Here is a 56,739-nt window from a genome sequence, read left to right on the forward strand (position 1 = left end):
CCCCCCGTTGGGGGGCCGGGCCGTCGCTGGGCTCGTTCGCTTCGGGGCCTGGGGGGGGGGGGGGGGGGGGGGGCCCCTGGGGGCCCCCCCCGCGGGGGATGCAGGAGGTGTCCTATGCGGGACGAACGGGGCATGGTGAGCGTCGAGGTCGCCTTCGGCGTGCTGTTCTCAGCGGTGGTGGCGATCGGCCTGTGCTACCTGATCGCGATCGTGGTGCAGCTGGGCCAGTTGCAGGCCGTGGCCGGCGAGGTGGCCCGGCAGCGGGCCCGGGGCGATGTGGCGGCCGCCGAACGGGTGGTCGCCGACGCGCCGGCCGGCACCCGGGTGCGGGTCAGCGACAGCGGCGACGACCTGGTGGTCGACGTCGAGCTGGCGGCGCGGCCGTGGGCCGGGGTGATCCCGGCGCTGCCACTGACGGCACGCGCGGTGGTCGCCAGGGAGGGTCGTTGAGATGGGCCGCGACCATTCCGAGGCGGGTGTCGGGTCGGTGCTGGCCATCGCGACGGTGCTGGTCCTGGTGACGCTCGCCGCGGTGGGCGGGCTGGGCCTGAGTTACGCGGCGGCGTCGCGTTCGGTCCGGCAGGCCGCCGACCTGGTCGCCGTGTCGGGGGCGCAGGCCCACGCTCAGGGCGGGGACGCCTGCTCGCAGGCGCGTCGCCTGGCCGGCCGCAACGACGTCGACGTGGCGGCCTGCGAGGTGACCGGCGACCAGTTCGACTACGTGGTCGAGGTACGGGTCGTCCGGGCGGTGGGGTGGCTGATGCCCGGCCTGCCGGCGACGGTGACGGCCACCGCCTACGCGGGCAATGTGGCGGGCGTGCCGTGAACGGGGCGGGCGTTCGTCACCGCGAGGGCGTCGAACACGCGCAGGGCGGCGAGCCTGTCGAGCGGGGTGTTGCCCGAACCGCACCGGGGCGACACCACGCACCGCGGGCAGCCCTTCTCACACCCGCAGCGGGCGAGCAGCTGGGCGGTGGCCGCCAGCCAGGGCTGGGCCAACTCGAAGGCTTGGTCGGCGAAACCCGAGCCACCGGGCAGGCCGTCGTGGACGAACACGGTCGGCGCGCCGGTGTCGGCATGGTGGGTGATGGACAGCCCGCCCACGTCGCCGTGGTCGCAGGGCGTGAAGCCGGGCAGCAGCCCGATCGCGGCGTGTTCAGCGGCGTGCAGGCCACCTGCCAGCGTGCGCTCGTCGAGGTCGCAGGCGTCCGGCAGGGTCCACCACAGCGCCCGGGTCCGAAAGGTGCGTGCCGGCAGCTCCAGGGGAGTGGAATCCCAGACGGTGCCGGTGGCGGCGTCCCGCCGCAGATAGCCGGTCACCTGGCTGGTCAGTTCGATCGTGCCGGCGAACAGCGACCCCTGGCCGAGTGGGCGTCGCCGGTCGGTCGAGACCACCCGCGCGGACGCCTGCGACAGCGCCTGGGTGAACCATTCGGCCCGCAGGGCGCGGCACAGCGCCACCCCGGCGTCCAGGTCATAGTCCTCGACCAGCCACTGCTCGCCCTGGTGCAGGTAGACCGCGCCGGTGTGCACGGTCCGATCCGCTGCGGCGGCGTCCACCTGGCCGATCACCCGTCCTGTGTCGGCCTGGATGATCTCGACGCCGGTTCCCGCGATCGAGCGCAGGTCGATCCGGTCGACGGCTCGGGTGGGCGCCGTCCAGTACCAGGCGGCGCCGCGCCGGCGCAGCACGCCGCCGGCCGTCAGTCGCTCCAGCAGGGCGGTCATGCCGTCGCCGAAGAACTCCTCATCGGCGGCCCGGACGGGCAACTCCTGCGCGGCGGCCGCCAGGTGCGCACCGAGCACGGCGGGCTGGTCGTGGTGCAGCACGGTGGCCTCGATCGGGGCGTCGAACAGGGCCTCGGGATGGTCGCACAGCCAGCTGTCCAGCGGCTCGGGCCGGGCGATCAGCACCGCGAGGGCGTCCCGGCCGTCGCGGCCGGCACGTCCCGCCTGCTGCCACAGCGCTGCGAGCGAGCCCGGGTAGCCGATGGTGAGCACCGCGTCCATGCCGGTCAGGTCGACACCCAACTCCAGGGCGTTGGTGCAGGCAACACCGCGCAGCCGGCCCGACGACAGGCCGTCCTCGAGCTCGCGCCGGTCGGCGGCCAGGTAGCCGGCACGGTACGACGCGATGTCGTCGGGCACCAGGCAGAGCCGGCGGGCCCGCTCGGCCACCAGTTCGGCCTGCACCCTCGAACTGGTGAAGGCCAGCGCCTGCTCGCCGGAATCGACCAGCCGGGCCAGCATGCCCGCCCCCTCACGATGGGCGTCCTCCTCGCCCTGCCAGAGCACGAAATCGAGGGCCGACCGACTGCAGGTGTCGGTGTCGACGGCGAGCACCTCGGTGACGCCGGCCAGCCGGTGCAGGTGCTGCGCCGGGTCGGCGATGGTGCCCGACGCCGAGATGAAGACGGGGTCGGCGCCGTAGTGCCGGCAGATCCGCCGCAGCCGGCGCAGCACGTTCGCTACGTGTGCGCCGAACACGCCGCGGTAGCGGTGCGCCTCGTCGACCACGACGTAGCGCAGCGAACGCAACAGCCCCTGCCACCGTTCGTGGCCGGGCAGTACCGAGCGGTGCAGCATGTCGGGGTTGGTCAGCACGAAGGTGGCGAAGTCGCGGGCGAAGCGGCGCTCCTCGGCGTCGGAGTCGCCGTCGAGGGTCGATACCCGCCACGACGCGCCGCCCAGGCCGGTGACCCGCCGGGCCTGGTCGTGGGCCAGGGCCTTGGTCGGCGCGAGGTACAGCGCGGTGTGGGCGCGGGCCGCGCTCGACCAGCGGTGCGCGCCGCAGTCGCGGCCGATGGCGCCCTCCGCGGTGGCCGCCACGATCGGCAGCAGATAGGCCAGCGACTTGCCCGAGCCGGTCGAGGTGCTGAGCGCGACATGGCGGCCGGCGAAGGCGGCGTCGGCCGCGAGTTGCTGGTGCTGCCACAGGGTCGCGACCCCCTGGCCGGCCAGCACCTGCCGTACCGGCTCCGAGACCCAGTCGGGAAAGGCGGCGGTGAGTCCCGGGCGGGCCGGACGCCGGTGGACGTGCCGCACCTGCTCGCGGCCCTCGATCCACCCCGGTATCGCCATGCCCACAGGGTGCCACGATCCGCCGACGGAGTCGCCCATGACGTGTCCCGCGGGGTCACAGCGCCCGGTGGGTCACCGTTCCTGCGCACACGGTCAGCGCGACCGGCATCGCTCGCAGCGCCGCCGCCGCGGCGGCCGGGTCCGGGGCGGGCGCGAGCGGGTCGGCGTCCAGCAGCACCAGGTCGCCCGGCTCGCCCGGTCGCAGCCGGCGTCCGTCCACCGACGCAGCGAGGGCCTCCCGCGCGGTCAGTGACTGCTCCGCGTGCCAGCCAGGGCGCTCGTCGCCGCTGCGATGGACGGCACAGGCCATCGCCAGCCACGGGTCGAGCGGTGCCACCGGCGCGTCGGAGCCCAGCGCCAGCCGAACGCCGGAGTCCAGCATCGATCGCAACGGGAAGCACCGGGCCGCCCGTTCAGACCCCCAGACACCCTCGGTCAGGTCACGGTCGTCGAGCAGGTGTGCGGGCTGCACGCTGGCGGTCAGCCCCAGGGCGGCCAGCCGGCGCACGGTCGGCTGGTCGATCAGCTGGGCGTGCTCCACCGACCCACGGCCACCGGCCGCGGCGAAGGCGTCCACCGCGGCGGTGTTGGCCCGGTCGCCGATGGCGTGCAGGGCGACCTCGAGCCCCGCCCCGGTGGCCCGCCGGACGAGGTCCGCGAGTTCGTCCGGGCTGTAGTTGGCCTGTCCGCACGGATGGTCGGGGGTGGCCGGCCCGTCGCTGTAGGGCGCGAACGTCGACGCGGTCCGGCTGCCCAGCGAGCCGTCGGAGATGATCTTCAGCGCGCCCATCACCGCCAGCGCGTCGCCGCCCGGCAGCGCGTCGCCGGTGCGCAGCCCCGCCGCCAGCACCCGCCCCAACTGGTGGGGGTAGACGGCGCAGCGGACCCGTACCGGCCCGACCCCGGCCGCGAGCCGGCGGGGCCAGTCGACGAAGCTGTCGGCGAACTCGAAATCGACCAGCCCGGTGATACCTCGGGCCGCCAGCCGGGAAACCGGCTCGGCGAAGTCGGCCGGCTCGGGTGCGCTGCCCGGCAACTCGTCGATCCGGCGCAGCAGGGCGAACCATTCCTGCTCGGTCACCACCTCGTCACGTGCCGGGGCGCCCAGCAGCGCCAGTGCCGCCGAGTTCAGCCAGCCGTTGTGGGCGTCACCCGAGATCAGCACCACCGGGCGGCCCCCGCTGACGGCGTCCAGTTCGGCCACCGTCGGTTGCCTGGCCCAACCCGCCGAGCGGAACCCGAACCCGAACACCGTGCCGCCCGGACGCCGCAACGCCCCCGCCAGCAGCTCCAGCACCGCACCGGGCCCGTCGGTGCCGTCCAGCTGCACCATGCGCGCCGTCCGCACCCACTGGGTGGCGTGCACGTGGGCGTCCCACAGCCCGGGAATTGCCCAGCGCCCGGCGCCGTCGATCTCCGACACGCCGGGCCGCGGCGGCAGCGGGTCCGTGTCGCCGGCGCCGACCGCGGCGACCACCCCGTCCGCGATCAGCAGGTCCGCGGGCGCGGCCGGGCCGTCGCCGTCCAGGTCGACCACCCGCACGCCGCGCACCAGCACCGACCCGCTCACGCGCAGCAGGGTAGTGCGACGCACGGCGGCGTCGGGGCTGCGTCCCGCGGGGTGTGGCAGGCTGCAACGGTGCTCCCCGCCTCCACCGCCCGTCACCTGGCCGATCGGCTGCGCGCCGCCGGCTACGCATTCGATCCGGTCTCCGAGCGCCTCGGCACGGCCGGGCTGGAGGGGTTGGCGCGCAACGCGACGATCCCCGCCGCCCGGGCGCTGGCCGGCGCCGGCGACCCACAGGCCACCCTGATCCGCGCCTTCGCTCTGCAGCAGGACGTCCCGGCCGCGGCGCTGGCCGCCGCCCTCGGCGACCTGGAGCCGCTCGAGCCCATCCTGCGGCCCGGTGACGGTCCGGACACCCTGCGGGCGGCCATCGAGATCCGGCCGTACGCGTTCAGCGACACCGCCGGCGAGCACGACGGCTGGCTCGCCTCCGACCTCACCCCCACCCTGGACGGGCGGATCGGCCCCGTCCGCGACGACTTCGTGCTCGGCCTCTCCCCGGCCTCGGTCACGCTGGCCCAGTTGACCATGCCGGCGCCGGTCGGCACGGCACTCGACCTGGGATGCGGCGGCGGCGTCCAGGCCATGCACCTGGCCACCCACGCCGCCGAGGTGGTCGCGACCGACCTCAACCCGCGGGCCTGCGCGATGACCGCGCTGACCGCCGCTCTCAACGCCCTCGACGTGGACATCCGGCAGGGCTCGCTGTACGAACCGGTCGAGGCCGACAGCTTCGACCTGATCGTCAGCAACCCGCCCTACGTCATGTCGCCGCCGGACGCCTCGCGGCTGGTCTACCGCGAAGGCTCGTTCACCGCCGACGGGTTGGTCCGGGCCGTCGTCACCGGCGCGCCGGCCCGGCTCAGGCCCGGCGGGGCGCTGCAGGTGCTCGGCAACTGGGCGATCACCGCCGACCAACCGTGGCAGGAGCGGCTGGCCGGCTGGATCGATCCGACCGGCTGCGACGCGCTGGTGCTGCAGCGCGAACTCCTCGACCCCTACGAGTACATCGAGCTGTGGCTGACCGACGCCGGCCTGGTCGGCACCGACGAGTACCGCAGCCGCTACGCCGAATGGGTCGACTACTTCGACTCCCTCGGCATCGTCGGAGTCGGCCTGGGCTGGCTCACGCTGTACCGCAACGACGCCGACCAGCCGGTGCTGCGTTTCGACGACTGGCCGCACCGCACCCATCCCGGAATCGGGGACGCCTTCGCCGCGTTCCCGGACGCCGCCCGCGCGGCCCGGCTGCCGGACGCCGACCTGCTGGCCGCCACCCTCACCCTCGACGGGGCGGTCGCCTCCGAGTCGCTGGGACGCCCCGGCGCCGAGGACCCCGAACACATCGTGTACCGGCGGCCGGCCGGCTTCGGCCGTGCCGTGGAGGTCGACACCGCGCTGGCGGCGGTGACCGGCGCCTGTGACGGGGAGCTGCCACTGGGCCTGCTGATCGACGCCGTCGCCGACCTGCTCGACTCCGACGAGGCCGCTCTGCGCGGCGACCTGCTGCCCCGGCTGCGGCCGCTGATCGAGGACGGTTTCCTGCACCTGGTCGCCCGCTGAGCGGCCACCGAGGGGCCACGCGGCGGGCCGGCCGATGGTTGAGCCGTCGATCTTTGTGGCTACCATTCGCTCCTGAGGCCTCATCGGCCGACAACCCCAGCAGGAAAGAACCCCGTGGCAACAGCAGGCAAGAAGGCGCTGGTGATCGTCGAGTCACCGGCCAAGGCGACCAAGATCGCAAGTTTCCTCGGCACCGGCTACGTCGTCGAGTCGAGCCGCGGTCACGTCGCCGACCTGCCGACCGGCGCGTCGGAGGTGCCCGCCAAGTACAAGGGTGAGAAGTGGGCGCGCACCGGCGTCAACGTCGACAACGACTTCGAACCGCTGTACGTGGTGCAGGCCGACAAGAAGAGCACCATCCGCGACCTGAAGGCAAAGCTCGCCACCGCCGACGAACTCCTGCTCGCCACCGACGAGGACCGCGAGGGTGAGGCCATCGCGTGGCATCTGCTGCAGCAGCTGAAGCCGAAGGTGCCGGTACGCCGGATGGTCTTCCACGAGATCACCCCGCAGGCGATCGCGGACGCCGTCGCCAACCCGCGCGAGCTCAACACCGACCTGGTCGACGCGCAGGAGACCCGACGCATCCTCGACCGGCTGTACGGCTACGAGGTGTCGCCGGTGCTGTGGAAGAAGGTGATGCCGCGGCTGTCGGCGGGCCGCGTCCAGTCCGTCGCCACCCGGCTCGTCGTCGACCGTGAGCGCGAGCGGATGGCCTTCCGGGCGGCCAGCTACGCCGGCATCGAGGCGGTGCTGAACGCGGGCGAGAACGCCGACCCGCGCACCTTCGGCGCCACCCTTACCAACGTCAGCGACCTGCGGGTCGCCACCGGCCGCGACTTCGACCCCCAGGGCCGGCTGACCGGCAAGGGGCTGCTGCACCTGTCGCTGCCGCAGGCCGAGTCGCTGGCCGAGGCGTTGCGGGCCGCCAGCTACGCCGTCGTCTCGGTCGAGGCCAAGCCGTACACCCGGCGTCCGTACGCACCGTTCCGGACCACCACCCTGCAGCAGGACGCCGGGCGCAAGCTGGGCTTCACCGCCGAGCGGACGATGCGCGTCGCCCAGGACCTGTACGAGCGCGGCTTCATCACCTATATGCGGACCGACTCGATCCAGCTCTCCCAGACCGCCATCGACGCGGCCCGTTCCCAGGTGAAGAAGCTGTTCGGCGGCCAGTACCTGCCGGACAAGCCGCGGGTCTACACCTCGAAGGTGAAGAACGCGCAGGAGGCGCACGAGGCGATCCGCCCCGCCGGCGAGACGTTCGCCGCGCCGAAGGAGACCGGCCTGGTCGGGGACGCGCTGCGACTGTACGAACTGGTCTGGAAGCGAACCCTGGCCTCGCAGATGAAGGACGCCGTGGGCGAGTCGGTCAGCATCCGGATCGGCGCCACGCTGCCCGAGCGTATCGGCGTCACCGACGCCACCACCGGCGAGGTCACCGAGACCGGCCGGTGCACGTTCAGCGCCTCCGGTCGCACCATCACCTTCCCGGGCTTCCTGAAGGCGTACGTGGTCGGCGTCGACGACGACGAGACCTCCGACGACGCCCAGGCACGGCTGCCGCAGCTCGTCGCCGGGGCGGCGCTGACCGCCGACGAACTGACTGCCGCCGGCCACGACACCCGGCCGCCGGCGCGCTACACCGAGCCGTCGCTGGTGGCGAAGCTGGAGGAACTGGAGATCGGCCGGCCCTCCACCTACGCCTCGATCATCCGCACCATCACCAGTCGCGACTACGTGTTCAAGAAGGGCTCGGCGCTGGTGCCGACCTGGCTCGCGTTCGCCGTCACCCGGCTTCTCGAGGAGCACTTCCCCAAGCTGGTCGACTACGCCTTCACCGCCGAACTCGAGGACACCCTGGACGAGATCGCCAAGGGTGAGGCGGCGCGGCTGCAGGTGCTCAACGATTTCTATTTCGGCCCGGACGGGGCCACCCACGAGGGCCTGAACACGCTGGTCAACGAACTCGGTGAGATCGACGCTCGCGAGCTGTCCACTTATCCATTGGGCGATTCCGGCATCGCGGTGCGGGTGGGACGCTACGGCACCTACGTCGAGGACGCCGACGGACGGCGCGCCAACGTCCCCGAGGAGTTGCCGCCCGACGAACTGACGATCGAACTGGCCACCCAGCTGCTGGAGCAGCCCGCCGGCGAGGAGCGCGAGCTGGGCGTCGACCCCGACACCGGCAACCGCGTGGTGGCCAAGTCGGGACGCTACGGCCCCTACGTCACCGAGGTGCTGCCCGAGGACGCCCCCAAGTCGGCCAAGCCGCGCACCGGGTCGCTGTTCGCCTCGATGAGCCTGGACACGGTCACCCTGGACGACGCGCTGCGGCTGATGAGCCTGCCCCGGGTCGTCGGGACGGCGTCCGACGGGGTCGAGATCACCGCCCAGAACGGACGCTACGGGCCTTACCTGAAGAAGGGCACCGATTCGCGTTCGCTCACCGCCGAGGAACAGATCTTCGGTATCACCCTGGCCGAGGCCGAGGAGATCTACGCCCAGCCGAAGACCCGGGGCCGGGCCCGGGCCGCCGCCGCCCCGCTCAAGGAACTCGGCGACGATCCGGTGTCGGGCAAGCCGATGGTGATCAAGGACGGCCGGTTCGGCGCCTACGTCACCGACGGTGAGATCAACGCCACCCTGCGCAAGGACGACTCGGTGGAGGCCATCACCGCCGAACGCGCCGCGGAACTGCTCGCCGAGAAGCGGGCCAAGGGGCCGGCGCCGAAGAAGCGCACGACGAGGCGGACGACCAAGGCCGGCGCCAAGCGCGCCCCCGCCAAGCGCGGCTGATCCACGATGTCCGGCGGCGACGTGTTGCGCTTCGACCTGGCGGTCGACGGCGCAGTCGCCAACCTGACCGGCCAGGCCACCGGCATCCACCGGCTGGTCGGGCGCCCGCCGACGGAGTCGACGGCAACCGTGGTCGACACCGCCGACCACCGGCTGCTGGACTGGGGGATCGAACTGTCCCGCACGGTCGAGACCGGCCAGTGGGTGCTGCTGGCGCCCGGCTGGGAGCCGGTGCTGCCGGCGGAGTTGCGCACCGACGCCGAGGACGAGCTGCCCACCCGGCTGGCCGACCTGCTGGTGCCGTTCCGCCGTGGCGGCATCCTCGGCCCCAAGCTGAAGGTGGTGACCAGCCATCGCCGGTACACGTTGACCGACGCCGCCGGCGGCACGTTCGGTGAGCTGACCGACCAACGAGTCCGGGTCTCGCACCACGGCGGCGGGTTGTGCGCCTTCCGCAACGTGACCATGCGCACCTCGGCACCGCTCACCGCGCCGCAGCGGCAGGCCGTGCAGGCGGCCTTCGCCGCCGCGGGCGCGCGGCAGGTGGAGGCCTTCGACAGCATCGCCGGCCGGCTCGGGCTCGCCCACCACAGCCGGCGACGGAGCCGGCTGTCGGCCCGCGCCCCGATCGAGGATTTCGTCAGCGCGCAGCTGGAATCCCGCTGGCGGGGGCTGCTGGCCGACGATCTGGCGGCCCGGACCAGCGCCGACGACCCGGTCGCCCGGCGCGACCACCAGGCCGCCTTGCGGCGCCACCTGGAGACGCTGCGCCAGGAGCTGGACGGTCTGGAGACGCTGCTGGAGCCCTCGTGGGTGCGGTACGGCGAGCGGCTGATCGACGCGGCGTTGGCCGACACCGAGCGTCCGCTGCAGCACACCGAGCGCTGGCTGCGCATCCTCGACGTGCTGGCGCAGGGCAGCACCACCCCGCCGCTGCCGTATGTGAAGGGCCGGATCACCGGCCCGGTGCTGGCCCAGGAACTGGAGGCAGTGGTGCAGACCCTGCGCGACCAGTGCCGCACCCTCGAGGCGTACACCGACGACGAGCGCTGGGCGCGCGCCCACGTCGTCGCGGGGCGGGCGTCCGCCCTGAGCGCGCTGGCCAGGGACGTGTTCGGCAAGCCGGCCAAACAACTGCGCAAGCAGTTGGACGGCGTGACCGCGGCACTTGCTCCGACCGTCCGGGCGAACGCCGGGGAGATGACCGACCTGCACGAGTTGACCCCCGCGGAGGTGTTCGAGGCGGGCCGGGCCTACGAGCGGGCGATGCTGCGGGTCGACTACGCCCGCGAGGCCTTCGTCCGGGACTGGCCGCAGCTGTGGGAGGGACTACGGACGCGGGTGATCCGGCCCCGGGTGCCGCACCAGGCCGGTGACGCGACCGGGCCGTCCCAGCTGGGGGAGCAGTCGTGACGGGCGCCTTCGTGGCTTTCGAGGGCGGCGACGGGGTGGGCAAGTCCACCCAGGTCCGGCTGCTGGCGCAGTGGGCACGCGAGAACGGGATCGCCGCCACCGTGACCTTCGAGCCCGGCGACACCGCCGCCGGCCAGGCGATCCGCCGGATCGTCCTCGACCCGGCCACCGGTGACCTGGCGCCGCGGGCCGAGGCCCTGCTGTACGCCGCCGACAAGGCCCATCACCTGCACGCTGTGGTGCGCCCGGCACTGCGCCGCGGCGAGCTGGTGATCTGTGACCGCTACGTGGACTCAATGCTCGCCTACCAGGGCGCGGGCCGGGTGCTCGACCTCGACGAGGTGACCTCGGTGGCCCGCTGGGCCACCGACGGGCTGCTGCCCGACCTGACCGTGCTGCTCGACCTGGACACCGAGCGGGCGGTCGGCACCATCGCCGAGCCCGACCGTCTCGAAGGGGCGGGGGCCGACTTCCACCAGCGCGCGCGTCTGCTGTTCCTTGAGCTGGCGGCGGCCGAACCGGACCGCTACCTGGTGCTGCCGGCGCGCGAACCGCGCCGCGAACTCGCGGCCCGGGTGCGCGAGCGGGTGGAGCAGGTGCTGTCGGAGGTGGCTGGCAGGATCGAGCCATGACGGTGTGGGCCGATTTGGTCGGGCAGGACGCCGCGGTCGAGGTGCTGCGCCGGGCCGTCGAGGGGGGCCAGCACGCGATGACGCACGCCTGGTTGATCACCGGGCCGCCCGGTTCCGGCCGGTCGAACGCGGCCCGGTCGTTCGCGGCCGCGCTGCAGTGCGAGCGCGGCGGCTGCGGCGAATGCACCGCCTGCCGCACCGCGCTGTCCGGGGCACACCCCGACGTCACGCTGGTGCGCACCGAGCAGTTGTCGATCGGTGTCGACGAGGTCCGCGAGCTCGTCCGGCGCGCCGCCATGTCCCCGACCCTGGGCCGCTACCAGGTGCTGGTCGTCGAGGACGCCGACCGGGTCACCGAGCGCGGTGCGGACGCCCTGCTCAAGAGCATCGAGGAGCCCGCCCCCCGGACGGTGTGGCTGCTGTGTGCGCCCACGCCGGACGACGTGGTGGTGACTATCCGCTCCCGCTGCCGCCGGCTCGAGCTGGCCACGCCGTCCACCCGGGCGGTCGCCGACCTGCTGGTGCGTCGCGACGGCGTCCCCGCCGAACTGGCCTCGTACGCGGCCCGGGTGGCGCAGGGCCACATCGGCCGGGCACGCATGCTGGCCCGCAACGAGGCGGCCCGGATCCGCCGGGCCGAGCTGCTGAAGCTGCCCAGCCGGCTGGCGTCGCTGCCCGACTGCCTGACCGCCGCCGCCAACCTGGTCGAGGCCTCGGGCGAGGAGGCGGCGGCCAGTACCGCCGACGTCGACGCACGCGAGAAGGCCGAGCTCTCCGACGCGCTCGGCTTCGGGGCCAAGGGGGCACGCCCGCGCAACGCCCAGGCTGCCCTGCGCGAACTGGAGGAGCAGCAGAAGGCGCGCGCCAAGCGGTTGCAGCGCGACGCCCTCGACCGGGTGCTGACCGAGCTCACCACCTACTACCGCGACGTGCTGCTGCTGCAGACCACGACGTCCACCGACCTGATCAACGCCGAGCTGCGTCCCGAGCTCGAGGCGATGGCCAAGCGCGACCAGCCCGAGGCCACGCTGCGCCGGATCGACGCCATCCTGGCCTGCCGCGAGGCCCTCGAGGGCAATGTGGCCCCGCTGCTGGCGATGGAGTCCCTCATGGTGGCGGTCGCCGGACGCCCCTGACGGTCGGGTGGCGATCCCGGACGCCCCTGACGGTCGGGTGGCGGTCGCCGGACGCCCCTGACGGTCGGGTGGTGATCCCGGACCTGCGGCCTCCCGCCGGCTGTCCCGGGCTCGGCCGATCTCGACATCGGCGCCTGCTTTCGCCAACGCCCGACACTTTCGTGTTGTAACGCGAGATCATCGGCCCAACCCGAAAGTCATCGGTGATGTCGAGATCGGCCGGGCACGCCGGCCCACACGCGACGCGGTGAGTATCGCGACCTCCTGTCAATCCGCCCGCCCTGGAGTGTCGGTCGTCCGTGCCGGCAGCGGCGGCAGGCACGATAGAAGCCACCCTGTGGATGGAGGAACATGACCACGGTTCACGAGCAGACTTCCCCGTTCGCGCCACAGCACGGCAGCGAACAGCTCGATGACGGTCGCGACCGCGCCCAGTCGGCCACCGACTTCGACCCGGCGTCCAACGACTACCGCCCCGCCGACGACTCGATCTTCCGGGTCAGCGACGATACGGGCAACCTGCATTTGATCGACGACGAGGCCGAGGCAGAGACGACCGCCGAACAGCGCAAGCTCGCCGCCGAGCGGGCCGCCCGGCGCGAGGCGCGTGAGGCTGCCCTGGCCGCACCGGACGCGGGCGTGGCGCCCGTGCCCGAACCGGTGGTGCTCACCAAGCGCACCACCGACGGCTTCCTGGGGTCGGTTTCGCTGTTCCTGCTGCGCCTGGTGGTGGCGGCGATCATGGCCGTGCGCGGCCTGGAGATCGTGACCAACCTGCCCGCGGCCGAGGCGAAGTTCGCGACCACCATCATTCCCGAGCCGAAGATCATGGCCCTGGTCACCGGCGTCGCCGCCCTGGCGATCGCGGTGGCGCTGGTGTTCGGTCTGCTCACCCGGCTGGCGGGGCTGGGCGTGACGCTGATCACCGCCGGAGCCCTGGTGTTCGTGTTGTGGGGCAACTGGAGCCCGTTCGTGACCGGCCAGTCCGGCTTCATCGGCGAGCTCGAGTTGCTGCTGGCCGGCGTCGGCCTGGTGTTCCTGTGCATCGGCGCGGGCGGCTTCAGCCTCGATCGCAGCTTCCGCAAGAGCCGCGAGAAGGATCGGCTGGCCGACCAGGCCGAATGAGACCCGACGGCAGCGCCGGCGGCATTGGCGAGGTTGGCTAGATTGTGCGCGTGCACTCTCTTCCTCGCTGGGCCGCCGGCGCTGTTGCGCTGCTCACCCTGAGCGCGTGCACCCCGGGCGAGGTGCCCTCACCGTCCGCTTCCAGCCCGGCAACGACATCCACGGCGTCCGCGACGCCCGCCGGTGAGGTGATCGGCATCTCGCAGACCCCGGCGCTGCAGGTGGACCGGCCCCGCTTCGAGAAGTCCTCGGCCACGCCCGACGGCTTCGAGGACGCCCCGTCCGGCGAGGGCCTTTCCGGCTATCTCGGGCAGGACGTCGACTGGCGCACCTGCGGCGGCGAGTACACGTGCGCCTCGGTGCTGGCGCCGCTCGACTACGCCAACCCGTCCGATCAGGCGATCACGCTGGCGCTGGCCAAGAAGGAGGCAACGAAGTCGCCCAAGCTCGGCACGCTGTTCGTCAACCCGGGCGGGCCCGGGGCGTCCGGCCGCAACCTGGTCACCTATTTCGCCTCCAAGGGCCTCGAGCAGTACGACATCGTCGGCTGGGATCCGCGCGGCACCAACGCCTCCACCCCGGTGAAGTGCTTCGACGATGAGGCGACCGACGCGTTCAACCAGCTGGACGCCTCACCCGATGAAGAGGCCGAGACCAACGCGCTGATCGCCGGCACCTACGAGTTCGGCAAGTCGTGCTGGGAGAACAGCGGCGAGCTGCTCAACCACATCTCGACCATCGACACCGTCCGCGACCTCGACCTGCTGCGCGACCTGGTGGGCGACGAGAAGCTGTCCTACCTGGGCTACTCCTACGGCACCCAGATCGGCTCGTTCTACGCCGACCTGTTCCCGCAGCGGGTGGGCCGGCTGGTGCTGGACGCCGCGGTCGACATCACCGACGACGAGTCGGTCATTCAGGCGATGGGCTTCGACCTCGCGCTGGGCAACTTCGCCAGTTGGTGCGCCGAGCACAGCTGCGACCTGGGCGACAGCAAGGAAGCCGTGCTGACGACCCTCACCGACTTCCTCGACAAGCTGGACGCCCGCCCGCTCGAGGTGGGCGACCGCACCCTCACCCAGACGCTGGCCGCGACCGGCATCGCCGCCTACATGTACGGCGGCATCCCCGCCTGGCAGGTGCTGGCCAAGGACCTGCGCGCCGCGCTCGACGGCGACGGCCAGGCACTGCTGAAGTCCTCCGACGGGCTCAACGACCGCAGCGACGACGGCAGCTACGGCTCCCTGTTCTACTCGTTCCCGGCGATCGGCTGCGCCGACTCGACCGATGACGGCGTCGTGGACGCCGAGAAGAAGTGGGTCGAGGACCAGGCCAAGGCGCCCATCTACGGCAAGTACTTCGGCCCGGGGTACACCTGCGCACTGTGGCCGGTGCACAGCTCCCCGCAGTTCAAGCCGACCGGGTCGGGCGCCGCGCCCATCGTGGTGGTCGGCGCGACCGGCGACCCGGCCACGCCCTATCAGAACGCGGTCACGATGGCGCAGCAGCTCGAGTCCGGCGTCCTGCTCACCTACGAGGGCGAGGGCCACGGCACGTTCGGCGGCAAGTCCACCTGCATCGACAACGCGGTCATCGCCTACCTGACCAAGGGGACGGTGCCCGCCGACGGCACCACCTGCCAGTAGCGGCCACCCGCGGGGGGTCGATCCACTTAGGGCACCGACATCGGTGCCCGATCTGGATCAACCTCGGCAGCGTGTGCGGGTCGCCCCTCGCACCCGGCGACGAATCGCCTGCGGTGCGGTCACTGCCCTATAGTTGGTCCTCGGCCGGTTCGTCCGGCAGGCCGCCTTAGCTCAGTTGGCAGAGCGATTCACTCGTAATGAATAGGTCTGGGGTTCGACTCCCCAAGGCGGCTCCACCCTCGGTCAGGGCCGGATGACGATCTTTCCGTCCAGCGTGCCCTGCGCCATCGCCGCGAAGCCCTCGGCGGCGTCCGCCAGGGGCAGCACCCGGTCGATCACGGGCCGCACCCCGGTGCGCTCCAGCAGCGCCAGCAAACCACCGAACTCCTCGATGGTGCCCATCGTCGAGCCGATCACCCGCAGCTGTTGGAAGAACACCCGGTTGAGCTCGGCGGGCGGGTTGAAGCCGCTGGTCGCGCCGGCGCAGACGATCGTGCCGCCCGGCCGCAGCGAGCGCAGCGAGTGCGCCCAGGTGGCCTCGCCGACGGTTTCGATCACCGCGTCCACCCGTTCGGGCAACCGGGTGCCCGGCTCGAAGGCGGCGTCCGCGCCCCGCTCGAGCGCCGCAGCCCGCTTCGCCTCGGACGACCCGGTCACCCAGGCGCGCAAGCCGAGCGCGCCGGCCAGCACCGTCGCGGCCGACGCCACCCCGCCGGAGGCGCCCTGGATCAGCACCGTGTCGCCGGCCGAGAGCCCCGAGTCGTGGGTGAGCATCCGGTAGGCGGTCAGCCACGCCGTGGGCAGGCAGGACGCCTGCTCGGCGCTCAGCCAGTCGGGCCGGTCGACCAGATTGCGTTCGGGCACCGTGACGAAGCCCGCCATCGTGCCCTGGTGCAGCTCCGACAGCAGGGTGCGCTTCGGGTCGAGGGTCTCGTCGCCGCTCCAGCCGTCGGACGCGATCACCGCGTGCACGATCACCGGCCGGTCACCGACGCGACCGGCGGCGTCCGTGCCCAGGATCATCGGCATCCGCTCGGCGGGCAGTCCCACACCGGCCAGCGACCACAGGTCGTGCCGGTTCAGCGAAGCGGCCTCGACCTCGACCACCGCCCAGCCCTCGGCCGGCTGCGGTTCTGGTCGCTCACCGACTCTCAGGGCGGCGAGCGGTTCGGTGCGGTCAGCGGATTCGACGTAGGCGGCAAGCATGCCTTCAGGCTATGCCCGCGGCGGCCGGCCGCTCAATCACGATCGCCGAGGGTGAGGTCGGGGTCGACCAGCTCCTCGGGAAAGACGTGCGCGGGGTAGTTGACCGGCCGGGCCGGGACACCCGCCACCGTGGTGAAGGCCGGCACGTCCTCGAGAACCACCGAACCGGCGCCGATCTTGGCGCCCTCGCCGATCTCGATGTTGCCCAGCACCTTCGCGCCGGCGCCGATCATCACGCCTCGGCGGATCTTCGGGTGCCGGTCGCCGCCCACCTTGCCGGTGCCGCCCAGGGTGACCTCGTGCAGCATCGAGAAGTCGTCCTCGATCACCGCCGTCTCGCCGATCACGATCGAGGTGGCGTGGTCGAACAGGATGCCCTTGCCGATCCGTGCCCCGGGATGGATGTCGACGGCGAAGATCTCGGAGATCTGGCTCTGCAGGTACAGCGCCAGCGGGGCGCGTCCCTTCACCCAGTAGTAGTGCGCGACCCGATAGGCCTGCAGGGCGTGGAAGCCCTTGAAGTACAACAGCGGCACCGAGTAGCCGCGGGTGGCGGGGTCGCGGCTGAGCACGGCGCGCAGGTCCTCGCGGAACGCCAGTCCGATGCTGCGGTCGTTGTCGAAGGCCTCGTCGATCAGCGCCCGCAGGGTCAGCGAGGTGATCGTCGGGCTGCCCAGCTTGGACGCCAGGATGTAGGACAGGGCGTCCTCGAGCCGATCGTGGGCGAGGACGACGGTGTGCAGGTAGCTGGCCAGCGCCGGCTCCGCCTCGGCGGACTCGGAGGCCTCGATACGGATGCGGCGCCAGATTTCGTCGTGCGGCATGGCGTGCCTTTCGGATGCGTGAGAGATGGTTGCTGGTCGGGTGCGCGCGGGCGCGGTGAGTGGTCTCAGCCGAGGCGACAACAGCAACACATGCACATCAGCGCGCGGACGGTGCGCGCGGTGAGCGATGTCACTCTCATGTGCATGGCGCCAACCTAACAGCGGAGCCCGGCCCCGGCCGAGCCCCGGATCACCCTCTGGTCGCCTCAACGCCTCGAGTGCGGAACCTATTTCCACCCCGAAGGGACGATGCCGGGTGCTGGTGCGGCTGGTAGAACGGGCGGTGGACAACGACGGGAGAAACCGATGGTCACCGTGGCGAAGAACATCGTCGACACCCTCGCGGCGAGCGGCGTGCAGCGGGTGTACGGCATCCCGGGCGACTCGCTGAACGGGTTCACCGACGCGCTGCGCGGGTCGGGCATCGAGTGGGTGCACGTCCGCCACGAGGAGGCCGCGGCCTTCGCCGCGAGCGGCGAAGCCGCCCTGACCGGCGAACTCGCGGTCTGCGTCGGCAGTTGCGGGCCGGGCAACCTGCACCTGATCAACGGACTGTTCGACGCCCAGCGCTCGCGGGTGCCGGTGCTGGCCATCGCCGCCCACATCCCCACCAGCGAGATCGGCAGCGGCTACTTCCAGGAGACCCATCCGCAGGAACTGTTCCGGGAATGCTCGGTCTACGTCGAGTACGCGGCCTCACCGGTGCAACTGCCGCGCATCCTGCGCACCGCCATGCAGGCCGCGGTGTCGCAACGCGGCGTCGGCGTGGTAGTCATTCCCGGCGATGTGGCCCTCGCCGAGGCCGACGACGAGACGGTCACCGGCGTCCGCGCGTCGAGGCCACGGGTGCTGCCCGGCGAGGACGAACTCAAGGCCGCCGCCGAGCTGCTGGGCCGGTCGCGCAAGGTGACGATCCTGGCCGGCGCCGGCGTCGAGGGTGCCCACGACCAGGTGGTCCAGCTCGCCGACACCCTCGCGGCGCCGATCGTGCACACCCTGCGCAGCAAGCAGTTCATCGAGCACGACAACCCTTTCGACGTCGGCATGACCGGCCTGCTCGGGTTCGCGTCCGGCTACAAGGCGATGGAGACCTGCGACACGCTGCTGATGCTGGGCACCGACTTCCCGTACCGGCCGTTCCTGCCCGAGAAGGCGACGATCATCCAGGTCGACCTGCGCGGTGAGCACCTGGGCCGGCGGGTGCCGCTCGACCTGGGCCTGGTCGGCGACGTCGGCGACACCGTCGAGGCGCTGCTGCCGCTGCTGAAGCGGCAGCACAAGCGCAAGCATCTCGACGAGGCCCTCGAGCACTACGCGAAGACCCGGGTCAAGCTCGACGACCTGGCCACCCGGCGGGGCGCGGGCGAGCCGCTGCATCCGCAGTACGTCGGCAAGCTGGTCGACGAGGCGGCCGCCGACGACGCGATCTTCATCCCCGACGTCGGCTCGCCGGTGGTGTGGGCGGCCCGCTACCTGCGGATGAACGGACGCCGGCGGCTGATCGGCTCCTTCATCCACGGCTCGATGGCCAATGCGCTGCCACAGGCGGTGGGTGCCGCCGCGTCGCAGCCCGGACGCCAGGTGGTCGCACTGTCCGGCGACGGCGGCGTCGAGATGCTGCTGGGTGAACTGCTCACCCTCACCCAGAACCGGCTGCCGGTGAAGCTGGTGGTGTTCAACAACTCCTCGCTGAACTTCGTGGAGCTCGAGATGAAGGCGGCCGGCTTCGTCAACGACACCACCGAACTGCACAACCCAGACCTCGCGGCGCTCGCCCGGGCGGCGGGACTGTACGGCGTCCGGGTGGAGAACTCCGACGACCTGCCCAAGGCGCTGGCCGACGCGTTCGCGCACGACGGTCCGGCGCTGATCGACATCGTCACCGAACGGCAGGAACTCACCCTGCCGCCGTCGATCAAGGCCGACCAGGCCAAGGGATTCGCGCTGTACGCGATGCGGACCCTGCTGTCCGGGCGCGGCGACGAGTTGCTCGACCTGACCAAGGCGAACCTGCGGCAGGTGTTCTGAGCCCGGCTCAGTCGGTGATCCGGTCGGTGCCCTCCAGGTAGAGCCGGCCGCGGCGGGCGGACGCCTGGGTCAGCCAGGCGTCCTCGATCACCTCGGCGAGTTCGCCACGGCTGAGTTCCCCGACCCGGCTGTGGCGCAGCAGCACCGACGGATGTCCGTCGAAGTGCGGCGTGGTGAAGAACGGCGTCGACCGGTCCTGCACCAACGCTTCCTTGACGGCGAAATCCGGCACCCAGAACACCACCACGTCGGGAAAGCGCCGGCCGGTGTCGGGGTCGAAGGCGTCCGGCCGGGGGGTGCGGAAGAACACGAAGGACTTGCCGCCGACCTGGTAGACCGGGGTCGGCGAGCCCGGGTCGTGCACGGTGACGTGCGGCAGCGCCGCCGCGAGGGCGTGGATGTCGGCCTCGGTGGCCTCGCGATCGGCGTCCACGGCTCAGGACGCCGCCTCGTCGGCGGCGTCCAGCCGGGGCCGCTGCACGCCCCCCAGCGCCGCCTCCACCCGTTCGCGCGAGCCGGCGACGAAGACGAACTCGGTGTTGCGGGTGTGGGAGACGGTGCCGACCTTCACCCCTGCCGGGTTGTGGATGCCGATCTGTGCGCCGATGTAGCGGCGCGAATCGAAGGCGAGCAGTTCGACGCTGTCGTGCCCGGCGTCCCGCAGCCAGCCGATGATCTGTTCGGGGGCGATCCAGGACTCATCGTTGTACGACACCACGAGCAGTTCGGCGCGGGCCGCCGCGATCACCTCGGCCAGCGCGGTGCCGATCCGCAGCCGCGAGTTGAACGGGCTGGCGTGGGCTGCGTTGCGGGCGTCCGCCCGCTTGCAGGCGATGCCGTAGTGCTCGGGGGCGTCCCAGCGGACCAGTGTCTCCCAGATGTGGTAGTTCGTGAAGTAGCGGTGCTGGTTGTAGGGCGGGTCGAGGTAGACCAGATCGGCCGCCGGTAACTCCCGCACCACGTCGCGGGCGTCGCCGCGCACAGCCGTGCCCGTGCCGGCGATCAGCGTCGGACGCCGGAGCCGCAGCGGGTTGGCCGACCGGGGCGCCCAGCTCTTCAGGTAGGCCATGTGCTGCCCCGTGGTGGAATCGACCCGGTCCGCCGCCTCCATCAACGAGGTGAGCAGTACCGGGTAGAGGGGGTCGTCGGCGAGGGTGACGAGCCGGTCGCGGATCGCGTCGATCCGTCTTCCGTTGGGCGGCTGGAAGAACCGCGCCCGCTCGCAGAAGGTCTCGGTGACGTAGCCGCGGACGCCGGGCAGGGCGTCCAGTTCGGCGAGTAGGGCGTCCAGCCGGTCGGAGTCGACGGCGTCGGCGTCGGTGGCGATGTAGCACTGCGCCAGCACCTCGCTGTAGCTGGCCAGGTCGGCCGCGGTGACGTCCAGCCCGCGCTGCTTGAACTCCTGGGCGACGCGGGTGGTGCCCGTGAACAGGTCGACGGCCGTCTCGGCGCCGGAGCCCTCGGCCAGGTCGCCGAGCACCCCGACCAGGGCGCGCTTCGAGCCGAGGTACTTGATCACCTCCGCACCCTAACCCGGGGGTGACTGGGACGGGGACGGCAACAGGCGCAGCCCGCCCAGTTGCGAGTGCCGCCCGCGTCGGGTCCGGACCTCTTGCACAGCATCGAACTGAACCGTACGGTTTGATCCGTGGGAACACTCAGTCCGCGAGCGGAGGCGAAGCGCCGGCAGATCACCGACGCCGCGCGCGGCCTGTTCCTGAGCCACGGCTTCGCCCGCACCTCGATGGACGCCGTCACGGCCGCTGCCGGGGTGAGCAAGCAGACCCTGTATACGTACTTCCCCAGCAAGACCGATCTGCTGCGGGCGATCCTGGCCGAGTTGGAGGCGAACCTGCCCCAGCCGCCCGCACTCGTACGGCCGGCGACCCGGGAGGAGTTGCGGGCCAGCCTGCTCGGCTTCGCCGAGCGGGTCACCGACAGCCTGATGCGGCCCGAGATGATCGCCGTGCTGCGGCTGGTGGTGGGTGAAGCGGTGCACCTGCCCGACGTCCGTTCGATGCTGGTCGAAGCGCTGCCGGGCGCGCTGCTGGCCCGTTCGGTGGCGCTGCTGCGGGGCGCCGAGGCCAATGGCCTGCTCACCCTCGACCGGCCCGAGATCGGCGCCCGGCTCTTCGTCGGTGGGGTGATGAGTTACGTGATGTTCGGCGGGTTGCTCTCCAACGAGCCCCCGGTGGCCCCCGATCGGGACAGCCTGCAGTGGCTGGTCGACCACTACCTGCGCACCCTCGACTTCAGCGATCAGCCATGACCTCCCGGACCCGGCGCGCACTCCTCGCCACCACTCTCGCCGTCGGCGTGGTGGGCGCGGGGTGCACCGCGCCCGCCAGCACGATCACCGCCACCGGCCGCGTCCAGTCCGACACCGTGACCGCCCAGGCCCCGACCCTGACCGTGCCCGCGGTGAACCTGGACGCCGGTTTCGTGGTCACCGCGAGCAGCGCCAACCGCTCCAGCGTGCCGAGCCTGCTCGGCTTCGCGACGGCGGGGCGGGTGAGCGCCGTCGAGGTGCGGCTCGGCGATCAGGTGGCCGCCGGCGACGTCCTGGTTCGGTTCGACGACGCCGCCCTGGCCGTGGCGGTCACCGAAGCCAAGGCGGACCAGGCGGTGGCCCGGGCGCAGCTGGGGGTGCTCGACCGCGCCATCGCAACCACCCGCGACAAGGAGTCGGACCTCAAGGACAAGCGCCAGGAGATCACCGACGGCATGGCCGAAGGCGCCAAGGCCCGCAAGAAGCTCACCAGGAAACTCGCCGAGGCGACCACGGCCCGCGCCGACCTGCGCGCCAACCTGAAGAAGGCCACCACGACCCGCAGCGACCTGCTCGGCAAGCTTGCCGATGCGGACGCCGCGGCGAAGCAGCTTCGTGGCCAACTCGCCACCGTCGAGAAGAAGCTGTCCGCTGCCACCGTCGGGCGCGCCGACCTGGCCCGCCAGTTGGCCGACGTCGAGGCGGCCCTCGCTGCACTGCCGCCGGACGCGCCGGCGGAGGTCCGCGACCCGCTGCTGGCCGCGCAGCGGCAACTCACCGCAGCCCTTGCCGAACTCGATCAGGGCATCACCCAGCTCAAGGCGGCGCGCACCAAGCTGCGCACCGGCATCAAGGAGGTGGACGCCGGCCGCGCCGCACTCACCGCAGGCCTCAAGCAGGTGACGGCGGGCATCGCCAAGCTGGAGACCGCCCTGGCCACGGTCGGCACCGGCATCACGCGGCTCACCGAGGCGATCGGCACCATCGATGCCAACCTGGCGAAGGCGCGCAAGGGTCTGAAGCAGGTCGACAAGGGCATCGACGCGCTGCAGGACGCCCGGGCCGGGCTGAAACGCACCCGCAGGCTCGCCGTCATCGCCGCCGACGACGCCACCGCCGTCAAGCAGGCCGTCAACGCTCGCGACCGGGCGGTCGTCACCGCACCGCGTGCCGGAACCGTGACCAGCGTCGTGCACGCCGGCGACGTGCTCGCCCCGGGTGCCACCGTCGCCGAGCTCAGCAGCCCCGCCCACGTCGTCCAGTTGTGGCTCGCTCCCGGACAGGCCGGCCGGGTCTGCGTCGGGGACGCCGCCACCCTCGCCGGGGGCGGGTCCGGGACGGTCAGCCGCATCCTGCCGCTCGCCGAGTATCCGCCGACCTACCAGACCACCGACGAGGTGCACCTGACCCGGGCCGTCCCCGTCGAGGTCACCGTCAACACCGCGCTGCCGCCCGGAGTGCCGGTCGACGTCCAACTCTCGCCCTGCCGAACCAACGAGGTGAAGAAATGAAGCACAAGCGTCCACCGGTGCCCGTGATCGTGCTCGTCGTGCTCGTGGTGATCGCTCTGGCGGTGTGGTGGTGGTGGAGCGCGGGCCGGGGCGACGTCGCGGCCGAGCAGAGCGTCAGCGGACAGGTGGAGACCACCGAACTGAGCGTCGCGCCGGCGATGGCCGGCCGGATCAGCAAGGTCGCCGCCGCCGAGGGTGACCGGGTCGCCAAGGGCGACGTGCTCGTCCAGCTCGACACCGCCGCGCTCGAGCTTCAACTCAGTCAGGCCAAGCAGGGCGTGAAGGCGGCCAAGGCGGCCGTCACCAACGCCCGTGACGACGGCACCAAGGCCGACGTCACCGCCGCCAAGGCGCGGCAGGCGCAGGCCGAGGCCGCGGTGAAGCTCGCCGAGGTGCAGCTCGGCTACGCCACGATCACCGCGCCCGCCGACGGCACCGTGGTCAACGTCGTCGGCAACGCCGGCCAGAACGCGGCACCCGGCCGGACGATCCTGACCATGACCGATCCGGCCGACCTGTTCGTCCGGGTGTTCGTGTCCGAAACCCGGGTCGGCCAGGTGTCGGTCGGCCAGCAGGTCACCGTCACCACCGACTCCAGCACCTCGACGTTCACGGGCACGGTCAGCTTCGTCAGCGACCAGGCCGAGTTCACGCCGAACAACATCGACACCGCCGAACAGCGCACCAAGCTGGTGTTCGCGGTCCGCATCCGCCTCGACGACAGCTCCGGGACGCTGAAGTCCGGGATGCCGGTGGACGTGGCCCTGCCATGACCACCGCCTCCGTTGCGGCCGAGCCGGCCGCAACCAACGCAGCGCTCGAGGCCGACGGGCTGAGCCGACGGTTCGGCGACGTGCTCGCCGTCGACGGCGTCGACCTGCGCATCCAGCCCGGCGCGGTTTTCGGGCTGCTCGGACCGGACGGGGCCGGCAAGTCGACACTGATCCGGATGCTGGCCACCGTGCTGCGCCCCTCCGCCGGCGACGCCCGGGTGCACGGCTGCTCGGTGACCAGGCAGCCCGGCCGGGTGACGCCCCGGATCGGCTACATGTCGCAGCGGTTCGCGCTGTACCCGGACCTGAGCGTCGAGGAGAACATCGAGTTCTTCGCGACCCTGCGCGGCGTCCCGGCCACCGGCCGCCGGGAGCGGATGCTCGCCCTGCTGCGCGGCATGGGGTTGGACGACTTCCTCGACCGGCAGGCGGGCAGGCTGTCCGGCGGCATGAAGCAGAAGCTGTTCCTGGCCGTCACCCTGATGCACGCCCCCGACGTGCTGCTGCTCGATGAGCCCACCACCGGCGTCGACCCGGTGTCGCGGCGCGAGTTCTGGCGCATCCTGGCCGGACTGCACCGGCAGGGCACCACGGTGCTGGTCGCCACGCCGTACATGGACGAGGCCGAACGCTGCACCGACGTTGCCTTCCTCGACGGCGGACGCGTCCGGCACCGCGGCAGCCCCGCCGAGATCAAGGCGCTGGTGCCGGGGGTGCTGTTCGAGGTGCGGGCGTCCGACCCGCGCGCGGCGCTGGCGGCGCTGCGATCGTTGCCCGGGCTGCTGGCGGTGCACCTGTACGGCGACGTCGTCCGGGTGTTGTGCGAGTCCGATGCCCCCCACGCCGTCGGCGTCCGGCTCGCCGAGGCGGGGCTGGACGGCCAGGTCCGCCGCACCCCGGTCGACATGGAGACGGCCTTCGCCTTCCTGGCCGAGCTCGGCCGGGGCGGGGACTCGTCCGGGTCCGCGACGGGCGGGAAGGCGTCATGAACGCGCTGCGCCGGATCCGGGCGTTGATCGTCAAGGAGGTCACCCACCTGGGTCGCGACCGCCGCACCCTGGCGGTGGTGCTGGCGATGCCGCTGCTGCAGATGATCCTGTTCGCCTACGCGATCAGCTTCGACGTGAAGAACGTGTCGACGGTGATCATCGACACCGACCACACCCCGGCCAGCGCCGCCTACGTGGACAGCTACGCCAGCTCGGACTTCTTCACCGTGGTCGGGACCGCGGACAGCCTCGCCGACGTCGACCGGATCTTCGACCGCAACCAGGCCAGGATCGCGGTGGTGGTGCCGTCCGGTTTCGGGCGCACGCTGGCCGACGGCGGCCAGGCCGTCGTGGCGGTCTATCTCGACGGCAGCGAACCGACCGCGGCCCGCGTCGGGCAGGCGTTCACCACCGCCCTCAATCAGGTTTACGGACAGCGGGTGACGATCGAATGGGCCGACACCCAGGGCCTGGACGTCACCTCGGCCGGGCAGCTCGAGCCCCGCGTCCGCACCTGGTACAACCCCGACAAGTCCAGCTCCGACTTCCTCATCCCCGGGCTGATCGTGGTGATCATCATGGTCGTCGCCGTGCAGCAGACGGCGGTGTCGCTGGTCCGCGAACGCGAACAGGGCACCGACGAACAGCTCGCGATCAGCCCGCTGAAGGGCTGGGAACTGATGATCGGCAAGCTGGCGCCGTGGACGCTGCTGGCGTTCGCCGAACTGGTCGCGATCACGCTGGTCGGCAGGTGGTTGTTCGACCTCCCGTTGCGGGGCAGCGTCGGCGTCCTGGCCCTCGGCGCGGCGTTGTTCGTGTTCTGTTCGCTGGGGCTGGGCCTGGTCATCTCCGCTCTTGCTCCGACCCTGGAGTCGGCCAACATGCTCGGTCTGCTGCTGTCGCTGCTGCCCGGGTTCATCCTGTCCGGCTTCGCCTTCCCGCTCAGTTCGATTCCCGAATGGCTGCAGGTGGTCAGCTACCTGTTGCCGGCCCGGTTCATGGTGACGATCTCCCGCGCGGTGTTCCTCAAGGGAGCCGGTTTCGAGCAGGTGTGGCCAGAGCTGGCCGCGCTGGCGGCGTATGCGGTGATCGTCATCGCCGTGGCCGTGCTGCTGAACGCGAGGAGGCGGCGATGATCGGCGACGCCCAGTCGCGACGACGGGTCCGGTTGCTGATGTGGAAGGAGTTCCTGCAGCTCCGCCGCGACCCGCTGCTGATCCGGCTGCTGTTCGTGATGCCGATCCTCCAGCTCGTGCTGTTCGGCTACGTGGTGGCCGCCGACGTGAAGAATCTCAGCACCGCCGTTGTCGACCTCGACGCGACATCGACCTCGCGGGCGCTGGAGGCGCACTTCACGGCGTCCGACTACTTCAACGTGACCGAACACCCGAGCGAGGACGGCGTCCAGCAACTCATGGACACCAGCCGGATCGCGATCGCCATCGTCATCCCCGCCGGCACCCAGGCCGCCCTCGACCGGGGCGAGACGGCGCCGATCGGGGTGGTGGTGGACGGTTCCGACAGTCAGGTCGCCTCGGTGGGCAGCGGTTACGCCGCGCAGGTGATCGCCCGCTTCAACGCCGAACGAATGGCGAACTCGGGAGTGGTGGTGGCCGCCCCCGGCATCGACGCGAGGGTGCGGGTGATGTTCAACCCGACCCTGGCGGCGGTCAACACGATGATCCCCGGGCTGGTCGCCGCGATCGTGATGATCTCGATCATGGCCGTGATGGGGCAGGCGGTGGTCAAGGAACGCGAACGAGGCACCCTCGAGCAGATGTTCGTCACCCCGATCAAGCCGGTGGAGTACCTGATCGGCAAGGTGACCCCGTATGCGCTGCTGGCGACGGCGCAGCTGCTGCTGGTGGCCGGGGTGGGGGTGTTCTGGTTCAAGGTGCCGTTCGCCGGGCAGATCTCGGTGGTGGCCGCCGGGCTGGGCCTGTTCATGCTCACCTCGATCGGCCTGGGGCTGCTGATCTCGCTGGTGTCGCACACCCGGCAGCAGGCGCAGCAGCTGATGATGCTGTTGCTGCTGCCCAGCTTCGTGCTGTCCGGCTTCATCTTCCCGATCGACTCCATGCCGGCGGCGATCCAGCCGCTGAGCTGGTTCATCCCGCTCACCTGGGCGATCGAGATTCTGCGCGGCGCCTTCATCAAGGGCAGCGGCTTCGAGGCGCTGTCGACCCAGTTCTGGGTGCTGGGCGTGTTCGCGGTGGTCATCTTCGGGGCGGCGATCGCCGCGACCAGAAGGAGGTTGGCCGAATGAGCGCGGACGGGCGCCACGAGGGGCTGGCAGGAACCCCGCCCAATCCGGACGCCGCCCTGTCGGTGCGCGGGCTGACGAAGCGGTTCGGCTCGTTCACCGCCGTGGACGGCATCGACTTCGACGTGCCGCGGGGACAGATCTTCGGCTTCCTCGGCCCCAACGGGTCGGGCAAGACGACCACGATCCGCATGTTGACCGGCACCAGCGGCCCGGACGCCGGGCAGGCCCTGGTGCTGGGCGAGGACGTGATCAACCATCCCGAACGGGTCAAGCAGCGGTTCGGCTACATGTCGCAGAAGTTCGCCCTGTTCGAGGACATGACGGTGGAGGAGAACCTGCGCTTCTACGCCGGCGTCTACGACCTGAGCCCGGACCGGTTCGCCCGGCAACGCGAGTACGTGCTGACCATGGCCGACCTGCACGGACGCGAGAACGAACTGACCGCGAACCTGTCGGTCGGCTGGCGGCAGCGGCTCGCGCTCGGGACGGCGACCATCCACGAGCCCGAACTGCTGTTCCTCGACGAGCCGACCGGCGGCGTCGACCCGGTGGCCCGGCGACAGTTCTGGGACCTGTTGTACGACCTGGCCGGACGTGGGGTGACGCTGTTCGTCACCACCCACTACATGGACGAGGCGAGCCACTGCACCCAGTTGGCGTTCATCTACCGCGGTGGGCTGATCGCCGAAGGGTCGCCGCACGACATTCGCCGCGACGCGATCACCGAGCAGGTGATCGAGGTGTCGGTCGGTGACGTGGACGCCGCCCTGGACTGGCTGGAGCGGGAGCCGGGCGTCGAGGAGGCGTACCTGTCCGGTGCCCGGCTGCACGCGGTGATCGACCCGGCCGCGGCGGGAGCGGGGACGTCCGGGGCGGGGGATCCGGCGGCGGTGGTGGCCGACTACACCGGGCGGCTGCAGCGGGCCGGTTTCGCCGACGCTACCCTGGTCACCGTCGAACCCACCCTGGAGGACGTCTTCGTCAACTTGGTGGCGCGGGCGCAGCAGCCGTAGGCGAGGGTTCGTCGGCGGCGCGGTTCCGGGGCAGCGGGCGGGTGGCGTCCAGCAGCCGCAGCAGGGCACCGAGGGCGCCGCTGCAGACCCCGCCGAGCAGCGCGATGCCGCCCACGTAGGCGATCAGTCCCGCGGTGCGGTCCGCCTCGTCGAGGTCGATGCCCCACACCAGGAAGGTGGCCGCGGTGGCCAGCGCCAGCCCGCAGATCGCGAAGGTGACCAGGATCACCGAGGTGGCACCCGGCCGGTGCGGCGCGTCGCGCCGCGGACCGGTCCGCTCGGCGATCCGGATCGCCGCCACGGCCAGACAGCCCCAGCCGGTGGCGACGAACACCGCCGCGACGACGTCGGAGGGGCGGTGCCAGTGGTTGACCAGGGTGGCCAGCCCGTAGGCGGCGACGGCGACCACGCCGAACGCGGTGGTCAACGAGCGCAGCCGCGGCGGAACCACCAGGATCAACCCCACCAGTGCCGCGGCAGCCACGGTGGTGTGCCCCGAGGGCAGCGTGTTGTTGCCGTTCCACATGCCGAGGCCGACCAGGTCGTCACGCTCGAACAGGTGGTTCTTCAGCAGCCGGGTGGTGACGTTGGCCCCCGCCACCGCGACGGCCGCCGCCGCACCGGCGATCCACCGTCCGCGCAGGACCCCGATCAGCAGCACCACGAGGATGATCGCGGCGACCATCGGCACCGACACGGTCGCCAGCAACTGGTCGGCGCTCTCATCGAGTCGGCCCGAGCCGATCCGTGACCCCTCCAGGGCGAGCGCGTCCAACGTCTGGCCGTGCCGGGTGTCGACCAGGGCCCACCACGTCAACCACACCAGGACGCCGGACAGCACCGCGGCGGCGAGCGGCGACGCCACGCCGGGCAGCGGCGCGTGCGCTGGTGCGGAGGGGGTGGTCACGGGATCCATGCTCCCAGCATTGCGCGCTCGCGGGCAGCCCGGGCGCGCGGATGTCTGCAACCCCGCGCGGGTCAGCCTGCGATCCGAGCCGCACGCCGCCGTTGATCCCGGACGGCCCACCGGCGCCGCATCACCCACAGACATCGCACAGGGAGCCCAAAGCCGGCCACCAGCCCGAATCGCCAAGGTGATCGAAGACCCGATCCGAGGAGAACCAGGATGTCCTTACCCCCGACCCCGCAAGGCCGTTACGAAGGCCGTCCGCTCGCCGACCCGGACGAACCGTTGCCCGATCAGGGGCTGCAGTTCGATATCGGCACCCTGCTGTCCCGCCGGCGGATCTTCGGGGTCCTCGGGGTGGGCGCCGTCGGGCTGACCCTGGCCGCCTGTAGCAGCGCCACGGCGTCCGGTTCGGCGAGCGTGACCGGTTCGACGGGCCTGACCGAGATCCCCGACGAGACCAACGGCCCCTACCCCGGAGACGGCACCAACGGACCCGACATTCTCGAGCAGTCCGGCGTGGTGCGCTCCGACATCACCGCGAGCTTCGGCGACAGCACCACCGTCGCCGAGGGTGTTCCGATGACGCTGACCCTGACCATTCTCGACATGGCCGGCGGTGGCGGGGCGTTCGCCGGGGTCGCGGTGTACGTGTGGCAGTGCAACCGTGACGGCAACTATTCGCTGTACAGCACCGGACTGGAGAACGAGAACTACCTGCGCGGCGTCCAGATCGCCGACGACGACGGCAAGGTGACGTTCACCAGCATCTACCCGGCCTGCTACGAGGGCCGCTGGCCGCACGTGCACTTCGAGGTCTACCCCGACGAGGCGAGCATCACCGACGCGAACAACCGCATCTGTACCTCGCAGGTCGCCTTCCCCAAGGACGTCTGCGACACGGTCTATGCCACCGACGGCTACAGCGCCTCGGTCGCGAAGTTCGCCACGCTCACCCTGGCCACCGACAACGTGTTCGGCGACGACAGCGGCGTGCACCAGATGGCGACGGTGAGCGGCGACCTCGACAACGGGTACACCGTCGCCCTCACCGTGCCGATCGACACCACCACCGAGCCGACCGGCGGCAACGACCCCATCTCGGGCGACCAGCCCGGCGGCGGTGGATCCGGTGCCCCCAGCGGCGGCACCCCGCCCTCGGGTGGCACGCCGCCCTCGGGCGGGACGCCGCCCTCGGGAATGCCGTCGCCGTCAGCGAGCGCCAGCGGCTAGCCGGCACGGCGGCCCTGGCCCGGGCCACGCCAGCAGGGCGTCGAACGCCGCCGCCAGTTCCCCTGGGTCGGACGCCGCGCGCAGGCCGGCGTCCCAGCCGTCGGCCTGGAACACCTCGATCAGCCGGGTCAACACCTCCACCTGCTCGTGTGCCCCGGCGATCAGCAGCATCACGACGATGTCGACCGCCACCGAGTCCTCGGACGTCCCCATCACCCCGAACGGCACGGGTGCGGCGAGGGTCGCCACCGCGAAACCGGGACGCGTCACGTGACCGGTGTCGGCGTGCGGGATCGCGACGGGCACAGCCGTCGGCAGGCCGGTCGGGTAGGTGTGTTCGCGCACCACCACCGCCTCGGCGAACCCGTCGCCGACGGCACCGGCGGCCAGCGCCCGGCCGGCCAGCGCACGCAGCGCCTGTTCCGCGTCCGGTGCGGCGAGGTTCACCAGGCAGGTCTCGGGCAGGGCGGTCAGTGCGGCCACGGCGTCCATGAATCCTCCTGCATGTTTTTGCACTTCGCCGACACGTTCATTCGCTTGCGTCGCAAACGTACGCGTTGGCCCATAATCCGGCTACGGATCCGATGCGAAGGAGCATCCCATGGCCAGTAAGCGCATTCTCGTCGTCTGTGGAACGGGGGTGGCCACCTCGACGGTGGTCGTCTCCAAGGTTCGGAGCTTCTGTGAGGCGAACGGCCTGCAGGCGACGATCTCGCAGGGTGCGGTGGCAGACCTGGTGTCGGGGCGGGCGAACGCGGACTTCATCGTGGCGACCACTCAGGTCCCCAGCAGCGTGACCATTCCGGTGATCCAGGGACTGCCGTTCCTGACCGGCATGGGGGTCGATGCCGTCCAGCAGCAGATCCGGGCCCAGTTCGACTGAGTCGAGCGGGCACCTTCCCCTCACAAAGGAGTTCGAGATGGACGGATTCAACAATGCGTTGAGCGCCCTCAGCGGCTACCTCAGCGACCTCGGGGCCAGCATCACGCTGCCCTTCCTGATCATCATCTTCGGCATGATCCTGGGCCAGAAGTTCACCCAGGCACTGCGCGCCGGCCTACTCATCGGCGTCGGCTTCATCGGCCTCAACCTGGTCATCGGCCTGATGGGCACCCAGGTCGGCCCGGCCGCCGAGGGCATCGCCCACGCTCTCGGCGTCAACCTGACCACGATCGACGTCGGCTGGCCCAGCTCGGCGGCGATCGCCTTCGGCTCGCAGGTCGGCGCGATCATCATTCCGGTCGGCCTGCTGGTCAACATCGTGCTGCTGGCCACCGGGCTGACCCGCACCCTCAACATCGACCTGTGGAACTTCTGGCACTCGGCACTCGTCGGTGCCCTGGTCAGCGCGGTCACGATGAACTTCTGGCTCGGCATCGCCGCCGCTGCCGTGCACATGACGGTGGTGCTGGCCCTGGCCGATCTCTCGGCGCCGTGGATCCAGAAGTACTTCAACTTCCCCGACATCTCCTTCCCGCACGGCACCTCGGCGCCCTACATCGCCTTCGCGGCGCCGCTCAACTGGCTGTTCGACCGGATTCCGGGCTTCAACAAGCTGCAGGCCGACCCGGAATCGATCCAGAAGCGGTTCGGTGTCTTCGGTGAGGCGATGATCCTGGGCTTCATCCTCGGCGCGCTGCTCGGCATCTTCGGCTTCGGCTTCGACGACCCGCGGGCCGACTCGATCGCCATTCTCACCCTGGCGGTCAGCCTGGCCGCGGTGATGGTGCTGCTGCCGCGCATGGTGGCGCTGCTGATGGAGGGCCTGATCCCGATCTCGGAGTCGGCGAAGGCGTTCGTCGAGAAGCGCTTCCCGAACCGGAAGTTCTACATCGGCCTCGATTCGGCGATCGCCGTCGGGCAGCCGGCGGTGCTGGCCACCTCGCTGGTGCTGGTGCCGGTCACCGTGGTGGTGGCGGTGGCGCTGGCCCCGCTCGGCAACACCGTGCTGCCGCTGGTCGACCTGGCCACCATTCCGTTCATCGTGGCGATGATGGTGCCGATCTTCCGCGGCAACATCATCCGCTCGGTGATCGGCGGCGCGATCGTCATCGGGCTCGGCCTGTTCATCGCCACCGCGACCGCCGCGTCCTTCACCCAGATCGCGGCCTCGTCCGGCTTCGAACTGCCCACCGGTGCCACCCAGATCAGCTCGCTGGTCGACGGCGCCAACCCGCTGACCGGACTGTTCTTCGGTCTGGCCTCACTGGGCGGCTGGACGATCGGCCTGCTGGCCGTGCTTGCCCTCGCCTTCGCCTACTGGGTCAGCACGGTGGAGAAGAAGCGCGACGTGGCCCGCGCCGCCGCCGAGCAGCAGGTCACCGCGGACGCCTGAGGTCCGGCAACCGCGCACGCGGCAATCCCGCAACCGGCGGGCCCGAGTCGACAGGCTCGGGCCCGCTCCGGCGTCCGGACACCCGGCAGCCCGCCGGCCGGCAACTCTGCCCGAAGGTCTATGGCGCGGGCGGCGACCATGGCGTGGAGTGACAGGGACCCGTCCCCGCTGGCAAGGAACCTGTCCCATGTCGCTGCTCACCCGACTGGCCGCCCTCGCGGCCACCGTCGCCTTCGTCGTCCCGTCCTCCGCGGCGTCCGCCACGGCAGCACCGGCCACCTCAGCGCTCGAGCGGGCCAGGGTGGACGCTGTGCCGACCCCGGCACTGCATTGGCGGACGTGTGAGGTCGGCGAATGTGCCACGGTCACGCTGCCGTTGGACTATGACGAACCGGGCGGCGCCACAGTCGACATCGCGCTCAGCCGCATCCCCGCCCGCAATCCGGCGCGCCGGATCGGCAGCCTGTTCCTCAACCCGGGCGGACCGGGCGGTTCCGGCGTCCAGTTCCCGGCCCGGGCCCAGGAGTGGCTGGGCGAGGAGGTGCTGGACCGGTTCGACCTGATCGGAATGGATCCGCGGGGCACGAACGCCAGCACCAACACCCAGTGCTTCCCGACTGTGCGGCTGATGGATCGGGTGACCAGCACCCTGATCGGCATGTCATTCCCGGTCACCACCCGCGAGGAGATCCGGTTCACCGCGGCCGCCGCCGTGCTGGCCGGCAGCTGCTCGGGTTTCGGACGCCAGGTCGCCTCGGCGATCTCCACCGCTCAGGTGGCGCGCGACCTGGACGTGCTGCGCCGCGCCGTCGGTGACCGGCAGCTCAGTTTCCTCGGCTTCTCCTACGGCACCTACCTGGGACAGGTGTACGCGAATCTGTTCCCCGACCGGGTCCGGGCGATCGCCATCGACGGCGTGATCGACCCGACGGCCTGGGTCGGGACGCCCGCCTCGAGCAACGTGCCGATGACCGTCCGGATGGATTCGGCGGGGGCCTCCAGCGCGGCTCTGCAGGAGGTCCTGGCCCGGTGCGCGCGCGCCGGCGAGGCCGGCTGCGGGGTGGCCGAGCCGCGGCGGGTGTTCGCCCGGGTCGCGGCGGCGCTGCGCGTCCAACCGCTCGTCATCGACGACGGTGAGGAGAGCTACGCCATCACCTACCAGCAGTTCATCACCACCGTGATCATGTCGCTGTACACCGAACTGGGCGTCGAGACGGTCCCGCTGCTGGCGGCGACCCTCGACCAGCTGGGCGCCGGCAGTCTGCCGACCGCCCGGCGGACCAGTCTGTCGGCGCGCTACCAGCGGCTGTCGGCCGCGGTGCTCGACGAGGCGTCCGGCTATTCCAACGCCGTTGAGCTGGTGCCGGCGGTGATGTGCTCGGACAGCCGCAACCCGGCCTCGGTGCTGCGCTGGGACGCCCTGGCCGCCGCCGAGGACCGGCGGGCGCCCTACGTGGGCCGCTACTGGCTGTGGAACTCGGTCTACTGCGCCGGCCAGCTGTGGCACGCCCACGACGAGGACGCCTACGCCGGCCCGTTCACCGCAGTCACCGCCAACCCGGTGCTGGTGGTGGGCAACCTGCACGATCCGGCCACCGGCTACCACGCCGCCCGGTCGGTCGCCCGGCTGCTACCCCGCAGCCGCCTGCTGACCAGCACCAACTGGGGCCACACCGCCTACGGCGTCTCGGCCTGCGCGACCCGGCACGTGGACGCCTACCTGGTCCGTGGCGTGCTGCCGGCCGCCGGCACCGTCTGCGACGACGCCCGGCAACCGTTCGAGTCCTGATTCGGCGGGGGCTGAGCCGGTAGCGGCGCTGACATCGCGCGCGTCCGGTCACATTGCGCGCGGCCGAACAGCCGCAATGTGACCGGACGCGGGGGGGGGGGGCCCGGCGCCCCCCCCCCCCCCCCCCCGGGGGGGGGGGCGGGGGGGGGGGCCCGCGGCCCCCCCCCCCGCGGGGCCCCCCCCCCCCCCCCCCCCGCCCCCCCCCCCCCCCGCGACGTCGTCCGGACGCCGTCGCGCGCCGACCGCGGGGGGTCAGGACGTGCGGGCGGCCCGGCGGACCAGTGCCGCCGCCACCCAGTCGGTGAGCGCGGTCGGCGGCATCCCGGCCCCCCAGCAGTCGTGGGCACCCTCGGGGTCGTACCAGAGCTCGACCGGGCCGCCCAGGGCGCGGTAACCGAGCGCCCACTTCAGCCCCTGCCGCGGGTTCACCCGGGCGTCGCGACCGGACACCACCACCAGCACCTCGGCGCCCGAGACGGCGGTCAGGTTGGTCACCGGCGACACCTGGCGCAGCGCTGCCAGATCCTGCTCGCTGTGCCGCGGGTCGCCCCACTCGTCGCGATCGCTGGCGGCGGTCGGGCTGTCGTCGCCCAGCAGGCTGGTGAGCGGGTCGACGAAACCGTTGACGACCACGCAGACGTCCACGTCGGCGGGGCAGGTGTGCAGCGTGGTGGCGGCCAGGAACCCGCCTGCCGAGGCGCCGAGGGTGACGACGGCGTCCGCGCGGACGGCGCCCGGGCCGCGACGCAGGTGTGCGATCGCAGCCGCGGCATCCGCCAGGGAGTGCCGGCGGCGCGCCCGGGTGCCGGCCAGGTGCCGTTGCTCGGGACCGCCGCCGCGGACGTGCGGGGTCGCGACCGCGAAACCGCGGTCGAGCCATTGCCGCAGCGTCGGGTCCGAGTCGAGGTCGATGTCGAGGCCGTAGGCGCCGTACAGCAGCACCACGACCGGACCGCGGAAGCGCTCGCCGCCCGCGGCCGGCCAGCGCAGGTCGAGGTCGACCTGGTAGCCGTCGGCGGAGACGAACCGCTCGCGGGCCGCGCGCGCCGCCCCGGCCGAACGCCGGGCGACCAGTTCGGGGTCGTTGCGGCAGTCGCCGGAGGTGTCGAAGTACCAGAAGAACGGCGGCAGCGCGCCGCTGAGCTCGGTGGCGGCGAAGCCGATCGACGGGGTGACCTGGTTGAACCGCAGGTCGAGCAGCCCCGACGAGGCCAGCAGGGGCTGCCGGCCGGACGAGAACCCGTCGATGGTGACCCGATGCAGGGTCTCCTCACCGTCGCGGCTGACCCGCACCACCGCATAGCCGGTGCCGGAGGTGAGTTCGCGGGCCACCCCGACGCCGCTCGCGCACGCCCAGGACGCCAGAATGCGGCCCTCGTCCAACGAGCTGGCCAGCAGCGTCCAGGCCCCGTCGCCGTTGTGCAGCTGGACCAGCACCGGTCGGCCGTCCAGCAGGGCAACGTCGAACAGCGCCGGATCCTTGGGCGCACCGGGCACGCTGATCGGCACCGGCGGGTCCTGCCGGGCGTCCACCAGATCCCAGACCCGTTCGGAGCGGATGCCGTGGCTGAGCCGGAAGAACCGTCGCACCGAGCACGGCTTCACCCCCAGGCCGCCGGTCGCCGAGTAGGCGATCACCCGCCGGGACGCCTCGAAGTCGTCGGCGTCGGCCGCGGCGAGCACCGCCCGCTGGCCGCCCCGGACGTCGAGGTCGGGCTCGACGAAGACAAGCTGGTTGCCGTCGTCGACCAGGCTGATGTCGGGATAGACCCCCTGCACCAGTACCCGGCGCCGCGGACGCCGCAGGCCCGCCTCGTAGACCAGGGCGACGTAGGCCTCGCGCTCGGGCCGGCGCAGCACGCTCACCCAACGCAGCCCGGAGGCGTCGATATCGGCGCGGGTGGTGATCCAGCCGGCCAGATCCTCGGCATCGTCGTCAAACCGGATCGGCGGTTCCCCGGTCGAGATCTCCGGGTGGCGGGCGTCCGGCACCAGTGAGCCCCACATCCGTCCGGCGGTGTCGGCGTCGAGCCGCAGCCAGGCGTCGCCCAGCGGGATCAGCTGGTAGCTGGGGCCGTCGGCGTCCGGTGGGGCGGTGCGGGCGTGCGCCGGGTCGCCGTCGACGGCGCGGCCGTGCGCGGCCAGAGTGGCGAGCAGTTGGTCGTGGTCGAGGTCGTCGACCCAGGACAGCCCCGCCCCCGCGTCGGCGACCCCGGTGGCGTCGGTCATTGCGCCGTCAGCGAGCGGAACAGGGCGGACCGGGCGGTCACCTCACCCGGGTGGCCGTTCTCGACCAGCCGGCCACCGTCGAGCACCAGCACCTGGTCGGCCCACTCGGTACCGAACCGGCCGTGGCCTGCGGCGATGGTGGTGATGTCGCCCATCGTGGTGCGGATCAGTTCCATGATCTGCACCCGGTTCAGCACGTCCAGGCCGGAGGTGATCTCGTCCAGCAGCAGCAGTCGCGGACGCCGCAGCAGGGTTCGCGCGATCGCCAGTCGTTGTCGCTCGCCACCCGAGAACGCGTAGGCCGACTCGCCGACGGGGGCGTCCAGACCCTCCTCCCGACGCCGGACGGTGGGGTGGAGGCCGACCTGGTCGAGCATCTCCCAGCACTGCTCGTCGGCGATGTCGTCCCGGCCCAGCAGCAGGTTGTCCCGCACGGTGCCGGCGAACAGCGGACAGGCCTGTTCGATGTAGCCGACCTGGCTGCGGTACACGTCCTCGTCGCGATCCTCCAGCGGCAGCCCGTCCAGCAGGATCAGCCCCTGGCTGGGCACCAGGAAGCGTTCCAGCAACGACAGGATCGTCGACTTGCCCGACCCGGACGTGCCGGTCAGCACCACCCAGGAGCCGCGGGCGATGTCGAACGACACGTCCGCGAGGGCGAACTCGCGATCGCCGGCCCCGCCGGCGTAGCGCACCGACACGTTGCGGAAGCCCACCTCGCCCTCGACGACGTCAGGGTCGGGACGGGGGCGGTCGCCGTACGCCTCGAGCGATCCGAAGTCCGCCGGCGACAGCGCGTCCAGTTCGGCGCGGAGCCGGTCGGCGTCCCGCGGCGTCCGGGCGGTGACCGCCTTCAAGTCGACCATCCGCTGCAGTGCGCCGAGGGTCTCGGCCATCAGCATCACGGTGTCGATCGAGCCGGCGATCGGCCCGATCAGCATCATCGTGTACATGAAGAACGCGACCAGGGCGTCCACCGGCAGCGCCCCGGACTGCACCCGGGTGCAGGCGATCAGGATGATCACCAGCATCGTGCCCTGGATCAGCGCCGACACCAGCGGCTCCATGAAGGCCTGGGCCCGCGCGGACGCGTTGGAGGCGTCCTGCAGCCGTTGCGAGGTGGTCGACAGCCGACCCACCGCGAAACTGTTGGCGACGAACGCCCGAATGGTCAGCACCGAGTCGAGCGCCCTGGTCACCTCGGCGACGTAGGCGCCCTGCGCCTCCTGCCGGGCGAAGGCGACCCCGGTCAGCCGGTTGGACGCCAGCACGATCACCACCAGCGCCAACACGCACAGGCTGAGCGCCGACACGGTCAGGATCGGGTCGAGCCGCACCATCTGCACCAGCGACCCGGCCACCAGCACCAGGCCGCCCAGGGCCTGGATCGGGCCCCGGGTGAAGACCTCGCCCATCTTCTCCGAGTCGATCGAGCAGCGGGCGACCAGGTCGGCGGTGGGGTGTTCGACGAGCTTCTCGGCCGGCACCCGCAGCGCGATGTCGGCCGAGGAGTCCCGGAAGGTGCGCACCAGACGGTTGCCGGCATAGGCGGTGATCAGGTTGACCGCGGCGGTGACCAGCGAGGACGCCACGGCGGCGGCCAGTAGCAGGCTGCCGAGCCAGAGCAGCCGGCTGGTGTCCATTTCCTGCAGCGCGCCGACCAGCAGGCCGGTCAGCGCCGGCTGGGCCAGCGCGGCGAGCGAGGCGACGACAGTGCCGACGAAGGCGACCAGCATCGCCCGGGGGTCGGAGCGCAGGATGACCAGCAGCCGGGCCAGCGGGCCGGTGGGCGGGTCGGACAGCAGCCCGCCGATGCGGTCGGCGCTGGTGGTGGTCATCGGGGGTCCCTTTCGTCGGGGGGTGGGTGGTGCGAGAATGGGACGGCCGGCACGCCGTCGGCGGGCCCGGCCTTCGACCCAGGGAGTCGTTCCGATCGGATAGGCGCCGATCGGCACGACTCCCTCGGTGTGTTCGGAGGAGTTCCTGGCTCAGGGGCGCCGCAGCGCCTCACACAGCGCGATGCTGACGGCGCTGTGTGGGCACTGCATAACGCTCAGCATGGACGCCTTGGCCTCGGCCACCGCCAACGGCAGTTCGGCGTCCTGCAACTTCAGTACCTGCGTCATCGTGACTCCCGGCGTTCGGGTGAGGGTTTCGTCACCAGCGCCAGCACCAGGCTTGGCTGGTGTAGGAGTTGTTGCAGGCGACATACGACACATTCGACGCCTTCTCCTCGTCGGGAGCGTCATTGTCACGGTCCTGCAGATTGAGGATCTCTGCCATTTTCCGCACCATTCCTTCCGTGTCATTTCTCCGTCCGCTGTGGGGGAGATTCGAGTAATTCGGTGACACTGAGGAGTCAATCCGGAAATGCGGCCGGCGGCAATGATGGTGTGCCGGGTCTATCCGTTGGTTAGCGCGGGCTGGCCGATCGGCGCAGGCTCATTCGGCGACGAGGCCGGCCACCACGCGGGGTTCGGGCAGGCGGGACGTGGGCAGTGTGGGCAGCACTGTGGTGGCGGCCGTGATCGCGGCGGCCACCGCCAGCGCGACCAGGAACGGCCCGGCGGGCACATCGAGGGCGAAGCCGAAGCCCGCGGCGGGGGTGGCGTAGGCCAGGTGTGCCAGGCAGACGCCGACCATGGTCAGGCCCAGCAGCGCCGCCGTCCCGGTGATGATCAGCGCCTCGAGTGCGGCGGTGCCCAGACGTTGCCGCAGGGTGGCCCCCACGATGCCGAGCAGGGCGAGGTCGGCGCAGCGCTGCCGGGTCATCATCACCAGCGAGCCCACGCTGCCGCACAGGGCGATCGCCAGCGGCAGGCCGAGGTTGACCAGAAAGGTCTCGGCACCGACGTGCTCGAGCCGGACGTCGACGCCGCTGGCGGCGAAGATCGCGTTGTAGGTGGCGGGCAGCCCGATCACCCCGAAGGCCAGGCCGATCGTGAACATCACCGGGGTCACCGAGCGGGCGAGGCGTCCGGCCCTGGCGAGCACCGTGGCGCGGGCGACCCACCAGGCCGGTCCGGCCGGGATCAGGCGCGTCCAGGCCGCGGTGAGCGGGCGGACGACGGCCGGCATCAGCTCGGCGAACAGCCAGCCGACGACGACCAGGCCGAACAGGTTCAGCTGCATGATCTGGGTGAACGTCTCCGACGAGCGGTTGGCCGCCAGCGCGGGCACCACCGCGAACATGCCCGCGACGATCAGCGCGGCGAGCGCCGCCCGGACCCAGCGGCCCAGGTCACGGTGCCGTTGCTCGGTGCCGTCCTGTGCGGCACGCAAGGCCTCGACGGGGGGAATGCGACTGGCCCGGCGGGCCTGCCGCAGGCCGCCGAGCAGGACGACCAGCAGCCAGACCAGATTGATCGCCAGCAGGGTGCCGGGTTCGACCACCGTCGGCACCAGGACCCCGGCGCCTTCGGCTCCGCGCTCGTGTTGCAGGTAGTCCAGGGCGGGACGCAGCGCAGCCACGGCCAGCAGGTCGGCGAGTACAGCGGACGCCACCGCCACCACTGCGAGCTGGCTGAGCAGCGACCCGACCAGGCCGGCCGGGGTGGCGCCGGCCAACGCCAGCCGGGCCAGCGCCCCGCGGCGACTGTCCAGGACCAGCGCGGTCGACGCGCCCACCACCGACAGGCCCACCACCAGGCACAGCACCAGGTTGCTGCCGCCGATGATCGCGTAGGCGTCGGCTTCCATCGCCGGGATCAGCTCCCTCGCGGCGAGGGCGGATTGGACGACGAGGGCCGCCAGGGTCAGCCCGAAGCCGGTCATCACGAACCCGAGCGACACTCCGAGCCAGGCCGTCCACGAGCCGCGCAGTTCGGCTGCGATCACCTTCCGCATGATTCACTCCGCGACGAGTTGCGCGATCACCCGGGGTTCGGGCAGCCGCTGGGCGGGCAGGGTGGGCAGCACAGTGGCTGCCGCGGTGGCCAGGCCGCCACCGATGAACGTGCCGACGATCAGCGGCGCGGACAGCGTCGGCGTCCAGGTCAGCCCGGCGGCGCCGAGCGAGTAGGCCTGGAAGGCCAGGCTGGGAACGATCACCAGCAGCGACAGCAGCACCGCGGTCACGGTGATGATCAGCGCCTCCAGTGCGGGAATCGCGACCCGCTGGCCCGGGCTGGCGCCGGCCACCCCGGCGAGGGCCAGTTCGGCGTCCCGCTGCCGGCCCATCATCAGCAGCGAGCCGACGCCGCCGGCGAAGGCGATCAGCAGCGGCAGCCCGAACTGCAGCACGAAGGTGTCCCACATGGGCAGGCTGAGCTGCAGGCTGCCCATCGAGACCGCGATTGTGCTGATCAGCGAGTCGACGACGCTCATCGAGCCGACGCCGATCGCGAAGGTGAACATCACCGGCACCACGGACTTGTAGAGCCGGTCGATCCGGGCGCTCACCGTGGCCCGGGCGATCACCCAGGCCGGTGAGGCCCACGGCACCAGCCGCGTCCACAGCCGGGTCAGCGGGCCGACCAGCACCGGCGCCAGCGCCGCGAGCAACGCACCCCACAGGAACACCTGCAGGAAGCCGACGATCATCAGGTTGCTGACCGTCTCCTTGTAGCGATGCTCCAGCTGAATCGGCACCGAGGCGATCGAGGCGATCACCGCCGCGCCGCTGAGCAGGCACAACGCCCAGCCGGCGGGGCCGAGCCCCTGCCGCGGGTCCGGCGCCTGCGACTGGCGCAGCGCCTCGACCGGTGGAACGGCGCCGGCCAGCCGGGCCTGCCGGCGTCCGGCCCAGACCACCAGCGCCGCGCAGCCCAGGTTGGTGACCAGGAAGGGCAGCACGGAATAGTCGGGTTCAAGGCTCACCCAGGTCGGCTCGTCGCGGGCCTGGTAGTCCATCAGGGCCAGCCAGGGCCGCATCGCGAGTACCGCGAGCAGGTCGCCCAGCGGCGCACTGACCAGCGAGACGGCGGCGAGTTGGACCGCGACCGCCCGCCGGACCTGGGCCGGGGTGGCGCCGGCGAGGGCCAGCCTGGCCAGCGAGCCACGACGCGACCCGACCACCAGCGAGGTCGCCGAGCCTACCACGGGCACGGCCACCAGCAGGATGCAGGCCAGTACCAGCGCCTGGCCGATCGTCCAGCTCGCCGACGATTCCAGGGTCATCCGGCCGTCGGCGACGGCCGCCAGGCCCGTCCAGCCGATCACCACGGTGAGCACCACCGCGGCGTTCACCACGATGAACGACAGGCTGACGCCCAGCCAGGCCGGCCAGGCGTCCCGTAGTTCGGCGAGATACACCCGGCGCACGGTTCAGGCCTCCCGCGGTGCGCCCAGCCCGGCCAGGGTGGACGCCACCACCTCGACCGAGGCGCCGCGGAGTTCCTGCACGAGCGAACCGTCGCGGAGGAACAGGATCCGGTCGCAGGCGGCAGCGACCTTCGGATCGTGGGTGACGACCAGCGCGCAGCGTCCGGGACTGTGCGCGATCCGGGCCAGTTCGGCCAGCACCAGTTCGCCGGTGCGGGTGTCCAGCGCGCCCGTCGGCTCGTCGGCGAACAGCACGGCCGGCTGCTGGGCCAGCACCCGGGCCAGCGCGACCCGCTGCTGCTCGCCGCCGGACAGCGACGGCGGCCTGGCGTCGGCACGGTCGGCCAGGCCGACGGTTTCCAGCGTCTGGGCGATCAACTCGGCGGGCGGCCGGTTGCCGGCGAGCAGATGCGGCAGGGCGACGTTCTCGGCCGCGGTCAGCGTGGGGATGAGGTTGTAGGACTGGAACACGAAGCCGACCTGGCTGCGCCGCATCCGGGCCAGGTCGGCCCGGGACAGCCGCTCGAGCTGCTGCCCGGCCAGCAGCACCCTGCCGCTGGTCGGCGCCTCCAACCCGGCCAGGCAGTACATCAGCGTCGACTTGCCCGAGCCGGACGGCCCCATCACGGCGACGAGTTCGCCGGCCCGGACGCCGAGGCTGACGCCGTGCAGGATCTCGACCTCGCGCTGGCCGGCGCGGTAGGACTTGCGCAGCTCCTGGGCGGCGATCGCCCAGTCGGTGGGGGCGGTGGCGGGGTCGGCACTTTCGCGGATCTGACTCACCATGGGAACGTCCTTCGGTGGTGCTGAGGGGGTGGCCCCTGGGGGTGGGGAACGGGTCCAGTGCAGCAGCCCGGCCAGGCCCTGTCTGCCTCGCGCCGGTGGTTCTGCCCGGAAGTTAACCCGGTCGCACCCGGCCGGCTCCGGGCTCCGGACGCACGGCAGGGCCGCCGCCCCGGGTGGGGACGGCGGCCCTGGTTCGTGATCGACGGACTGGTCGGATAGGCGCCGGCCAGGCGCAGCGATCGCCGGTGCCGTGGGTTCACGGACGCCAGCACAGGAAGTTGCTGGTGTGGGAGTTGTGGCAGATGAAGTAGCTGTTGTTGGAAGCCTTCTCATCGCCGGGGACCTCGGGGGTCTGCTCGTCCTGCAGGTTCAGGATCTCGGCCATCGTGTTCACCTCCTTTCGGGACTGGTCAGTGGTCGCTGCCGCTCACTTGGCGAAGCAGAGCGAGGCGGAGACGAAGGAGTTGTTGCAGAAGAAGTTGCGGATGCTGATCCGCGACGCCTTCTCCTCGCCGGGGGTGGGCTCCGGATCGTTGCCCTGGAGTTCGAGGATGTCAGCCATGGTGGTCACCTCCTTGCAGAGTGGCTGGGACTGGGGTGCGGTGGCGGCCCGGCCGGCGTGACGCCGGTGCGGGGGCCGTCGTCACTTCTGGTAGCAGAGGAAGTAGCTGGCGTGGCTGCTCGTGCAGGCCACGATGCTGATCTTCGAGGCCTTCTCCTCCTCCGGAACCTCCGGCAGTTCGTACTGCAGGCCGAGGGCGTCGCTCATGGTGCTCACCTCCTTTCGTGATGGTCGGTGCGGGTTACCGGGTCAGCAACCCATGCTGAAGGCGCTGCGGGCGAGGCAGGTGTAGACACTGTTGCCCGAGCGATGTTCGGCGGCGGGGGTGTCGACCGCCAACTCGATGCCCTGCAAACACAGCACGCGCGCGGCGCCGGTCACCACCGACGGCGTCCGGCCGGCCGGATTCTTTGACGATTCCATTTCCATGAACGGTTCCCCCCTTTCTGCCGCAGTGGTGGCGTTCGCCGGCGATTTCCGGCTCAGCCTTGGGTGTTTTCCTGAGTTCCATTCAAGCGGGGAAATATAGCGTGGGCAAGGAATGTCAGGCCCGGCTACCCGTTCGTTATGGTCGACTGGTCGATCGGGAATCAGGCCGGCACCGGAATGGCTGTCGCGGCGTCGGCAAGCGATGGAACGGGCAGTTCACCGGGCTGGGGCAGTGGCAGCGCGCCAAGACGTGCGGCCGCCTCGTCACCAAGGGGCAGCCAGTCGAAGACCCTCCCCGAACCGGCCGCGTGCAACGCCACAGCGATCCCGGCCGCGCCGGTGGACAGGTCCGAGCTGAGCCGGATCATGCCGTCGCCGACAGTGAACAGCATGCCGTCGCGGGTCAGCAGATTGCACAGCAGCAGGTCGCGCTGCCGATCCACCTCGGCCGCCTGCCCCGGTCCGGACGCCGCCAGCGCGGCCATGATCCCCGCCCGGCCGTGGTCGAGGGTGCCGTAGATGTAGAGGTCGGAGGAGCAGGTCTTCACCAGCGCCCGGTGTTCGATGTCGCTGAGCAGCGCCCGGCCGGTCAGCCGTTCCGCGGCCAGCGCGACCGCCCAGATGCCCGCCGAGCCCCATTCCAGGTAGGGCAGTGCCCGGTTGTTGTCGGTGTCGCGCACCATCAGTTCACCGGTCGAGGTGGTCAGGCAGGCGTCCAGGTCGGCGCGCAGCCGCTGGACGGCCCGCTGCGCCGGCGCCTGGTCGCCGCCGGCCAACTCGGCCGCGAGATCGGTGAGCGCCAGTCCGGTCAGGCCGAAGTGCAGGCCGCGCCGGTGGGTCAGGTCGTCCCACGGCCCGGTGTCGGGCCGCACCGAGCGCTGCAGCCGCTCGTTCGCCTCGAGCGCGGCGCGGGTCAGGTCGGCGTCCCCCGCAGCAGCCGCCACCTGCAGCGCGGCCAGCAGGACGCCCGCCCGGCCACCGAACAGGTCGAGCCGGCGCCGGCCCAGTGATTCCTCCAGCGCACTCCAGGCCGCCTGCACGGCCTGCTCGTGCCTACCGGCCAGGGCCAGCGCCAGGGCGATGCCGGCCCGTCCGGTGTACAGCCCCGGGTCGGTCACCGGCCCGCTGCCGGCGGCGGCCAGGGCGTCCAGATCTGCGGCATCGTTGGCCCGCCCGATCCGGCTGCGTGCGAACACCACTCCGGCGCGGCCGAAGCCCAGGCTCTCGGTGACGTCCCCCTCCTGGGCGGGGTCGCCCGGGAAGCCGCCGCCGGGCGAGTATCGGCGCGACCATTCGATGCCGGCGTCCAGGGCGGCGATCACCTCGTCCGGGGGCAGGCCGCCCGGCCACGGCTCGACGGTGACCTGCGGGGTCAGCAGGTGGCTGGGCACCGCCGGGAAGCGGGCGAGCACCCGGCGCAGCTGGTCGGCGGAGGCCTGCCCGAAGTCGCGTTCCACCCGCTGCAGGGCGGCGTCCCAGAAGCCGGGGGCGATCACCTCGATCTCCCAGTCGGGCACGTAGCTGAGCATCAGGCTGCGCGAGATGGCGTACCAGTCGGACTGGACGGCGTCCAACTGCTCGGGGCCGCAGAACTCGAACACCCGCAGCCCGATGGCCCGCGGCGAATCGACCCGGGTGGCGTCCTCGAAGTCGATGACGGTGACGCGGTCGTCGTCATCGATCAGCACGTTGCCCGGGTGCAGGTCGCCGACCGCCCAGCCGCGGGCGTGGATGTCGTCGATGATCGTGATCAACTGCTCGCCGATGTGCACCATGCGCTCGGCGTAGCGCTGCGCCTGGCCTGGTTCGGCGGCGGCGTCGAACGGGGCGTTCTGCACCACCCACGACGTCAGCGAGCGACCCGGCGCGTACTCCAGTTCGAGGTAGCGGTGCTCCCAGGCCCAGAACGATCCGAGCAGTTGCTGGACGCCGGCCAGCCCCGCCAGGTCACCCAGCACCACCTGCTCCTCCCGCTGCCGGGTGACGGCGTCGCGGCCGCGGGCGTCCAGCCCGGTGTGGCTGCGGGCCTCGCGCAGGACGTGCACGGTGCCGTCGGGCAGGGTGGCCTTGTAGACGCCCCCGGCGTTGGAGAAGTGCAGCGGCGAGACGGCCTTGAACTCCTGCAGCCGCGACGGCGACGAGGTCCGCGAGCGCCGATGGGCTACATCCAGGCAGGCCGGCAGCTCGACGCCCTCGGGAATGATGAACCGTGGCCGCCGCTCGTCCTTGACCAGGTTCAGTCCGGGGCCGGTGACGGCGTTCACCTGCCGGTCGAGGGCGTCGGGGTAGCTGAACGACATGATGCCGCCGTAGCGCACGAAGACCGGCGCCTCGCCGTAGCGCAGATCGCTCAGAATGTAGGGCCCGTGCCGCCCGGCCAGCGCGACCTCGAGTTCGTCGAGCAGCACCGCCAGCTGATCGTCGTCGGCCGGGTAGATCGTGATGAACTTGCCCGACCCGCCGCGGTCGTGCTGTTTGCCGTTGGTGTCCTGCAGGCTGCTCGGATCGGGCAGGAACTTGAACGCGACCTGATGCGCGACGCAGATCCGGGTGGTCAGCGCCAGGGTTTCGGACGCCTCGGCCGGCACCGTGCTGACGTGGATCTTCCAGCCCTGCACCCGCGGCGTCCATTCGCGCGGCGTCCAGCCCTCCCAGCCGCCCCAGCGCCGGATCAGCCAGCCGTCGGGCAGCGGAACCGTCTGCGGGGCCTCCCCGCCGAGGCGCTGCAGCAGCTGCGCCATCGACCGCATCGAGCCGTAGTAGGGGGAGTCCTCGGTGCAGGACAGGATGTATTCGGGACGGACTGCCATCGTCGACCTCCGGTTCGGGGCGGGTGGGGTCTCCATCGGACGCCACCGGCGCCGTCCGGCACAACGCGTTCCGCCCCGTTGTGGCCGTTGGTCAGCACGCGCTGGCCGATCGGCCAGGGCTCAGCAGCCGGCACCGAGACCGCCGCCCCGACCGGTGCCCGGGGTGTCCGGGCAGAGCGCGGGGCCGCACCGTCAAAGGACGGCGCGGCCGGGAGTGCGGGGCGGATCAGCCGCCGACGGCGGTGCTGCGCGGCAGCACGTGCGGGTCGACGATGTGCAGCTGGATCGACCGGACCAGGATCTGGGTGCGCGACTTGACCCCCATCTTGTCGCCGATGTGCGTCAGGTACTGCTTCACCGAGCCCTCGGAGACGAACATCTCCCGACCGATCTGGTGGTTGGTCAGGCCCTGGGCGAGCCAGCCCAGCAGTTCGGTCTCGCGCGGAGTGAGCCCGATGTCGACCGGTTCGGGAGCGATCGCGGTGTCCGACTTGACCGAGTCGACCAGTTGCCGGCGCACCGACGACGACATCGGCATGTCACCGCGCACCGCCTGCCGGATGCCCGCGATCAGGTTCTGCGCGCCGGTGTCCTTCAGCAGATAGCCGGACGCCCCGGCGCGCAGCGCGGCCACGATGTACTCGCGGGTGCCGAAGGTGGTCAGTGCCACCACGCAGGCGTCGCTCCACCGCGAACAGATCCGGGTCGTCGCCTCGATGCCCGAACAGCCCGGCATCTGCAGGTCCATCAGCACCAGGTCGGGCCGCAGCGTGGCATAGGCCTCGATCGCCTCGGTGCCGTTGCGGGCCTCACCGACAAGTTCGAGGTCGGGGGCGCGGCCGAAGAAGACCCGGTACGCCTCGCGTACCAGGGCGTCGTCGTCGACGACCAGCAGGCGGGTGATCTCCTGGGGGGTGGTGGTCATGGGGCCATCCAAGATCGTGCCGCGCACTTTCGGCCAGTTCACTTCCGGCCAGCCTGTGCCGGCGGCGTCCGCACTGGCCGAAGGTGAATGGTGCCGTGATCGCCGGCCCGGCCAGAATCCTTCCTGCCACCCCCAGTGCGCGACCCGAACCAAGCCGTCGAAAGGCATCGCCATGAAGTCCCTGCTCCTGTTGATCGTGATCATCCCGCTGCTCGGCCTCGGCGCCGGCGTCCCGTCCGCTGCGGCCGAGGACAATCCCGGACGGTCCTCGATCCTGTGCCGGATCATGCCGTGGTTCTGCGACTGGTCGTGAGCCGATGAGCGGCGGCGCCATCGGTGCGCACGACGCGGCCTCGCTGATGCTGACCCGTCGGGTGCGCAACCTCGCCACGGTCGACCAGGTGCGGCTGGTCGCCGCGGCAGTTCTCGTCTTCCTGCTGCTGGACGTGCTCCGGCTCGCCGTGGTGGCGCCGGTGCCGCTGCCGGACCAGAGCCTGATCACCACCATGGACGTGGTGGGCTATCTGGCGATCATCGTCGCCCTGTGGCGCCCCGGGCTCGGCCTGACGCTCGCCGTGGCACCGCTGGGCACCGCGCTGTTCTGGACCTCCAGCAGCCTGGATGCGGTGCTGCTGGCCGCCGTCCCGGCGCTGGCGATCGCGCAGTTGTCGCGACGTCCGGCCCTGCTGGCCAGTGCCGGGGCGGTCGGCTATGTCGCACTGCGGGCCGGGCTGTACACCGGCGATCAACGTGCGGCGCTGCTGCTCACCCTGGGCGGGGCGGTCACGCTGGGCCTGCTCGCCGGCTGGGCCGGCCACACCGTCCGGGAACGCCGCGAACGTGCCGCGCGCGCCGATCTGGCGCAGGCCGTCGAGGACGCCCGGATTCGCGCCGATGAGCGGCGCGACCTCGCCGCAGACCTGCACGACGTCGTCGTCCACCATCTGTCGACGGCGTCGCTGCACCTGCTGGGCGTCGCCGACGAGACCGACCCGGTGGTCCTGCGCCGGGTGCTGGGCACCGTCCAGGCGTCCAACACGGCGGCACTGACCGAGCTGCGGCTGCTGGCCCGGGTGTTGCGCAGCGATCCGGCCACCGCGGCGTCCGGCATGGAACTGCGGGAGCTGTCCCGGCAGGTGCCGCCCACCCAGGCCGTGGCCGAGGGGCAACTGGCGTTGGTCCGGGCCGGTTTCGAGCCGCAGGTGCAGGTGCCGGCCGCCGCCGACAGCCTGGAGCTGACCGTGCAGCGCACCCTGGCCCGGCTGGTGGCCGAGGCGGTCGCGAACCAACGGGCGCACGCGCCGGCTGGTGCCCGGTGCAGCATCGAGATCCAGCTCAACGACCACCAGGTCGGTTTCCAGGCCCGCAACGCGCTGGCTCCCGGGCAGGCCGGCACGCCCCCGACGCTCGGCTGGGGGCTGCGGGGGGTGCGCGAGCGGGTCGCCCTCACCGGCGGCACGCTGTCGGCCGGACCGATCGGGCCGGAGTGGGTGCTTACCGCCTCGCTGCCCCATGACTGACCACCGGGACGTCGTGGCGACCCTGCGCCCGGGCCGGGTTACAGTGGCCGCACCACCCCCCAGGACACGATTCCCCATGACTGCTGGCAGCACCGCCGCCGCCGCGGATCGGGCCACGGCGCCCCGCCCGCTGCGGGTTCTGCGTGCGCTGGTGATCGTCTTCGTGTGCTGTGAACTCCTGGACACCCTGCTGCGTCCGGCGCCCGACCCGGGGTGGCTCTATCACGGGCTTTCCGTGCTGTCGGCGGCCGCCGCGATCCTGGTGCTGTTCCGGCCCGGTCCGGGAGTGGCGCTGGCGGTGCTGCCGGTCGGCTCGACCCTGCTGGTGAGCGGCTTCGGCCAGGATCTGCTGCCGCTGGTGGTCAGCGTGGTGGTGGTGTGCGCGCGGGCGGCGTCCCGGCTGACGGTGATCACCCTGACCCTCGCACTGGGCTACTGCGTCGCCTGGGCGGCGATCCCCGCCGACCGGCACCGCGCGTTGGGTTACCTGGTGCTGGTGGCGCTGGCCGCGGCAGCCGGCTTCGCCGTCCGGGCACTGCTGGCCCATGCGAGCAGAGTCGACCGCCGGATCGCCCAGCTGCGGGAGCAGACGGTGGCGCTGCGGGCGGCTGAACGGATGGCGCTGGCCGACGAGTTGTCCACGCTGCTCACCGCCGGCCTGGCGCGGAACCGCCGTGATCTGGCCGCCGCCCGCGCCGCGGACGACCCGGACGTGCTGACCCGGGCACTGGCCGGCGCTGAGGCCGGCGCGGTGGCGACGCTGGGCCAGTTGCGTGGCCTGGTCTCCACGCTGCGCGGACGCGAGCCGGCGCAGGGCGAGAGCGCCGGTGCCGCGGCGGCCCTGATCGGCGTGGCCGAGGAGGTCGAGGACCTGCTGGTGGCGCACGGCCACCCGGTCGAACTCGACCTGCCGGACAACCTGGACGGTGCCGGCGATTTCGGTCAGCAACTGCTCGCCGAGGTGCTGCGTGAGGGAGCCGCCGTGCTCCTGCGGGAAGCGGCGCCGGGCACCGGCTGCACCCTCGTGGTGCGAGCGGCGGGCGTCCGGATCGAGGTGGAACTGGACGCCACTTCCGCACGGGCGGTGGCGGCGTCCGGCGGCTCGCTGCGGGCCGCCCGGGATCGCGTCGAGGCGGCGGGTGGGTCGGTCGAGTTCAGTACCGGGGCAGGGGGTGCCTGGCTGCGGGCCGCTATGCCCGTGCTCGCCGACGAAGCGGACGCCGGGCGTCCGGCCCCCGCCGAGACCGGTGGCTGGTCGCACCGGCTGTGGGCTCGGGTGGACGGGCCTCGGGTGGTGTCGGCGGTGACGGTCGCCGTGCTGGCTGCCGCTGCGCTGGCCGGCGCCGTGCTGAGCCGGGCGTCCGGCGCGGCGGTATCCGCCTGGGCACTGTGGGCGCTGTGGGGGCTGGCCTTGGCGGGCGTCGCGGCGACCCTGCGGCTGCGCCGGTTGTGGCCCGCCGTGCTCGCCCAGCTGCTGGTGCTGGCGCTCAGCCTGTGGCTGCTGGAACCCAGCGTCGAGGTGGGCCGGCCCAACCAGTTCGCGATCGTCACGCTGACCGTCCTGGCCGTGCTGCGGGACTCCCGCTGGGCCTGGGTCGTCACCGCCGCCTGGGCCGGCTACAGCGTGCTGTGGTTCCACGCCCCCAACGTCGGCTTCGTCTCGGCCGGGCTGTTCTACCCCGTGGTGGGCGTGTTCGTCGGACTCGCAGCCCAGCATCTGCACCGGCTCCGGACGACGCAGCGCCGGCTGCTGCTATCGGCCACCAGCAGCCACGACACGGCGCGGGACGAGGTGCGTCGCGAACTCGCCGGTGAGCTGCACGACATCGTCGCCCATCAGCTGTCCCTGATCACCATGCAGGCGGGGGCCAGCAGGGGCCAGACCGATCCGGTGGTGCTGCGGACCGCCCTGAACCGGGTGGCGACCATCACCCGATCGGCGCAGGCCGACCTGGCGCTGCTGCTGCACGTGATGCGCACCCCGGCCCCGCAGGCGTCCGTCGTGGACGCCGGCTGGCTGACGCCGAGCGGGACCGTGGACGCCGCCGCGGCGACGTTGACCGAGGCGGGGCACCGGGTACGGTCCCAGGTCGATCCGGCGATCGACGGCACGGATCCGACCACCCGGCGGACGCTGACCCGCATCGTGAGGGAAGCGACCACCAACATCCTGCGCTACGCGCCGCCGGGATCGGCCTGCGACGTGACGATCGGCGTCCGGCGGGGCGAGGTGTGGTTGTCGATCACGAACCCGCTGCCTGCCGTGCCGCGGCCCTCGGAGCATTCCACGGGACTCGGGCTGGTCGGCCTGGACGAGCGGGCCAGGATCACCGGCGGCGCCTTCACCGCCGGGCCGGACGACGGACAGTGGCGGGTGCGAGCCCAGTTGCCGCTCACCCCGACGGTCGACCTGCGGCCGCGGGCCGAGGACGCCGCAACCCTCAGCGGGTAGCTGCCCGCTCAGCTCGGCGGGTGGGCTCAGCGGGTGGGCTCAGCGGGTGGTCGGGGGCAGGGCGTCCGGGTCGACGATGCCCAGCTGGATGGCCCGGATCAGGATCTGGGTGCGCGCCCTGACGCCGAGCTTGTCGCCGATCCGGGCCACGTACTGCTTCACCGACCCCTCGGACAGGTGCATCCGGCGGGCGATCTGGGCGTTGCTGAGGCCGTGTGCGAGCCGGCCGACCAGTTCGACCTCGCGCGCGGTGAGGGTGTGGCCCCGGGCCGGCTGGCCGGTGCCCAGGGAGGCGACCAGTTCGCGACGTACCGCGGCCGACAGCGGCATCTCACCCGCGATGGCCTGCCGCAGGGCGACCACCAGTCCCCCGACGGCCACCCCCTTCACCAGGTAGCCGGACGCCCCCGCCCGCAACGCTGCCACCACATGTTCGCGGCTGCTGAACGTCGTCATCACCACCACGACGGCGTCCGGCCAGCGGCCGCACAGCGCCCGGGTCGCCTCGACGCCGGAGATGCGGGGCAAATGCAGGTCCATCAGCACGACGTCCGGTCGCAGCCGTTCATAGCCGGCCACGGCGTCCGCCCCGTCGGCGAGCTCGCCGACCAGCGTCAACTCCGGATGCGGCTCGAACATGGCCCGATAGGCGGCGCGCACCGCCGGGTCGTCGTCGACGACCAGCAGCCGGATCGGGGCGGGAGCCACCCTCGCAGGGTAGCGGCCGGCCGCACCGGCCGGATCGCGCGGGTTCGGGGCGGCGCCGTCGAACCGCTTCCCGGGCGGGGGAGACTGGACCCATGCCGACGCCATTGGAGGACTACGCGCTGCTCAGCGACTGCCGGACCGCTGCCCTGGTGTCGCGGCACGGATCGATCGACTGGCTGTGCCTGCCGCGCTACGACTCGGCCTCGGTGTTCGGCGCGGTGCTGGGGGACGCCGAGCATGGCCGCTGGCAACTGCGTCCCACCGATCCGGACGCCGTGGTCACCCGCCGCTACGACGACGGCACGTTCCTGCTGATCACCCGGTGGACCACCTCCGGCGGGGTGACGGAGGTGCACGACGTGCTGCCGGTGGACCGCCGCCGGGTCGACGTGGTGCGGCGGATCGACCTGGTCCGCCGGGTGGTGGGTGTGACCGGGACCGTCGAGTTCGAGCAGGAACTGCGGTTCCGGTTCGACTACGCCCGCGCCGTGCCCTGGGTGCGCCAGCTGCCCGGACCCGAACCGGGCCTGCTGGCCATCGCCGGCCCGGACGCCCTGGTCTACCGGGGCGCCCACCTCGAGGCGCGCGACCACGCCCACGCCGGACGGTTCACAGTGACCGCCGGCGAGACCCGCGACCTGACCCTGACCTGGCACCCGTCGCATCACCGGCTGCCGCGACGGCTCGACGTCGACACCGCACTGGAACGGACCCGGCGCTGGTGGCAGGAGTGGGCCGACCGGATCGACACCCATGAGGTCGAACACGACCTCGTGGTGCGTTCACTGCTCGTGCTGCGCGCCCTCACCCATCGCGACACCGGCGGCATCATCGCCGCCCCGACCACCTCGCTGCCCGAGGAGTTCGGCGGCGTCCGCAACTGGGACTACCGGTTCGTGTGGCTGAGAGACGCGGCGCTCACCCTGCAGGCCCTGATCGAGCACGGCTTCCTGCGAGCCGTCGAACACTGGCGGCAGTGGCTGCTGCGGGCGATCGCCGGCGATCCGAGCGAGATGCAGATCGTCTACGGGGTGGCGGGCGAGCGCGATCTGCACGAGCGCGCGTTGAGCCACCTGCCCGGCTACGCCGGCTCGGCGCCGGTCAGGATCGGCAACGGTGCCGCCGACCAGTACCAGGCCGACGTGGTCGGCGAGGTACTGGTGGCGCTGCATGCGGCGCGGCTGGCCGGCCTGACGGAGTCGTCCACCTCGTGGCCGTTGGAGCGGGCGCTGCTGGGCCGCACCCTGGAGCGGCTCGACGAGCCCGACAACGGCATCTGGGAGATCCGCGGCGAGCCGCGCTTCTTCACCCACTCGCGGGTGATGCTCTGGGCGGCCTTCGACCGTGGCGTCAGGGCGATCCGGAATTTCGGACTGGCCGGACCCGAGCAGGACTGGGTGGCCGCCCGTGACCGGCTCAGGGCCGAGATCGACGCGCAGGGCGTGTCGCCGGCCGGGCACTTCACCCAGTACTACGGCACCGACGAGGTGGACGCCTCGCTGCTGGTGCTGCCCACCGTCGGGTTCTGCGCCGCCGACGACCCCCGGATGCTGGCCACCGTGGCGGTGATCGAGCGGGAGCTGATGAACGACGGGCTGGTGCACCGCTACCGCGCCGAGAGCGGGGTCGACGGCCTGGCCGGCGGCGAATACCCGTTCCTGGCCTGCTCGTTCTGGCTGGTCGTCCAGTACGCCGCCAGCGGCCGGCACGCCGACGGCCTGGCACTGATGCGCCGGGTCTGCGACCTGGCCAACGACGTCGGGCTGCTCTCGGAGGAGTACGACGTCGACGGCCACCGGCAGGCCGGCAACATGCCGCAGGCGCTGTCCCACCTGGCGTTGGTCCGGGCGGCCGATGCGTTGGCCGGCCCTCATGTCAGCGGTGACGCGTAGGGTCGGGAGCGTGATCGACCATTCAGCGCTCATCCTGTCCGAGACCGAACGCTTCGCCGACGTGCTCGCCGCCGCCGACCCGTCTGCTCCCGTGCCGACCTGCCCCGAGTGGAAGGTCGCCGACCTGCTGTGGCACCTGACCGAGGTGCACGCGTTCTGGGCCGGCATCCTCGCCTCGGGGGCGCTGAGCGACGCCGACTGTGAGGCCGTCGAGGAGAACCAGCCCCCTCGGCCCACCGACCTCGACGCCACTCTCGCGCTGCTCGACTCCGCCACGGTCGAGCTCGTCGCGCAACTCGACAAGCGGCTCGACGAGCAGCCGGCCTGGTCGTGGTTCGCGGCCGACCAGACGGTGGGGTTCACCCGCCGGATGCAGGTGCACGAGGCGACCATGCACCGGGTGGACGCCGAAGGCGCCGCGGGCGTCGAGATCACCCCGATCGATCCCGAGGTGGCCGCCGACGGCGTCCTGCACGCCATCGACGTGATGTTCGCGTGGTGGGGCACCCTGCCGGGCTTCGAGTTCGTGCCCGCCGAGTCCGTGGTGGCGCTCACCCTTTCCGACGGGGCGCCCGGCGGCGGCAGCCGCACCGTGCTGGTGCGACCCGGGCGGTGGCGCGGCGTCGGCGAATCCGGCACCAGCTATGACGAGCCGGGCATCCTCCGCCTCACCGACCTCGCCCCGGACGCCGGCTTCGCGGGCACCGCCGACGAGGTCGACCGCTGGCTGTGGGGCCGCGGTCCCGAACCCGAGGCCGACGGCGACCCCGCCGCGCTGGAGGCCGTCCGCGCGGTCGTCGCCAAGGGCGTGCAGTAGGCGCCCCTGCCGGTCAGCTGCGCGGAACCTGCCGCAGTTCGGCCAGCGGACGCGGAGCGCCCTCGCGCAACACGTCGGGATCCGGCACCGGGTCGCGGACGCCCTCGGTCAACGTCGCCAGGTTGTCGGCGAAGGCCTGCTGGGAGGTGGGCGGGTACCAGTCCACCGGTGCGTCGGGGCCGTCCGTCGGCGCCTCGGGCGGGTTCGGATCGGCCTGCCCGACCAGCGCCGCCCGCAGGGCGTCCAGGTCGAAGTCGCGGTAGGCGTCCTCGCGCAGCGACGTGCGCAGCCGGCCGGCCAGGTCGACCAGATTCTCCGCGGCCACCCGGGTGCGCAACCACTGCTGCCGGCGCCACTGGGCGTCGGAGGCGAACCTGCGGCGCAGCCGCATGCCGGCCACCACCCCGCGCAACGCGAGCGAGGCGATGTCCGAGCGGGTCATGAACAGGTTGTTGCCGCCCTCATAGCCGCGTTGCCTGACCACGGCGATCCGGGCCTGGAAGGCCGGCATCTGCAGTTGCGCGTTGTCCCGCCACTGCAGCGACGTGCCGATCACCGCACCCAGGAAACCGCTCATCGCCCGGGCCAGTGGGCTGTGCAGGGCCTTGGCCGCGCGCGCGTCGCCCAGCAGGTAGACGTCCTGATGGGCCGCGCCGGCCGGGTGGGTGGCCAGGTCGATACCGACCGTCGGCCACAGCGGCAGCGGCGAGTCGAACATGTGGATGGGGAAGTTCGAGGTGACCCCGCCGTCGGTGAGCCACAGCTCCTGCGCGACCGGGGCGGTGCCGGCCCGGCCGGGGAAGCGGAGTTCCTCGCCGTGCCGGGACAGCCGGGCGCCGAACTCGGTCCGCACCGGCTCGGAGCCCTCGCGCAGCTCGTACAGCCGGACGGCCTGGAACAGCGCCGGCAGCGCCAGCGATGCCCGGGTGGCGAACAGCACCGGCAGGTCCCAGGGGTCGGGGAACGGGTAGAGGGTCACCTCGAGCCCGGTGCCGAGTGAGCGGACGCGGCGGGGCCGGGCGCCGAGCGTCATGGCGTCGATCACCGGCTGGGGCAACAGGCCGGTCAGGTCGCCCGGATCGAACCACAGCCGCTCGGCCTCCTCATCCTCGGCGGCGACGGCCGGCAGCGGGAAGCGGTAGGGCGACCGGCGGACCAGCTCGGTGCTCATCAGCTCGAGGTTGACCGACCGCAGCCGCGGGTCGTCGGACGCCCGGCGTCCGGCTCCGTCGGGGTCGCCGGGGGTGTACTGGCCCCCCGCCCACAGGTGGCCGAAACGCAGCACCTCGCCGTCGCCGAGTCCGGCCAGGTCGGCCAGCGCACTCGACAGCCAATCGGTCAGGTTCGCCGCAACGGTCGGGCGGGGCAGGATGCCGGCTGCGCCGTCGAAGACCCGCGCCAGGCGTCCGCGCCAGGTGGCGTCGTCGGTTGCCGCACCGGACCCACCGACCAGGCCGAAACGGTGATCCTTGGCGGTCGCCGAGAAGGTCGCGATGCCGATGATGAACCCGACCAGGACGAACGCCATCTCGGCCACCAGGACCACCAGCGTGATCAGCAACCCGACGGCGCCCAGAGCGTGCACGGCGGCCAGCACCCACCCGGTCGCGGCGACGACCACGACGACCAGGCTGCGCACCCAGTCCGTCTCGGCCACCGGCGGCGGGGGGACCGGCACGGGTTCGGCGAAGCCGGCCGGCGCCGCCCGGGGCGCACGCCGGGGGAGCGTCAGCACCAGCGCCACCAACGGGATCAGCCAGGCGAACGACAGCCACAACAGCAGTGCCGACCACGCGTAGTTGCCCGGCGACCACCACGGGCCGGGGCCCCAGCGCCAGGGCGCGCTCACCGACAGCACCAGCGGCGCGATCAAGAACGGGCCCAGGGTCAGCGCCAGCGCCTTCAGGTCGAGGCTGACCAGCAGCAGCAACGCACCCCGGACGTACTGCCGGCGCATCGCGGCCGCGATGACCCGGAACAGGGGCAGGCCGGCCAGTGTCGGCTTGAACAACTGCACCAACCGGAACTCCTCGGCCGCCTGGGGCCGGTCGGCCTGGGTGAGCCACCCGGCCACCTCGGCCAAGCCCGCGAAGCCCTGCCGCAGCCGGCCCTGGGCGACCTGTTCGGCGGTGCGCGCGTCGTCCCGGCGCGCGCCGCCGGCCGCGCGCACCCGGCCCAACTCGGCCGCCGCGGCCAGTGCGGCCGCGATCGCCCCGGCGGAGGCACCACCCAGGTTGC

The 56,739-nt window shown here is 72.1% G+C and carries 49 protein-coding genes and 1 tRNA gene (1 of these 50 running past the window's edge); 27 read left to right on the forward strand and 23 right to left on the reverse strand.

Going from position 1 to position 56,739, the window contains the following annotated elements:
- Window positions 1-114 precede the first annotated feature (114 nt).
- Both OIE40_RS00435 and OIE40_RS00440 read left to right on the forward strand, forming a co-directional pair.
- Complete coding sequence (locus tag OIE40_RS00435) at window positions 115-450, forward strand: hypothetical protein (RefSeq protein ID WP_264698767.1); 336 nt, start codon at window positions 115-117, stop codon at window positions 448-450.
- A 1-nt stretch (window position 451) separates the two neighbouring features.
- On the forward strand, window positions 452-826 hold the full coding sequence (locus OIE40_RS00440; RefSeq protein ID WP_264698768.1) for an Rv3654c family TadE-like protein: 375 nt from the start codon (window positions 452-454) through the stop codon (window positions 824-826).
- Here OIE40_RS00440 and OIE40_RS00445 read toward each other — a convergent pair.
- Both OIE40_RS00445 and OIE40_RS00450 read right to left on the reverse strand, forming a co-directional pair.
- Complete coding sequence (locus OIE40_RS00445) at window positions 796-3,081, reverse strand: DEAD/DEAH box helicase (protein WP_264698769.1); 2,286 nt, start codon at window positions 3,079-3,081, stop codon at window positions 796-798. The two genes, OIE40_RS00440 and OIE40_RS00445, sit on opposite strands and share 31 nt — an antisense overlap.
- A gap of 55 nt (window positions 3,082-3,136) precedes the next feature.
- Entirely contained in the window at window positions 3,137-4,651 is a 1,515-nt protein-coding gene (locus OIE40_RS00450) for an amidohydrolase (RefSeq protein ID WP_264698770.1), read from the reverse strand.
- Between the two features lie 69 nt (window positions 4,652-4,720).
- Here OIE40_RS00450 and OIE40_RS00455 point away from each other — a divergent pair, with 69 nt between their 5' ends.
- From OIE40_RS00455 to OIE40_RS00490, 8 genes are all read left to right on the forward strand, one after another.
- Window positions 4,721-6,211, forward strand: coding sequence for a methyltransferase (locus OIE40_RS00455; protein WP_264698771.1), 1,491 nt, complete (start codon window positions 4,721-4,723; stop codon window positions 6,209-6,211).
- Window positions 6,212-6,325: 114 nt separating this feature from the next.
- The gene (gene topA, locus OIE40_RS00460; RefSeq protein ID WP_264698772.1) at window positions 6,326-9,013 is read left to right on the forward strand and encodes a type I DNA topoisomerase; all 2,688 of its coding nucleotides are present in this window, start codon (window positions 6,326-6,328) and stop codon (window positions 9,011-9,013) included.
- Window positions 9,014-9,019: 6 nt separating this feature from the next.
- Window positions 9,020-10,426 carry a hypothetical protein gene (locus tag OIE40_RS00465; RefSeq protein ID WP_264698773.1) on the forward strand — a complete coding sequence of 469 codons (1,407 nt, stop codon included), beginning with the start codon at window positions 9,020-9,022 and terminating at the stop codon, window positions 10,424-10,426.
- The gene (gene tmk / locus OIE40_RS00470; protein WP_264698774.1) at window positions 10,423-11,058 is read left to right on the forward strand and encodes a dTMP kinase; all 636 of its coding nucleotides are present in this window, start codon (window positions 10,423-10,425) and stop codon (window positions 11,056-11,058) included. Before OIE40_RS00465 ends, tmk begins: the two co-directional genes overlap by 4 nt.
- A complete protein-coding gene (locus OIE40_RS00475; protein WP_264698775.1) occupies window positions 11,055-12,194 on the forward strand; it encodes a DNA polymerase III subunit delta' in 1,140 nt (379 codons plus the stop codon). Before tmk ends, OIE40_RS00475 begins: the two co-directional genes overlap by 4 nt.
- Window positions 12,195-12,545: 351 nt before the next feature.
- A complete protein-coding gene (locus OIE40_RS00480; protein WP_264698776.1) occupies window positions 12,546-13,319 on the forward strand; it encodes a DoxX family protein in 774 nt (257 codons plus the stop codon).
- A 50-nt stretch (window positions 13,320-13,369) separates the two neighbouring features.
- Window positions 13,370-14,965, forward strand: a complete 1,596-nt coding sequence (locus OIE40_RS00485; RefSeq protein ID WP_264698777.1) for an alpha/beta hydrolase — start codon at window positions 13,370-13,372, stop codon at window positions 14,963-14,965.
- 160 nt (window positions 14,966-15,125) lie between these two features.
- Window positions 15,126-15,201, forward strand: a tRNA-Thr gene (locus OIE40_RS00490).
- Between the two features lie 7 nt (window positions 15,202-15,208).
- Here OIE40_RS00490 and OIE40_RS00495 read toward each other — a convergent pair.
- Together OIE40_RS00495 and cysE are read right to left on the reverse strand one after the other, a co-directional pair.
- Window positions 15,209-16,171 (reverse strand): zinc-binding dehydrogenase, encoded by a 963-nt coding sequence (locus OIE40_RS00495; protein WP_264698778.1) that lies wholly within the window; start codon window positions 16,169-16,171, stop codon window positions 15,209-15,211.
- Between the two features lie 32 nt (window positions 16,172-16,203).
- Entirely contained in the window at window positions 16,204-16,995 is a 792-nt protein-coding gene (cysE, locus tag OIE40_RS00500) for a serine O-acetyltransferase (RefSeq protein ID WP_264698779.1), read from the reverse strand.
- A gap of 306 nt (window positions 16,996-17,301) precedes the next feature.
- On the opposite strand from cysE, the gene poxB reads away from it, so the two are divergent.
- Entirely contained in the window at window positions 17,302-19,023 is a 1,722-nt protein-coding gene (gene poxB, locus OIE40_RS00505; RefSeq protein WP_264698780.1) for a ubiquinone-dependent pyruvate dehydrogenase, read from the forward strand.
- 7 nt (window positions 19,024-19,030) lie between these two features.
- Here the strand turns inward: poxB and OIE40_RS00510 are convergent, their stop codons facing one another.
- Both OIE40_RS00510 and OIE40_RS00515 read right to left on the reverse strand, forming a co-directional pair.
- Window positions 19,031-19,456 (reverse strand): MmcQ/YjbR family DNA-binding protein, encoded by a 426-nt coding sequence (locus OIE40_RS00510; protein ID WP_264698781.1) that lies wholly within the window; start codon window positions 19,454-19,456, stop codon window positions 19,031-19,033.
- 3 nt (window positions 19,457-19,459) lie between these two features.
- Window positions 19,460-20,542 (reverse strand): DNA adenine methylase, encoded by a 1,083-nt coding sequence (locus OIE40_RS00515; RefSeq protein WP_264698782.1) that lies wholly within the window; start codon window positions 20,540-20,542, stop codon window positions 19,460-19,462.
- Between the two features lie 129 nt (window positions 20,543-20,671).
- On the opposite strand from OIE40_RS00515, the gene OIE40_RS00520 reads away from it, so the two are divergent.
- The 7 genes from OIE40_RS00520 to OIE40_RS00550 are packed head-to-tail and all read left to right on the forward strand — an operon-like array spanning window position 20,672 to window position 27,844.
- Window positions 20,672-21,292: a TetR/AcrR family transcriptional regulator gene (locus OIE40_RS00520; RefSeq protein WP_264698783.1), complete on the forward strand. Its 621-nt coding sequence runs from the start codon at window positions 20,672-20,674 to the stop codon at window positions 21,290-21,292.
- The gene (locus OIE40_RS00525; protein WP_264698784.1) at window positions 21,289-22,803 is read left to right on the forward strand and encodes a biotin/lipoyl-binding protein; all 1,515 of its coding nucleotides are present in this window, start codon (window positions 21,289-21,291) and stop codon (window positions 22,801-22,803) included. The genes OIE40_RS00520 and OIE40_RS00525 overlap by 4 nt, the downstream gene beginning before the upstream one ends.
- Window positions 22,800-23,576 (forward strand): efflux RND transporter periplasmic adaptor subunit, encoded by a 777-nt coding sequence (locus OIE40_RS00530; RefSeq protein ID WP_264698785.1) that lies wholly within the window; start codon window positions 22,800-22,802, stop codon window positions 23,574-23,576. Before OIE40_RS00525 ends, OIE40_RS00530 begins: the two co-directional genes overlap by 4 nt.
- Window positions 23,573-24,565, forward strand: coding sequence for an ABC transporter ATP-binding protein (locus OIE40_RS00535; RefSeq protein ID WP_264698786.1), 993 nt, complete (start codon window positions 23,573-23,575; stop codon window positions 24,563-24,565). Before OIE40_RS00530 ends, OIE40_RS00535 begins: the two co-directional genes overlap by 4 nt.
- Entirely contained in the window at window positions 24,562-25,701 is a 1,140-nt protein-coding gene (locus tag OIE40_RS00540) for an ABC transporter permease (protein ID WP_264698787.1), read from the forward strand. The genes OIE40_RS00535 and OIE40_RS00540 overlap by 4 nt, the downstream gene beginning before the upstream one ends.
- Entirely contained in the window at window positions 25,698-26,831 is a 1,134-nt protein-coding gene (locus OIE40_RS00545) for an ABC transporter permease (protein ID WP_264698788.1), read from the forward strand. Before OIE40_RS00540 ends, OIE40_RS00545 begins: the two co-directional genes overlap by 4 nt.
- Window positions 26,828-27,844, forward strand: coding sequence for an ABC transporter ATP-binding protein (locus tag OIE40_RS00550; RefSeq protein ID WP_264698789.1), 1,017 nt, complete (start codon window positions 26,828-26,830; stop codon window positions 27,842-27,844). The genes OIE40_RS00545 and OIE40_RS00550 overlap by 4 nt, the downstream gene beginning before the upstream one ends.
- Here the strand turns inward: OIE40_RS00550 and OIE40_RS00555 are convergent.
- On the reverse strand, window positions 27,813-28,760 hold the full coding sequence (locus OIE40_RS00555; RefSeq protein ID WP_264698790.1) for a phosphatase PAP2 family protein: 948 nt from the start codon (window positions 28,758-28,760) through the stop codon (window positions 27,813-27,815). The genes OIE40_RS00550 and OIE40_RS00555 overlap by 32 nt on opposite strands.
- Before the next feature lie 210 nt (window positions 28,761-28,970).
- Between OIE40_RS00555 and OIE40_RS00560 the strand changes: the two genes are divergently transcribed.
- On the forward strand, window positions 28,971-29,984 hold the full coding sequence (locus OIE40_RS00560) for a dioxygenase family protein (protein ID WP_264698792.1): 1,014 nt from the start codon (window positions 28,971-28,973) through the stop codon (window positions 29,982-29,984).
- Here OIE40_RS00560 and OIE40_RS00565 read toward each other — a convergent pair.
- Window positions 29,964-30,476 carry a PTS sugar transporter subunit IIA gene (locus tag OIE40_RS00565; RefSeq protein ID WP_264698794.1) on the reverse strand — a complete coding sequence of 171 codons (513 nt, stop codon included), beginning with the start codon at window positions 30,474-30,476 and terminating at the stop codon, window positions 29,964-29,966. The two genes, OIE40_RS00560 and OIE40_RS00565, sit on opposite strands and share 21 nt — an antisense overlap.
- Window positions 30,477-30,585: 109 nt before the next feature.
- On the opposite strand from OIE40_RS00565, the gene OIE40_RS00570 reads away from it, so the two are divergent.
- From OIE40_RS00570 to OIE40_RS00580, 3 genes are all read left to right on the forward strand, one after another.
- Window positions 30,586-30,867 carry a PTS sugar transporter subunit IIB gene (locus OIE40_RS00570; RefSeq protein ID WP_264698796.1) on the forward strand — a complete coding sequence of 94 codons (282 nt, stop codon included), beginning with the start codon at window positions 30,586-30,588 and terminating at the stop codon, window positions 30,865-30,867.
- Between the two features lie 37 nt (window positions 30,868-30,904).
- Entirely contained in the window at window positions 30,905-32,320 is a 1,416-nt protein-coding gene (locus OIE40_RS00575; protein ID WP_264698797.1) for a PTS galactitol transporter subunit IIC, read from the forward strand.
- A 187-nt stretch (window positions 32,321-32,507) separates the two neighbouring features.
- On the forward strand, window positions 32,508-34,109 hold the full coding sequence (locus OIE40_RS00580) for an alpha/beta hydrolase (RefSeq protein WP_264698799.1): 1,602 nt from the start codon (window positions 32,508-32,510) through the stop codon (window positions 34,107-34,109).
- A 252-nt stretch (window positions 34,110-34,361) separates the two neighbouring features.
- Here the strand turns inward: OIE40_RS00580 and OIE40_RS00585 are convergent, their stop codons facing one another.
- The 13 genes from OIE40_RS00585 to OIE40_RS00645 all read right to left on the reverse strand — a co-directional run bounded on the left by OIE40_RS00585 (window position 34,362) and on the right by OIE40_RS00645 (window position 47,112).
- Complete coding sequence (locus tag OIE40_RS00585; protein ID WP_264698801.1) at window positions 34,362-36,338, reverse strand: S9 family peptidase; 1,977 nt, start codon at window positions 36,336-36,338, stop codon at window positions 34,362-34,364.
- Complete coding sequence (locus OIE40_RS00590) at window positions 36,335-38,176, reverse strand: ABC transporter ATP-binding protein (protein WP_264698802.1); 1,842 nt, start codon at window positions 38,174-38,176, stop codon at window positions 36,335-36,337. Before OIE40_RS00590 ends, OIE40_RS00585 begins: the two co-directional genes overlap by 4 nt.
- A 150-nt stretch (window positions 38,177-38,326) precedes the next feature.
- Window positions 38,327-38,464 carry a SapB/AmfS family lanthipeptide gene (locus OIE40_RS00595; RefSeq protein WP_264698803.1) on the reverse strand — a complete coding sequence of 46 codons (138 nt, stop codon included), beginning with the start codon at window positions 38,462-38,464 and terminating at the stop codon, window positions 38,327-38,329.
- Between the two features lie 31 nt (window positions 38,465-38,495).
- Complete coding sequence (locus OIE40_RS00600; RefSeq protein WP_264698805.1) at window positions 38,496-38,621, reverse strand: hypothetical protein; 126 nt, start codon at window positions 38,619-38,621, stop codon at window positions 38,496-38,498.
- 159 nt (window positions 38,622-38,780) lie between these two features.
- On the reverse strand, window positions 38,781-40,175 hold the full coding sequence (locus OIE40_RS00605; RefSeq protein ID WP_264698807.1) for an FtsX-like permease family protein: 1,395 nt from the start codon (window positions 40,173-40,175) through the stop codon (window positions 38,781-38,783).
- Between the two features lie 12 nt (window positions 40,176-40,187).
- The gene (locus tag OIE40_RS00610; RefSeq protein ID WP_264698809.1) at window positions 40,188-41,591 is read right to left on the reverse strand and encodes an ABC transporter permease family protein; all 1,404 of its coding nucleotides are present in this window, start codon (window positions 41,589-41,591) and stop codon (window positions 40,188-40,190) included.
- Window positions 41,592-41,603: 12 nt separating this feature from the next.
- Entirely contained in the window at window positions 41,604-42,386 is a 783-nt protein-coding gene (locus OIE40_RS00615) for an ABC transporter ATP-binding protein (protein WP_264698811.1), read from the reverse strand.
- 256 nt (window positions 42,387-42,642) lie between these two features.
- Window positions 42,643-42,771, reverse strand: coding sequence for a hypothetical protein (locus tag OIE40_RS00620; RefSeq protein WP_264698813.1), 129 nt, complete (start codon window positions 42,769-42,771; stop codon window positions 42,643-42,645).
- Window positions 42,772-42,813: 42 nt separating this feature from the next.
- Window positions 42,814-42,948 (reverse strand): hypothetical protein, encoded by a 135-nt coding sequence (locus OIE40_RS00625; protein ID WP_264698815.1) that lies wholly within the window; start codon window positions 42,946-42,948, stop codon window positions 42,814-42,816.
- Window positions 42,949-43,029: 81 nt separating this feature from the next.
- Window positions 43,030-43,155 (reverse strand): hypothetical protein, encoded by a 126-nt coding sequence (locus OIE40_RS00630; protein ID WP_264698817.1) that lies wholly within the window; start codon window positions 43,153-43,155, stop codon window positions 43,030-43,032.
- A 42-nt stretch (window positions 43,156-43,197) separates the two neighbouring features.
- Window positions 43,198-43,371: a hypothetical protein gene (locus tag OIE40_RS00635; protein WP_264698819.1), complete on the reverse strand. Its 174-nt coding sequence runs from the start codon at window positions 43,369-43,371 to the stop codon at window positions 43,198-43,200.
- A 167-nt stretch (window positions 43,372-43,538) separates the two neighbouring features.
- A complete protein-coding gene (gene lanKC / locus OIE40_RS00640) occupies window positions 43,539-46,187 on the reverse strand; it encodes a class III lanthionine synthetase LanKC (protein WP_264698820.1) in 2,649 nt (882 codons plus the stop codon).
- A gap of 226 nt (window positions 46,188-46,413) precedes the next feature.
- On the reverse strand, window positions 46,414-47,112 hold the full coding sequence (locus tag OIE40_RS00645) for a response regulator (protein ID WP_264698822.1): 699 nt from the start codon (window positions 47,110-47,112) through the stop codon (window positions 46,414-46,416).
- A 172-nt stretch (window positions 47,113-47,284) separates the two neighbouring features.
- On the opposite strand from OIE40_RS00645, the gene OIE40_RS00650 reads away from it, so the two are divergent.
- The 3 genes from OIE40_RS00650 (at window position 47,285) to OIE40_RS00660 (ending at window position 51,084) form a co-directional block, all read left to right on the forward strand.
- A complete protein-coding gene (locus OIE40_RS00650; protein WP_264698824.1) occupies window positions 47,285-47,425 on the forward strand; it encodes a hypothetical protein in 141 nt (46 codons plus the stop codon).
- 4 nt (window positions 47,426-47,429) lie between these two features.
- Complete coding sequence (locus OIE40_RS00655; protein WP_264698826.1) at window positions 47,430-48,632, forward strand: sensor histidine kinase; 1,203 nt, start codon at window positions 47,430-47,432, stop codon at window positions 48,630-48,632.
- 76 nt (window positions 48,633-48,708) lie between these two features.
- Window positions 48,709-51,084 (forward strand): sensor histidine kinase, encoded by a 2,376-nt coding sequence (locus OIE40_RS00660; RefSeq protein WP_264698827.1) that lies wholly within the window; start codon window positions 48,709-48,711, stop codon window positions 51,082-51,084.
- 39 nt (window positions 51,085-51,123) lie between these two features.
- Here the strand turns inward: OIE40_RS00660 and OIE40_RS00665 are convergent, their stop codons facing one another.
- The gene (locus OIE40_RS00665) at window positions 51,124-51,792 is read right to left on the reverse strand and encodes a response regulator (RefSeq protein ID WP_264698829.1); all 669 of its coding nucleotides are present in this window, start codon (window positions 51,790-51,792) and stop codon (window positions 51,124-51,126) included.
- Between the two features lie 92 nt (window positions 51,793-51,884).
- Between OIE40_RS00665 and OIE40_RS00670 the strand changes: the two genes are divergently transcribed.
- Window positions 51,885-53,684: a glycoside hydrolase family 15 protein gene (locus OIE40_RS00670; RefSeq protein WP_264698831.1), complete on the forward strand. Its 1,800-nt coding sequence runs from the start codon at window positions 51,885-51,887 to the stop codon at window positions 53,682-53,684.
- A 10-nt stretch (window positions 53,685-53,694) separates the two neighbouring features.
- Window positions 53,695-54,501 (forward strand): maleylpyruvate isomerase N-terminal domain-containing protein, encoded by an 807-nt coding sequence (locus OIE40_RS00675; protein ID WP_264698833.1) that lies wholly within the window; start codon window positions 53,695-53,697, stop codon window positions 54,499-54,501.
- Window positions 54,502-54,514: 13 nt separating this feature from the next.
- On the opposite strand, the gene OIE40_RS00680 is transcribed toward OIE40_RS00675, so the two are convergent.
- Window positions 54,515-56,739 carry the 3' portion of a patatin-like phospholipase family protein gene (locus OIE40_RS00680; RefSeq protein ID WP_264698835.1) on the reverse strand. 385 nt of this gene lie beyond the right edge of the window, so only the last 2,225 of its 2,610 coding nucleotides appear in the window; its start codon lies beyond the right edge, outside the window; the stop codon is at window positions 54,515-54,517.

The sequence above is a fragment of the Micropruina sonneratiae genome, from assembly GCF_025972045.1.
In the GTDB taxonomy this organism is placed as follows: domain Bacteria; phylum Actinomycetota; class Actinomycetes; order Propionibacteriales; family Propionibacteriaceae; genus Micropruina; species Micropruina sonneratiae.

What these genes read in the sequence shown, in the direction of transcription:
- OIE40_RS00465 (WP_264698773.1), top strand. Translation starts at nt 9,020, where the DNA reads ATGTCCGGCGGCGACGTGTTGCGCTTCGACCTGGCGGTCGACGGCGCA.
- OIE40_RS00575 (WP_264698797.1), top strand. Translation starts at nt 30,905, where the DNA reads ATGGACGGATTCAACAATGCGTTGAGCGCCCTCAGCGGCTACCTCAGC.
- OIE40_RS00645 (WP_264698822.1), bottom strand. Translation starts at nt 47,112, where the DNA reads ATGACCACCACCCCCCAGGAGATCACCCGCCTGCTGGTCGTCGACGAC.
- OIE40_RS00585 (WP_264698801.1), bottom strand. Translation starts at nt 36,338, where the DNA reads ATGACCGACGCCACCGGGGTCGCCGACGCGGGGGCGGGGCTGTCCTGG.
- OIE40_RS00590 (WP_264698802.1), bottom strand. Translation starts at nt 38,176, where the DNA reads ATGACCACCACCAGCGCCGACCGCATCGGCGGGCTGCTGTCCGACCCG.
- cysE (WP_264698779.1), bottom strand. Translation starts at nt 16,995, where the DNA reads ATGCCGCACGACGAAATCTGGCGCCGCATCCGTATCGAGGCCTCCGAG.
- OIE40_RS00475 (WP_264698775.1), top strand. Translation starts at nt 11,055, where the DNA reads ATGACGGTGTGGGCCGATTTGGTCGGGCAGGACGCCGCGGTCGAGGTG.
- OIE40_RS00435 (WP_264698767.1), top strand. Translation starts at nt 115, where the DNA reads ATGCGGGACGAACGGGGCATGGTGAGCGTCGAGGTCGCCTTCGGCGTG.
- OIE40_RS00650 (WP_264698824.1), top strand. Translation starts at nt 47,285, where the DNA reads ATGAAGTCCCTGCTCCTGTTGATCGTGATCATCCCGCTGCTCGGCCTC.
- OIE40_RS00660 (WP_264698827.1), top strand. Translation starts at nt 48,709, where the DNA reads ATGACTGCTGGCAGCACCGCCGCCGCCGCGGATCGGGCCACGGCGCCC.
- OIE40_RS00655 (WP_264698826.1), top strand. Translation starts at nt 47,430, where the DNA reads ATGAGCGGCGGCGCCATCGGTGCGCACGACGCGGCCTCGCTGATGCTG.
- OIE40_RS00535 (WP_264698786.1), top strand. Translation starts at nt 23,573, where the DNA reads ATGACCACCGCCTCCGTTGCGGCCGAGCCGGCCGCAACCAACGCAGCG.
- OIE40_RS00600 (WP_264698805.1), bottom strand. Translation starts at nt 38,621, where the DNA reads ATGGCAGAGATCCTCAATCTGCAGGACCGTGACAATGACGCTCCCGAC.
- OIE40_RS00480 (WP_264698776.1), top strand. Translation starts at nt 12,546, where the DNA reads ATGACCACGGTTCACGAGCAGACTTCCCCGTTCGCGCCACAGCACGGC.
- OIE40_RS00570 (WP_264698796.1), top strand. Translation starts at nt 30,586, where the DNA reads ATGGCCAGTAAGCGCATTCTCGTCGTCTGTGGAACGGGGGTGGCCACC.
- OIE40_RS00545 (WP_264698788.1), top strand. Translation starts at nt 25,698, where the DNA reads ATGATCGGCGACGCCCAGTCGCGACGACGGGTCCGGTTGCTGATGTGG.
- OIE40_RS00630 (WP_264698817.1), bottom strand. Translation starts at nt 43,155, where the DNA reads ATGAGCGACGCCCTCGGCCTGCAGTACGAACTGCCGGAGGTTCCGGAG.
- OIE40_RS00620 (WP_264698813.1), bottom strand. Translation starts at nt 42,771, where the DNA reads ATGGCCGAGATCCTGAACCTGCAGGACGAGCAGACCCCCGAGGTCCCC.
- OIE40_RS00495 (WP_264698778.1), bottom strand. Translation starts at nt 16,171, where the DNA reads ATGCTTGCCGCCTACGTCGAATCCGCTGACCGCACCGAACCGCTCGCC.
- OIE40_RS00595 (WP_264698803.1), bottom strand. Translation starts at nt 38,464, where the DNA reads ATGACGCAGGTACTGAAGTTGCAGGACGCCGAACTGCCGTTGGCGGTG.
- OIE40_RS00670 (WP_264698831.1), top strand. Translation starts at nt 51,885, where the DNA reads ATGCCGACGCCATTGGAGGACTACGCGCTGCTCAGCGACTGCCGGACC.
- OIE40_RS00540 (WP_264698787.1), top strand. Translation starts at nt 24,562, where the DNA reads ATGAACGCGCTGCGCCGGATCCGGGCGTTGATCGTCAAGGAGGTCACC.
- OIE40_RS00550 (WP_264698789.1), top strand. Translation starts at nt 26,828, where the DNA reads ATGAGCGCGGACGGGCGCCACGAGGGGCTGGCAGGAACCCCGCCCAAT.
- OIE40_RS00530 (WP_264698785.1), top strand. Translation starts at nt 22,800, where the DNA reads ATGAAGCACAAGCGTCCACCGGTGCCCGTGATCGTGCTCGTCGTGCTC.
- OIE40_RS00525 (WP_264698784.1), top strand. Translation starts at nt 21,289, where the DNA reads ATGACCTCCCGGACCCGGCGCGCACTCCTCGCCACCACTCTCGCCGTC.
- OIE40_RS00635 (WP_264698819.1), bottom strand. Translation starts at nt 43,371, where the DNA reads ATGGAATCGTCAAAGAATCCGGCCGGCCGGACGCCGTCGGTGGTGACC.
- poxB (WP_264698780.1), top strand. Translation starts at nt 17,302, where the DNA reads ATGGTCACCGTGGCGAAGAACATCGTCGACACCCTCGCGGCGAGCGGC.
- OIE40_RS00440 (WP_264698768.1), top strand. Translation starts at nt 452, where the DNA reads ATGGGCCGCGACCATTCCGAGGCGGGTGTCGGGTCGGTGCTGGCCATC.
- lanKC (WP_264698820.1), bottom strand. Translation starts at nt 46,187, where the DNA reads ATGGCAGTCCGTCCCGAATACATCCTGTCCTGCACCGAGGACTCCCCC.
- OIE40_RS00445 (WP_264698769.1), bottom strand. Translation starts at nt 3,081, where the DNA reads ATGGCGATACCGGGGTGGATCGAGGGCCGCGAGCAGGTGCGGCACGTC.
- OIE40_RS00555 (WP_264698790.1), bottom strand. Translation starts at nt 28,760, where the DNA reads ATGGATCCCGTGACCACCCCCTCCGCACCAGCGCACGCGCCGCTGCCC.
- OIE40_RS00580 (WP_264698799.1), top strand. Translation starts at nt 32,508, where the DNA reads ATGTCGCTGCTCACCCGACTGGCCGCCCTCGCGGCCACCGTCGCCTTC.
- OIE40_RS00565 (WP_264698794.1), bottom strand. Translation starts at nt 30,476, where the DNA reads ATGGACGCCGTGGCCGCACTGACCGCCCTGCCCGAGACCTGCCTGGTG.
- OIE40_RS00625 (WP_264698815.1), bottom strand. Translation starts at nt 42,948, where the DNA reads ATGGCTGACATCCTCGAACTCCAGGGCAACGATCCGGAGCCCACCCCC.
- OIE40_RS00560 (WP_264698792.1), top strand. Translation starts at nt 28,971, where the DNA reads ATGTCCTTACCCCCGACCCCGCAAGGCCGTTACGAAGGCCGTCCGCTC.
- OIE40_RS00615 (WP_264698811.1), bottom strand. Translation starts at nt 42,386, where the DNA reads ATGGTGAGTCAGATCCGCGAAAGTGCCGACCCCGCCACCGCCCCCACC.